Source organism: Methylobacterium sp. E-065 (genome assembly GCF_022829605.1).
Lineage (GTDB): Bacteria > Pseudomonadota > Alphaproteobacteria > Rhizobiales > Beijerinckiaceae > Methylobacterium.
Window position 1 is genome coordinate 1 of record NZ_JAKSYD010000054.1, and the last position, 56372, is coordinate 56372.

General features: G+C 69.0%; 51 protein-coding genes (1 of these 51 running past the window's edge). 31 read left to right on the forward strand and 20 right to left on the reverse strand.

The window, feature by feature from the left end; translation table 11 throughout:
- Positions 1-451 precede the first annotated feature (451 nt).
- The 11 genes from MKK84_RS04650 (at position 452) to MKK84_RS04700 (ending at position 13503) form a co-directional block, all read left to right on the forward strand.
- Positions 452-2143, forward strand: coding sequence for a methyl-accepting chemotaxis protein (locus tag MKK84_RS04650; RefSeq protein ID WP_243916915.1), 1692 nt, complete (start codon positions 452-454; stop codon positions 2141-2143).
- Between the two features lie 184 nt (positions 2144-2327).
- Positions 2328-3008 (forward strand): tRNA (adenosine(37)-N6)-threonylcarbamoyltransferase complex dimerization subunit type 1 TsaB, encoded by a 681-nt coding sequence (gene tsaB, locus MKK84_RS04655; protein WP_243916916.1) that lies wholly within the window; start codon positions 2328-2330, stop codon positions 3006-3008.
- Positions 3005-3520, forward strand: coding sequence for a GNAT family N-acetyltransferase (locus tag MKK84_RS04660; protein ID WP_243916917.1), 516 nt, complete (start codon positions 3005-3007; stop codon positions 3518-3520). The genes tsaB and MKK84_RS04660 overlap by 4 nt, the downstream gene beginning before the upstream one ends.
- 4 nt (positions 3521-3524) lie before the next feature.
- A complete protein-coding gene (locus tag MKK84_RS04665; protein WP_243916918.1) occupies positions 3525-4391 on the forward strand; it encodes a lysophospholipid acyltransferase family protein in 867 nt (288 codons plus the stop codon).
- Between the two features lie 168 nt (positions 4392-4559).
- On the forward strand, positions 4560-6296 hold the full coding sequence (locus tag MKK84_RS04670) for an L-lactate permease (protein ID WP_243916920.1): 1737 nt from the start codon (positions 4560-4562) through the stop codon (positions 6294-6296).
- A 166-nt stretch (positions 6297-6462) separates the two neighbouring features.
- The gene (gene miaB, locus MKK84_RS04675; protein ID WP_243917214.1) at positions 6463-7800 is read left to right on the forward strand and encodes a tRNA (N6-isopentenyl adenosine(37)-C2)-methylthiotransferase MiaB; all 1338 of its coding nucleotides are present in this window, start codon (positions 6463-6465) and stop codon (positions 7798-7800) included.
- Between the two features lie 22 nt (positions 7801-7822).
- The gene (locus tag MKK84_RS04680) at positions 7823-8929 is read left to right on the forward strand and encodes a PhoH family protein (protein WP_409566441.1); all 1107 of its coding nucleotides are present in this window, start codon (positions 7823-7825) and stop codon (positions 8927-8929) included.
- A gap of 2 nt (positions 8930-8931) precedes the next feature.
- The gene (gene ybeY / locus MKK84_RS04685) at positions 8932-9411 is read left to right on the forward strand and encodes an rRNA maturation RNase YbeY (RefSeq protein WP_243917221.1); all 480 of its coding nucleotides are present in this window, start codon (positions 8932-8934) and stop codon (positions 9409-9411) included.
- A 36-nt stretch (positions 9412-9447) separates the two neighbouring features.
- Positions 9448-10578: a hemolysin family protein gene (locus MKK84_RS04690; protein WP_243916921.1), complete on the forward strand. Its 1131-nt coding sequence runs from the start codon at positions 9448-9450 to the stop codon at positions 10576-10578.
- A 19-nt stretch (positions 10579-10597) separates the two neighbouring features.
- Positions 10598-12262, forward strand: coding sequence for an apolipoprotein N-acyltransferase (gene lnt, locus MKK84_RS04695; protein ID WP_409566443.1), 1665 nt, complete (start codon positions 10598-10600; stop codon positions 12260-12262).
- A complete protein-coding gene (locus MKK84_RS04700; protein WP_243916925.1) occupies positions 12259-13503 on the forward strand; it encodes an MFS transporter in 1245 nt (414 codons plus the stop codon). Before lnt ends, MKK84_RS04700 begins: the two co-directional genes overlap by 4 nt.
- Here the strand turns inward: MKK84_RS04700 and MKK84_RS04705 are convergent.
- On the reverse strand, positions 13455-13958 hold the full coding sequence (locus MKK84_RS04705) for a cupin domain-containing protein (protein WP_243916927.1): 504 nt from the start codon (positions 13956-13958) through the stop codon (positions 13455-13457). The two genes, MKK84_RS04700 and MKK84_RS04705, sit on opposite strands and share 49 nt — an antisense overlap.
- Before the next feature lie 232 nt (positions 13959-14190).
- Here MKK84_RS04705 and MKK84_RS04710 point away from each other — a divergent pair, with 232 nt between their 5' ends.
- A complete protein-coding gene (locus tag MKK84_RS04710; RefSeq protein WP_243916933.1) occupies positions 14191-14691 on the forward strand; it encodes a BA14K family protein in 501 nt (166 codons plus the stop codon).
- Positions 14692-14813: 122 nt separating this feature from the next.
- Here MKK84_RS04710 and MKK84_RS04715 read toward each other — a convergent pair whose 3' ends face one another.
- A complete protein-coding gene (locus MKK84_RS04715; protein ID WP_243916935.1) occupies positions 14814-16403 on the reverse strand; it encodes a catalase in 1590 nt (529 codons plus the stop codon).
- Between the two features lie 135 nt (positions 16404-16538).
- Between MKK84_RS04715 and MKK84_RS04720 the strand changes: the two genes are divergently transcribed.
- From MKK84_RS04720 to ilvA, 4 genes are all read left to right on the forward strand, one after another.
- On the forward strand, positions 16539-17474 hold the full coding sequence (locus MKK84_RS04720; RefSeq protein WP_243916936.1) for a LysR substrate-binding domain-containing protein: 936 nt from the start codon (positions 16539-16541) through the stop codon (positions 17472-17474).
- A gap of 144 nt (positions 17475-17618) precedes the next feature.
- On the forward strand, positions 17619-18677 hold the full coding sequence (locus MKK84_RS04725) for an AbrB family transcriptional regulator (protein ID WP_243916938.1): 1059 nt from the start codon (positions 17619-17621) through the stop codon (positions 18675-18677).
- Positions 18674-19021, forward strand: coding sequence for a diacylglycerol kinase (locus MKK84_RS04730; protein ID WP_243916940.1), 348 nt, complete (start codon positions 18674-18676; stop codon positions 19019-19021). Before MKK84_RS04725 ends, MKK84_RS04730 begins: the two co-directional genes overlap by 4 nt.
- A gap of 88 nt (positions 19022-19109) precedes the next feature.
- The gene (gene ilvA / locus MKK84_RS04735) at positions 19110-20639 is read left to right on the forward strand and encodes a threonine ammonia-lyase, biosynthetic (protein ID WP_243916947.1); all 1530 of its coding nucleotides are present in this window, start codon (positions 19110-19112) and stop codon (positions 20637-20639) included.
- Positions 20640-20652: 13 nt separating this feature from the next.
- On the opposite strand, the gene MKK84_RS04740 is transcribed toward ilvA, so the two are convergent.
- The 3 genes from MKK84_RS04740 to MKK84_RS04750 all read right to left on the reverse strand — a co-directional run bounded on the left by MKK84_RS04740 (position 20653) and on the right by MKK84_RS04750 (position 23750).
- On the reverse strand, positions 20653-21312 hold the full coding sequence (locus MKK84_RS04740) for an MgtC/SapB family protein (RefSeq protein WP_243917228.1): 660 nt from the start codon (positions 21310-21312) through the stop codon (positions 20653-20655).
- Positions 21313-21394: 82 nt separating this feature from the next.
- Complete coding sequence (locus MKK84_RS04745) at positions 21395-22276, reverse strand: EcsC family protein (protein ID WP_409566444.1); 882 nt, start codon at positions 22274-22276, stop codon at positions 21395-21397.
- An 85-nt stretch (positions 22277-22361) separates the two neighbouring features.
- Positions 22362-23750 (reverse strand): AmpG family muropeptide MFS transporter, encoded by a 1389-nt coding sequence (locus MKK84_RS04750; protein ID WP_243917230.1) that lies wholly within the window; start codon positions 23748-23750, stop codon positions 22362-22364.
- Between the two features lie 234 nt (positions 23751-23984).
- Here MKK84_RS04750 and MKK84_RS04755 point away from each other — a divergent pair, with 234 nt between their 5' ends.
- Both MKK84_RS04755 and MKK84_RS04760 read left to right on the forward strand, forming a co-directional pair.
- Complete coding sequence (locus MKK84_RS04755; protein ID WP_243917232.1) at positions 23985-25025, forward strand: histidine kinase dimerization/phosphoacceptor domain -containing protein; 1041 nt, start codon at positions 23985-23987, stop codon at positions 25023-25025.
- A 68-nt stretch (positions 25026-25093) separates the two neighbouring features.
- Complete coding sequence (locus MKK84_RS04760) at positions 25094-25525, forward strand: response regulator (RefSeq protein WP_243916951.1); 432 nt, start codon at positions 25094-25096, stop codon at positions 25523-25525.
- 356 nt (positions 25526-25881) lie between these two features.
- Here MKK84_RS04760 and mutS read toward each other — a convergent pair whose 3' ends face one another.
- The 5 genes from mutS to MKK84_RS04785 form a co-directional block, all read right to left on the reverse strand.
- Positions 25882-28596 (reverse strand): DNA mismatch repair protein MutS, encoded by a 2715-nt coding sequence (mutS, locus tag MKK84_RS04765; protein WP_243916959.1) that lies wholly within the window; start codon positions 28594-28596, stop codon positions 25882-25884.
- A gap of 86 nt (positions 28597-28682) precedes the next feature.
- Complete coding sequence (locus tag MKK84_RS04770) at positions 28683-28982, reverse strand: hypothetical protein (protein WP_243916961.1); 300 nt, start codon at positions 28980-28982, stop codon at positions 28683-28685.
- Positions 28983-29200: 218 nt separating this feature from the next.
- Positions 29201-30058 carry an alpha/beta fold hydrolase gene (locus tag MKK84_RS04775; RefSeq protein ID WP_243916972.1) on the reverse strand — a complete coding sequence of 286 codons (858 nt, stop codon included), beginning with the start codon at positions 30056-30058 and terminating at the stop codon, positions 29201-29203.
- A 41-nt stretch (positions 30059-30099) separates the two neighbouring features.
- Positions 30100-30291, reverse strand: a complete 192-nt coding sequence (locus tag MKK84_RS04780; protein ID WP_243916974.1) for a hypothetical protein — start codon at positions 30289-30291, stop codon at positions 30100-30102.
- Positions 30292-30392: 101 nt separating this feature from the next.
- Entirely contained in the window at positions 30393-32126 is a 1734-nt protein-coding gene (locus MKK84_RS04785) for a patatin-like phospholipase family protein (RefSeq protein WP_243916975.1), read from the reverse strand.
- 326 nt (positions 32127-32452) lie between these two features.
- Here MKK84_RS04785 and MKK84_RS04790 point away from each other — a divergent pair, with 326 nt between their 5' ends.
- The 4 genes from MKK84_RS04790 (at position 32453) to mmsB (ending at position 37630) form a co-directional block, all read left to right on the forward strand.
- Positions 32453-33202 (forward strand): SDR family oxidoreductase, encoded by a 750-nt coding sequence (locus MKK84_RS04790; protein WP_243916977.1) that lies wholly within the window; start codon positions 32453-32455, stop codon positions 33200-33202.
- 423 nt (positions 33203-33625) lie between these two features.
- On the forward strand, positions 33626-34681 hold the full coding sequence (chvE, locus tag MKK84_RS04795; protein ID WP_243917234.1) for a multiple monosaccharide ABC transporter substrate-binding protein: 1056 nt from the start codon (positions 33626-33628) through the stop codon (positions 34679-34681).
- Between the two features lie 193 nt (positions 34682-34874).
- Positions 34875-36410 carry a multiple monosaccharide ABC transporter ATP-binding protein gene (mmsA, locus tag MKK84_RS04800; protein ID WP_243916978.1) on the forward strand — a complete coding sequence of 512 codons (1536 nt, stop codon included), beginning with the start codon at positions 34875-34877 and terminating at the stop codon, positions 36408-36410.
- Positions 36411-36466: 56 nt separating this feature from the next.
- On the forward strand, positions 36467-37630 hold the full coding sequence (mmsB, locus tag MKK84_RS04805; protein WP_243917236.1) for a multiple monosaccharide ABC transporter permease: 1164 nt from the start codon (positions 36467-36469) through the stop codon (positions 37628-37630).
- A 155-nt stretch (positions 37631-37785) separates the two neighbouring features.
- Here mmsB and MKK84_RS04810 read toward each other — a convergent pair whose 3' ends face one another.
- Positions 37786-38757 (reverse strand): polyprenyl synthetase family protein, encoded by a 972-nt coding sequence (locus MKK84_RS04810; protein WP_243916980.1) that lies wholly within the window; start codon positions 38755-38757, stop codon positions 37786-37788.
- Between the two features lie 156 nt (positions 38758-38913).
- Here MKK84_RS04810 and mtgA point away from each other — a divergent pair, with 156 nt between their 5' ends.
- Entirely contained in the window at positions 38914-39564 is a 651-nt protein-coding gene (mtgA, locus tag MKK84_RS04815; RefSeq protein ID WP_243917238.1) for a monofunctional biosynthetic peptidoglycan transglycosylase, read from the forward strand.
- Here mtgA and MKK84_RS04820 read toward each other — a convergent pair.
- Positions 39542-40117: a hypothetical protein gene (locus tag MKK84_RS04820; protein WP_243916982.1), complete on the reverse strand. Its 576-nt coding sequence runs from the start codon at positions 40115-40117 to the stop codon at positions 39542-39544. The two genes, mtgA and MKK84_RS04820, sit on opposite strands and share 23 nt — an antisense overlap.
- Positions 40118-40386: 269 nt before the next feature.
- Between MKK84_RS04820 and MKK84_RS04825 the strand changes: the two genes are divergently transcribed.
- Positions 40387-41037: a hypothetical protein gene (locus tag MKK84_RS04825; protein ID WP_243916984.1), complete on the forward strand. Its 651-nt coding sequence runs from the start codon at positions 40387-40389 to the stop codon at positions 41035-41037.
- A 4-nt stretch (positions 41038-41041) separates the two neighbouring features.
- Here the strand turns inward: MKK84_RS04825 and MKK84_RS04830 are convergent, their stop codons facing one another.
- On the reverse strand, positions 41042-42280 hold the full coding sequence (locus MKK84_RS04830; RefSeq protein WP_243916986.1) for an argininosuccinate synthase: 1239 nt from the start codon (positions 42278-42280) through the stop codon (positions 41042-41044).
- 199 nt (positions 42281-42479) lie between these two features.
- Here MKK84_RS04830 and MKK84_RS04835 point away from each other — a divergent pair, with 199 nt between their 5' ends.
- The 7 genes from MKK84_RS04835 (at position 42480) to MKK84_RS04865 (ending at position 49355) form a co-directional block, all read left to right on the forward strand.
- The gene (locus MKK84_RS04835; protein ID WP_243916988.1) at positions 42480-43106 is read left to right on the forward strand and encodes a 2-hydroxychromene-2-carboxylate isomerase; all 627 of its coding nucleotides are present in this window, start codon (positions 42480-42482) and stop codon (positions 43104-43106) included.
- Positions 43107-43214: 108 nt separating this feature from the next.
- Entirely contained in the window at positions 43215-43904 is a 690-nt protein-coding gene (locus tag MKK84_RS04840) for a DsbA family protein (protein WP_243916990.1), read from the forward strand.
- Positions 43905-44121: 217 nt separating this feature from the next.
- Positions 44122-44694 carry a F0F1 ATP synthase subunit delta gene (locus tag MKK84_RS04845; protein ID WP_243916992.1) on the forward strand — a complete coding sequence of 191 codons (573 nt, stop codon included), beginning with the start codon at positions 44122-44124 and terminating at the stop codon, positions 44692-44694.
- Between the two features lie 54 nt (positions 44695-44748).
- Complete coding sequence (atpA, locus tag MKK84_RS04850) at positions 44749-46281, forward strand: F0F1 ATP synthase subunit alpha (RefSeq protein ID WP_243916995.1); 1533 nt, start codon at positions 44749-44751, stop codon at positions 46279-46281.
- A 132-nt stretch (positions 46282-46413) separates the two neighbouring features.
- Complete coding sequence (locus MKK84_RS04855; protein WP_243916997.1) at positions 46414-47304, forward strand: F0F1 ATP synthase subunit gamma; 891 nt, start codon at positions 46414-46416, stop codon at positions 47302-47304.
- 42 nt (positions 47305-47346) lie between these two features.
- Positions 47347-48804, forward strand: coding sequence for a F0F1 ATP synthase subunit beta (gene atpD / locus MKK84_RS04860; protein ID WP_243917010.1), 1458 nt, complete (start codon positions 47347-47349; stop codon positions 48802-48804).
- Between the two features lie 149 nt (positions 48805-48953).
- Complete coding sequence (locus tag MKK84_RS04865; protein ID WP_243917012.1) at positions 48954-49355, forward strand: F0F1 ATP synthase subunit epsilon; 402 nt, start codon at positions 48954-48956, stop codon at positions 49353-49355.
- A gap of 91 nt (positions 49356-49446) precedes the next feature.
- Here the strand turns inward: MKK84_RS04865 and MKK84_RS04870 are convergent, their stop codons facing one another.
- From MKK84_RS04870 to hrpB, 7 genes are all read right to left on the reverse strand, one after another.
- Positions 49447-50688 (reverse strand): CCA tRNA nucleotidyltransferase, encoded by a 1242-nt coding sequence (locus MKK84_RS04870; RefSeq protein WP_243917014.1) that lies wholly within the window; start codon positions 50686-50688, stop codon positions 49447-49449.
- A complete protein-coding gene (locus MKK84_RS04875; RefSeq protein ID WP_243917016.1) occupies positions 50685-50942 on the reverse strand; it encodes a DUF6111 family protein in 258 nt (85 codons plus the stop codon). The genes MKK84_RS04870 and MKK84_RS04875 overlap by 4 nt, the downstream gene beginning before the upstream one ends.
- Positions 50943-50954: 12 nt before the next feature.
- Complete coding sequence (locus MKK84_RS04880) at positions 50955-51626, reverse strand: CoA pyrophosphatase (protein ID WP_243917035.1); 672 nt, start codon at positions 51624-51626, stop codon at positions 50955-50957.
- Positions 51623-52204 (reverse strand): DUF1285 domain-containing protein, encoded by a 582-nt coding sequence (locus MKK84_RS04885; protein ID WP_243917043.1) that lies wholly within the window; start codon positions 52202-52204, stop codon positions 51623-51625. The genes MKK84_RS04880 and MKK84_RS04885 overlap by 4 nt, the downstream gene beginning before the upstream one ends.
- A gap of 87 nt (positions 52205-52291) precedes the next feature.
- Entirely contained in the window at positions 52292-53515 is a 1224-nt protein-coding gene (locus MKK84_RS04890; protein ID WP_243917045.1) for an SMP-30/gluconolactonase/LRE family protein, read from the reverse strand.
- Positions 53516-53592: 77 nt separating this feature from the next.
- A complete protein-coding gene (locus MKK84_RS04895; RefSeq protein WP_243917047.1) occupies positions 53593-54018 on the reverse strand; it encodes a PaaI family thioesterase in 426 nt (141 codons plus the stop codon).
- 45 nt (positions 54019-54063) lie between these two features.
- A protein-coding gene (gene hrpB, locus MKK84_RS04900; RefSeq protein WP_243917049.1) for an ATP-dependent helicase HrpB crosses the window boundary here: on the reverse strand, positions 54064-56372 show its 3' portion. 145 nt of this gene lie beyond the right edge of the window; only the last 2309 of its 2454 coding nucleotides appear in the window; the start codon falls outside the window, past its right edge; the stop codon is at positions 54064-54066.

Below are 56372 nucleotides of genomic sequence, written 5' to 3' on the forward strand. Positions count from 1 at the left end.
GATCGGGACGTCGGAGACACCGCGACGAGAAAGACGGCACCGGCCGGGGACCATGCCCGGTCGATGCCGCGGGCGCCGCGGGGACCGGATCCCGCGCGTTACTTGGCCGACACCTGGGTTCCCGCGGCGTCCCGCGTCCCTTGTGTAGCTTCTTGGGCCATGCCCCCGGCGCCGAAAGGCGCGCGGGGACGATCAGACGTGTTCGAAGCCATGCGCGTTCGCGTTCCAGGCTTGCCGCTCCGGGCAATTTATCAGAGCATGCCAAGGGTCATCAGCGGTAAGAAGATTTGCAATCTTTCAATTAAGAAGCGTCTAAATCTATTTTTGTTTCTGAATATTTTCTAGAATGGAGAATTTTATCTTGAAAAGATCGTCATGGTCATTCGATCTTGTTCGGATTGACTGTCGCGATGATCCAGACTTCTGGTGTGACCGGGTCTCGGAGATTCGCATGAGCTTGCTGGCGCGCACGAACATCCTCACGAAACTGCTGTCGATCAACCTGATCACCGCAGCCATCGTGGGAAGTTGCATCTGGTTCGCGCAGGACCGGATGGCCATGGTCGATGCCACGTACAGCATCATGGTCGCGCGCGACGCAAAGGCCGTCTCGAACGTCCGCCGCAGCAACCGTCTTCACAACACGCTGACATATCTGCTGTATCGGATGATGGCCGAGACCGATCCGGAGCAGGTCCGGCGGCTTGCGGCGGCGTTCGAGGTGGCGGTCGCGCAGACCGACGCGACGCTGGCCGAGATCGCCCAGCAGGTTCCAGCCTTCGCCGAACAGGTCCAGGCGCAGCGGGATCGCACCACGCGCTTCGTCGAGCAGGCCTCTGTCGTGCGCAGCCTCGTCCTCGCGGGCCGGAGAAGTGAGGCGCTGGATCGGGCGCATGACGCGGTCGATCCGATCTTCGCGTCGCTCGGGACCGAGGGGACGCGGATCGGGAACGCCATCGAAGACAGCATGTACCGGCGCTCCAACGACCTGACTGCTCAGACCGATGCCACCCGCCACAGCCTGATCGGCTTCGGCGCGCTCGGGATGCTGGCCGGGCTGGTCTGCGTCCTTGTGGTCTCGACGATCGGGATCACCGGCCCCCTCAAGCGTCTCGTGGCGGTCCTGGAGCGAATGGCGCAGGGCGCGATCGATGCCGAGATCGCCGAGGCGCGCCGCGGCGACGAGATCGGCGCCGTGGGCCGGGCGGTCGAGGCCATCAAGTCGTTCATGGCCGCGAAGGCCGCCGAGGAGGCCCAGATCAAGCGCAACGCCGACGAGGCTGCGTTCAACGAACGGCAGCGCGTTCAGGTCGAGCTGGCCGACCGCTTCGAGGCGGCGGTGGTCGGCATCGTCGGCCAGGTCTCGTCCTCGGCCACGGCTTTGCGGGCCACCGCACAGGGCCTCAGCGAGACCGTGGCCCTGACCGCCCGGCAATCCACGGCCGTGGCGGCTGCCGCCGAGCAGGCGGCAAGCAACGTCAACACCGTCGCGGCGGCGGCCGAGGAACTCGGCAGCTCGATCGGCGAGATCGGCCGGCAGGTCGAGGGCTCGTCCGACCTCGCCCGGCAGGCGGTGGACGAGGCCGATCAAACCGCCGCCCTGATGCACGAACTCAGCGCCGCCGTGACGACGATCGGCGCCGTCATCGAGATCATCTCGACCATCGCGGGTCAGACGAACCTGCTGGCCCTGAATGCCACGATCGAGGCCGCGCGGGCCGGCGATGCGGGCCGGGGCTTCGCCGTCGTGGCGGGCGAGGTCAAGGAACTTGCGCTTCAGACCGCCCGGGCCACCGAGACGATCACCGGACAGATCGGTCGGATCCAGGGCCGGACCGGCGATGCCGAGGACGCGATCCGTACGATCACGGGCCGGATCCGCGAGATCAACGGCGTGGCCGCCTCCATTGCGGCGGCGGTGGAACAGCAGGGCGCGGCGACGCAAGAGATCGTGCGCAACGTCGCCCAGGCGGCGGGCGGCACGGATGAGGTGACGCGCAATATCGGCGGCGTGGCCGAGGCCGCGGAGGGGACCGGCACGGCGGCCAGGGAGGTTCTGGCATCGGCCTCCGCGCTGTCGGGCCAGTCCGACCGGTTGAATGCCGAGATCCGTTGCTTCCTCGACACCATCCGGGCCGCCTGAGAACCGCCAGCCGGCGCTCCGGGGCAAAGCGGCGCAAGCCGGCAACACTCCGCCGCTGATCGGGGACACGCGGCCGGCTCGACGCTGACGGGACGGTGATTTTGCTCTATCGATTTTGACTCTTCGCGCCCTTCCGGGGCGCAGGGAGCCGAGGGCCGGTGAAGCCCGGCAGGTGGGAGTGGGCGTGCGTATCCTGGCCATCGACACAGCGCTGGAGACCTGCGCCGCCTGCGTCATGGCGGAGGGTGACGACACGCCGATCTCCACCGAATCGCTCCCGATGGCGCGCGGACATGCTGAGTCGCTTCTGCCGCTGATCGAGCGGGTCATGGCCCGCCTGGACGGCGGCTTCGAGGCCATCGACCGTGTCGCCGTCACGGTGGGTCCGGGCAGCTACACGGGCCTGCGCGTCGGCCTCTCGGCCGCCCGGGCGATCGGCCTCGCCACGGGCAAGCCCGTGGTCGGGGTCGGCACCCTCTCGGCCCTGCTGGCCCATCTGCTGGCCGAGACGATCGAGGGCTCGATCGCCGCGGCGATCGATGCCCGGCATGGCGCGCTCTACGTCCAGGCTCTCAACCCGGGGGGCGACGGCATCGCTCCGGCCCACCTGTCCGTCGCGGACGTCGCCGACCGTTTGGTCGGGGCGGGTCCCGTGCTGCTCGCCGGATCCGGTTCGTCGGCGCTCGCGGCCGCGTTGGCGGAGCGCGGGGTCGAGGCCCGCGTCAGCCGCGTCACGGGGCCGGACATCGCGTCCGTGGCCGCCCTCGGCTTGCTGGCCGATCCCGAACAGGCCCTCCCCCGGCCGCTCTACCTGCGCGGGCCCGACGCGCGGCCTCAGGATCACGCGCGGATCGCCCGGCAATGACGCGGCCCATCCTCTTCTGGCCCTTCGACTGGTGGTCCGCGTGGTGGGACGCGCTGAGTCCCGAGCCCTACGTGGCGCCGCTCACCGATGCCTCGCAGGCCCCGGCGCTGGCCCGGCTGCACGCCACCGCCTTCGCGCGGCCCTGGGAGGCCCATGAATTCGAGCGGATGCTCTGCGAGCGCTCGACGCAGGCGCATGCCCTGTGGCGCGCCGGCACGCTCCACGGCTTCGTGCTCTCGCGCCGCGCCGTCGACGAGGCGGAGATCCTGACCGTGGTGCTGTCACCGGCGCTGCGGGGCGGCGGCCACAGCCGCAAGCTGCTGCGCGAGCACCTGTCGAGCCTTGCGCTGTCCGGTATCGCCCGGGTCCATCTGGAGGTCGACGAGGGCAACGCGCCGGCCCTGCGTCTCTACGCCCGCAACGGCTTCCGGCAGGTCGGTGCGCGCACGGGCTACTACCTCAAGGCCGACGGCAGCCGGGCGACCGCGCTGACGATGAGCGCCGACCTCTGACGCCGTGAGCCGCTTCGGCATCGCCTGCCGCGTGGCGGCCCTGGCCCTCGCCTTCCTGGTTCTGGTGCCGCCGCACTGGGTGGCGCTGCGCCTGCTCGGCCGCCGCTCCGCCCTGGCGCCGATCCTGTTCCACCGGGTCGTCCTGCGCCTGTTCGGGGTGCGGGTGACGCAGAGCGGCACGCCGCCCGCCCCCGGCGAGGCTGCCCTGGTGCTCGCCAACCACGTCTCCTGGCTCGACATCATCGCCATCGGCTCGCTGCGGCCGCTCTCCTTCGTGGCGAAGTCTGAGATTGCCGGCTGGCCGGTGATCGGCGTCCTCGCCGGGCTTCAACGGACGATCTACATCGACCGGCAGCGCCGGGGGGCGACCGCCACGGTGAGCGTCGCGATGGGACATCGCTTGGCCGAGGGCGAGCTGGTCGTTCTGTTCGCGGAGGGTACGACCGGCGACGGCACCCGGCTCCTGCCGTTCCGTTCGTCCCTGGTCGGCGCCGCCCGAGCGGCGCTGCAGGCCGAGGCTGGCCGCAGCCGCGTGCGCCTGCAACCGCTGGCGATCGCCTATCCCCGGCGCAACGGCCTGCCGGTGACCCGCTCCGAGCGGGCCGAGATCGCATGGTACGGGGATATGGAACTGGCCCCGCACCTCACCGCCTTCGTGCAGGGCGGCCCGCTCGACGTGCATGTCGCCTGGGGCGCACCGATCGCCTTCGAGGCGACGACGGACCGGAAGGTCGCCACCGCCGCCGCGGAGGCCGAGGTCCGCGCCGCGCTGCGGGGCATCGGCACGGGGGGCTGCCGCACGCCTGCGGTCAGCGTAAGCCCGGCCCGCCCGGGCCTCGACCTTCACGACCCGGAGGTCGCGGCGATCTGATTGTGCGGGCACGACCCCTTTGTGGCGTCACCTGCGATGATCAGACCGCACGCTAGATCATCAGTAGAAATGGTCGCTGTAATACATGATGCAGTGCATTGAGCAGGCCGAATCTCTCTGCTAGCTAGGCCGCAACCCGCATCAGGCGGGATTAGTGGAGGTCGCCCGGTGCAAACCTGGAATCAGGTTTACGATCCGTTTGGGAGCGCTTGGCTCTCGACGCTTGCCGCCTCAGTGCCGGTCATCGCGCTGCTCGCCATGATCGCCAGTGGGCGCGTGAAAGCCCACATCGCGGCCGTGATCGCGCTGGGACTCGCCATGCTGGTGGCCGTCGTCGGCTTCGGCATGCCGACGGAACTCGCCACCCGCGCCGCCATCCTCGGGATGGTCACGGGCTTCTTCCCGATCGGCTGGATCATCCTCAACGTCATCTTCCTCTACCGTCTGACGGTGGAGAAGGGCTGGTTCGCGATTCTGCAGCAATCGGTCGCCGGCATCACGGCCGACCGCCGCCTGCAACTGCTCCTGGTCGCCTTCGCGTTCGGCGCCTTCTTCGAGGGCGCGGGCGGCTTCGGCACCCCGGTCGCCGTCACCGGCGCGATCCTGATCGGTCTCGGCTTCTCGCCGCTGGCCGCCTCCGGCCTGTCGCTGATCGCCAACACCGCCCCCGTCGCCTTCGGCGCCCTCGGCGCGCCGATCCAGGGCCTCGCCTCGGTGACCGGTTACCCGCCCGAGATCCTCGGCGCGATGATCGGCCGGCAATTGCCGCTGTTCTCGCTGATCGTGCCGTTCTGGCTGATCTGGGTGTTCGCGGGCTTCCGCGGCATGATCCGGGTCTGGCCGCCGATTCTGGTCTGCGGCGCCACCTTTGCGGTCGCGCAGTTCCTGATCTCCAACTACGTCAATCCCTGGATCGTCGATATCGGCGCATCGTTGGCCTCGATGCTCGCCCTCGTGCTGTTCCTGAAGGTCTGGCAGCCGCGCGAGATCTGGACCTCCCCGGCACTGCGCGGCCACGATCCGTCGCTCGCCGTCGCGGGCCCGCGTCCGGTGGCGCTCGGTGCCGGCGTGCCCGGCATGCCCCCGGTCCATACCGGCGCCCGCACGGCTTCGCAGGGCGAGATCCTGATGGCCTGGGTGCCGTGGATCGTGCTTTCGATCATCGTGGCAATCTGGGGCACCGGCTGGTTCAAGGGCATCGTCAACCCGCTCTTCACCTGGAAGTACGAGGTGCCTGGCCTGCACAACGTGATCATGAAGGTGCCTCCGGTGGTGGCCAAGCCCGTCCCCGAGGGTGCGGTCTTCCTGTTCACCTACATGTCGTACACCGGCACGGGTGTGCTGATCGCCGCGCTCATCTCGGGCCTGATCATGCGCTTCTCGCCGCTGCGGCTGATCACGGCCTACTTCGAGACCATCTGGGCGCTCCGCTACTCGCTGATCACGATCGCGGCGATGCTCGCGCTCGGCGTCCTCACCCGCTACGCGGGCGTCGATGCCACGCTCGGCCTCGCGTTCGCCGGCACCGGCATCCTGTACCCGTTCTTCGGGACGCTGCTCGGCTGGCTCGGTGTGGCGCTCACCGGGTCGGATACGGCTTCGAACGTGCTGTTCGGCGGCCTGCAGCGGATCACCTCCGAGCAGCTCGGCCTGCCGGGCGTGCTGATGGCGGCGGCGAACTCGTCGGGCGGCGTGATGGGCAAGATGGTCGACGCCCAGTCGATTGTCGTCGCCTCCACGGCCACCGGCTATTTCGGCCAGGAAGGTAAGATCCTGCGCTTCGTGTTCTGGCACTCGATCGCGCTGGCCTGTCTGGTCGGCCTGTTCGTCATGCTCCAGGCCTACGTACCGTTCTTCCAGCAGATGGTGATCGACGTGCCGAACGCGGCGCCGGTCGCCCACTGAATACCGGCGGCAGACACATCTGCCGCCCGACTACACCGGCCGCCTACGGGCGGCCGGTCGCGTTTCAGGGACGCCGCGACGCCTCGCGCGATCCGTGCTACAGGCCGGACGCCGAGCCCTGCGGGGCGGGCGCATGGATCACGCTGACGGTTCGGGACGGCGCGCGTTGAAGAAGGCCTACGTCAAATCCTACGGCTGCCAGATGAACGCCTACGACGCGGCCCGCATGGCCGATGTCCTGGGCGCCGAGGGCTACGCGCCGACCGATTCGGTGGACGAGGCCGATGTCGTCGTCCTCAACACCTGCCATATCCGTGAGAGGGCCGCCGAGAAGGTCTATTCCGAACTCGGCCGCCTGCGTGTCCTGAAGAACGAGCGGACCGCGAAGGGGCTCGATACGCGCATCGTCGTGGCGGGCTGCGTCGCCCAGGCCGAGGGTGCCGAGATCCAGGCGCGCCAGCCCGCTGTCGATGTCGTTGTCGGCCCGCAGAGCTACCACCGGCTGCCCGACCTGCTGGCCCGCTCCCGCGAGCGGCGCGTGGTCGATACGGAGTTTCCGGTCGAGGACAAGTTCGACCACCTGCCCCGGCGGCGTACCCTCGGGGCCTCGGCCTTCCTCACCGTGCAGGAGGGCTGCGACAAGTTCTGCGCCTTCTGCGTGGTGCCCTACACCCGCGGCGCCGAGGTCTCGCGTCCGGTCGCGAAGGTGCTGGCCGAGGCGGAAAAGCTCGCCGAGGGCGGCGTGCGCGAGATCACGCTGATCGGCCAGAACGTCAACGCCTATCACGGCGCGGGCTCCGACGGCGCGCCGGTCGGCCTCGCCGAACTGGTGCAGGCCGTCGCAAAGATTCCCGGCCTCGCGCGGATCCGCTACACGACGAGTCACCCGAACGATTTCGACGACGCGCTGATCCGGGCGCATGCCGAGGTCCCGGCCCTGATGCCCTACCTGCACCTGCCGGTGCAGTCGGGTTCGGACCGGATTCTCGCGGCGATGAACCGCAAGCACACCGGCGACGCGTATCGACGCCTGATCGACCGGATCCGTGCTGCGCGTCCGGACATTGCCCTCTCCTCCGACTTCATCGTCGGCTTCCCGGGCGAGACCGACGCGGATTTCGCCGAGACCCTGCGGCTCGTGCGCGATATCGGCTTCGAGAGCGCCTTCTCGTTCAAGTACAGCACACGCCCGGGGACGCCGGCCGCCGATCGCACCGATCAGGTGACCGAATCCGTGATGGCGGCGCGGCTTGCGGAGCTGCAGGCGCTCCTCGACAGCCGGCGCTACGCCTATCAGCGCGCGGCTGCTGGCCAGGTCTTCGACGTGCTGGTCGAGAAGCCGGGCCGGTATCCGGGGCAGGTCGCGGGCAAGACGCCGCACCTGCTCGCCGTGCAGTTCGATGCAGCGCCGCACCATATCGGTTCCGTGGTTCCGGTGCGCATCATCGAAGCCGGCACCAACAGCCTGTTCGGACAGCTCGTCTCGGAAGCTGCGGCGGCATGAGGCACATGACGAGGATGACGGCTTGAGCGCATCGGACGGGGCGGGCGCGCGCGGCGCGCTCAAGGGGCGCGGCCCGGCGGCGCGGCCGCCCGGATCGGACGAGCCGGTCGAAGTGCCGCTGACCTTCGACGACAACCGCCTCGCGAGCCTCGTCTTCGGCCAATACGACCAGAACGTCGCCCATATCGAGCGGCGGCTCGATGTGACCGCGACGGCGCTCGGCAACCACCTCGTCATCAAGGGCTCGCCCGACGCCGCCGAGAAGGCCCGGCGGGTGTTCCAGAAGCTCTACACCCGGGTTCGCACGGGCGGCAGCACGCTGACGCTCGGTGATGTCGACGGCGCGATCCGCGAGGCCACCGCGCAGGCGACGCTGTTCCCGGCCGAGACCATCGCGGCCGAGGCCGACAAGCCGCATTTCGAGCAGATCGCGACTCGGAAGCGCGGAGCCGTGCGGGCGCGCAACCCGGCGCAGGACGAATACATCAAGCTCCTGCGCACCAACGAGCTGGTCTTCGCCGAAGGCCCGGCCGGGACCGGCAAGACCTGGCTCGCCGTCGGTCACGCGGTCTCGCTGCTGGAGCAGGGCCATGCCGAGAAGCTGATCCTGTCGCGTCCCGCCGTCGAGGCTGGCGAGCGCCTGGGCTTCCTGCCCGGCGACATGCGTGAGAAGGTCGATCCGTATCTGCGCCCGATCTACGACGCGCTCTACGACTTCATGGAGGCACGCCATGTCGATCGGGGCCTGCAGACCGGGCAGATCGAGATCGCGCCGCTCGCCTTCATGCGCGGGCGGACGCTCACAAATGCCGTGGTGCTGCTCGACGAGGCGCAGAACACGACCTCCATGCAGATGAAGATGTTCCTGACTCGCCTGGGCGATGGCTCGCGCATGATCATCACCGGCGATCCGAGCCAGATCGACCTGCCGCCGGGCCAGAAGTCGGGTCTCGTGGAGGCGGTCCGGGTGCTGGAGGGCGTCGAGGGGATCGGTCGCGTGCGGTTCAAGGACGTCGATGTGGTCCGCCACGATCTCGTCCGCCGGATCGTCACCGCCTACGAGAGCGCAGCCCACGGGGCGGACGAGGCCGACCGCAACCCGAATCCCCGGCGCAGGCCGCTGGCGTGAGCATGCCGCACGAGATCGACCTCTCCGTCGAGGATGAGCGCTGGGAGACGGCGATTGCCGACCTCGAAGCGCTCGTCACCCGCGCCGTGGAGGCCGGGCTGGCGATCGCCCCAGAGAAGCCGGACGGCCCCGTCGAGGTCAGCGTCCTGCTGACGGATGATGCTGCGGTCCAGGAGCTGAACAAGACCTGGCGCGGCAAGGACAAGCCGACCAACGTCCTGTCCTTCCCGGCCGCCCCGCAGCCGCGGCATGCGCAGGTCGCGACGCCGCTCGGCGACGTGGTCCTTGCGTACGAGACCCTGGTGCGCGAGAGTGCGGAGCAGTCGAAGCCGCTCCAGAATCACCTCGCTCACCTCCTCGTCCATGGCACCCTGCATTGTCTCGGTCAGGACCACGAGATCGGCGAGGCCGAGGCCGAGGCCATGGAATCCCTCGAAGTCGCGGCTCTCGCGACCCTCGGTATCCCGGATCCCTATGCCTGAGTGCGCGACGTCCGAACGCTCCCAGACCCGAGAGACATGAGCAACGATCGAAGTCGCGGCGCGGCCCTGGCCGCGCCCAGTTCCAACGAGGGCGAGTCCCCAAATCGGGAGCCCTGGTACGACCGCCTGCTACAGGCGCTTCACCTCAAGCCGCGCGATTCCCTACGCGAGGGTCTTGAGGAGGCGCTGGCGGAGCCGGATGCCGGCGAGAGTGGTCTTTCCCCGCTCGAGCGCGTGATGCTCAAGAACGTGCTGGGCCTGCACAAGGTGCGGGTCGACGACGTGATGGTCCCCCGGGCCGACATCGTTGCCGTCTCCAACGAGACGAGCCTCGGCGAACTGCTCAAGCTGTTCCGCACCGCCGGCCATTCCCGCTTGCCGGTCTACGGTGAGACCCTCGACGACCCCCGCGGCATGGTCCACATCCGCGATCTCGTGGATCACATCGCCGCCAAGGCCGAGCCGACCCGGCGCAGCGTCCCGGCTGCCAAGCCCGCCGAGCCGGGGATCGACGGCGCGGTCGATGCGGCGGCCGCGCCGCGCGTCCGCCGTCCGGCGCCACGGCTTCCGCGCAGCCTCGACCTCGGCAAGGTCGACCTGACCACGACCCTGGCGGCGACGCGTATCCAGCGGCCGGTCCTGTTCGTGCCGCCCTCGATGCCGGCGATCGATCTGCTGGTGCGGATGCAGGCCACGCGCACCCACATGGCGCTAGTGATCGACGAGTATGGCGGGACCGATGGGCTGATCTCCATCGAGGACCTGATCGAGGTGGTGGTCGGCGACATCGAGGACGAGCACGACGTCGCCGAGGCCAGTTACGTTCAGCGGGTCGATGGCGAAGGCGATGTCTTCGTGGCCGACGCGCGCACGCCGCTGGCCGAAGTGTCGGAGGCGACCGGCGTCGATCTCGCTGCCGCAGTCGGCGAGATGGCCGAGGAGATTGACACGCTCGGCGGGATGATCGTGACGCTGGCCGGACGCGTCCCCTCCCGGGGCGAGCTGATCGCCGGGCCTGGCGATCTCGAATTCGAGGTGCTCGACGCGGATCCGCGCCGCCTGAAGCGGCTGCGCTTCCACAAGGGCGCGGCGCGGATCGGTGCCGTCGTTCCGCTCGCCCTGCCCCCGCCCTCCAATCCACCGGCCGCCGAGACGCCTCACCCGTGATGGTCCCGGCGTGACGCGCGTGACGGCGGGGTACGCCCGGGCTTCCGCAGCACCGGGCACGCCGACGCATGACCGGATGCCGGGTTTCGTGCAGGCCATCGCGGGTCTGACCGGTTGGCGTCGCCTTGGGCTGGCGTGGCTCGTGGGTGCGCTGGGTGCGCTGGCAATGCCGCCCTTTGGAGCTCTGCCGGCCTTGGTCCTATCGCTGACCGTCGTGGTCTGGCTCATGGATGGGGCCGCTGCGGATCGCCCTGCCCTGCGCCGCCTCTGGCCATGCTTTCTGATCGGCTGGGCCTGGGGTTTCGGTTATCTCACCGCCGGTCTGTGGTGGCTGGGCCAGGCCTTTCTGGTGCAGGCCGACGAGTTCCTTTGGGCGCTGCCGCTCGGCGTCGTCGGCCTGCCCTTCGGGCTCGGCCTGTTCTACGGCACGGGTTTTGGCGCCGCAGGCCTTCTATGGCGCCGGGGGGCGGGGCGGATCGCCGCCCTCGCCTTCGGAATCGGCGGCGCCGAATGGCTGCGCGGCCACCTGTTCACGGGCTTCCCGTGGAACACCCTTGGCATGGCGCTCGCCCAGAACCTCTGGCTGATACAGGGGGCCGCCGAGATCGGCCTCTATGGCCTGACCGTGCTGGCCATCCTGATCTGCGCCGCCCCTGCGACGCTCGCCACCGGCTCGCGGCCGCGCAGCCGGCTCGGTCCGAGCGTGGCCGCCGCCTTGCTGCTTGGCGGTATGGCCCTGTTTGGGGCCGAGCGGTTGGGGTCGGCGGATCCGGTGGTTGCGGGTGTTCGCCTGCGCCTCGTCCAACCGAACCTGCCGCAGGACGCCAAATTCAGACCGGAGAATCGCGCCGACATCGTCGACCGCTACATCGAGTTGAGCCAGCGCCCGGTGGAGGCTGGCGAGCCTGAGCCGACCCATATCGTCTGGCCGGAATCCGCCTTCCCGTTCCTGATTCAGCGCGATCCCGAGGCTCTGGCCAAGGTGGCGGCTGGCCTCAAGCCCGGTCAGCACCTCGTCACCGGCGCGGCCCGGGCCGAGGAACCGCTGCCGGGCGAGCGCCTGCGCTACTTCAATGCCATCCTGGTGATCGGGCCGGATGGCGTGATCTCCGACAGCTACGACAAGGTCCACCTTGTCCCGTTCGGCGAGTACCTGCCCAGCCCCCTCGACGCCGCCCTGCGGGCGCTGGGCCTGCGCCAGTTCGTGGCAGTTCCCGGCGGCTTCTCGGCGGGGGCGCTTGCCGCGCAGCGGATCCTGGCCGTGCCCGGCCTGCCGCCGGTGGCGGCGACGATCTGCTACGAGGCAATCTTTCCGGGTGCGATCCTGCCGGCGGGCCACGCCGCGCCTGCCGCCCATCCCCCGGGGCTGATCCTGAACGTCACCAACGATGCATGGTTTGGCGACACGCCGGGCCCGCGCCAGCATCTCGCCCAGGCACGCCTGCGCGCCGTCGAGCAGGGGCTGCCCCTGGTCCGCGACGCCAATACCGGGATCTCCGCGGTGATCGACCCGCACGGCCGCATCGTCGCCGAAACGCCGCTCAATCAGGAGACTTGGCTCGACGCCGATCTGCCTGCGCGGATCGTCGGGGGCACCCTGTACGGTCGGTTCGGCGACGCGGTCTTCGCGCTGATGCTGGCTGCCTGCTTCGTCGGGGCGGTGACGGCCGGGCGCCGGATATGAGTGCGGGATTCGCCAGCGGGCGTCGGATCCTGCTCGTTCTCGCGCTGATGCTGGTCGCGTTCAATCTGCGGCCGGCGCTCAGCACGGTCGGGCCCCTGCTGGCGACCATCCGGGACGAGACCGGCCTCGGCGCGGGCGGGGCCGCAATCCTCACCACGCTCCCGGTCCTGTGCCTCGGCATCGCCTGCGCGCTGGCAGCGCCGCTGATCCGGCGGATCGGGGCCGATCTCGCGGTGCTCGCGGGGACCACCATCCTGGCGGCCGGGCTGACGCTGCGCGGCCTCGGCGGCCTCGTGCCGCTGTTTGCCGGAACGGCGCTCGCCGCCATCGGCATCGGCCTCGACAACGTCCTGCTGCCCGCTCTGGTCAAGCGCGACTTCGCCGGCAGCAGCGGCCTGATGACCGGGCTCTACACCATGACCCTCTGCCTCGGCGCCGCGGCCGGGGCGGGTGCGGCGGTCCCGGTCGAGCACGCCCTCGGGGGCGGCTGGCCCTCCGCCCTGGCGATCTGGGCGCTGCCGGCGCTGGTCGCCGGCCTGGTCTGGCTCCCCTTCGCACGCCGGCCGAGCGCGCGGTCGGCGCCCTCGGCCGGGCGGCTGCTCCGCAACCCTCTTGCCTGGTGGGTGACGGGGTTCATGGGCCTGCAATCCTCGCTCGCCTACACCCTGTTCGGCTGGCTGCCGCTGCTGCTGCAGGGCCGTGGCCTGACACCGCTGGATGCCGGCCTGTTCGCCTCGCTGACCACGCTGGTCCAGGCACCCGGTGCTTTGCTGATCGCGATGCTGGCCGCCCGCGCCCGCGATCAGCGGGCCTGGATCGTCGCGATCCCGGGCCTGACCGCCGGCGCCTTTCTGGTTCTCGCCTTCGGACCCGACACTCTGCGCGTCCCGGCTGCCTGCGCGCTGGGTTTCGGGATCGGCGGCTGCTTCGGCCTGGGACTCACCCTGATCGTGCTCCGCGCGGCCGACGCGGCCAGTGCCGCCGGCCTGTCGGCCATGGCGCAGGGCATCGGCTACGCCGGGGCTTGCCTCGGACCGCTGGCCTTCGGGCTCGCCCACGAGGCGACCGGGGGATGGGGCATCCCGGGCATCCTGTTCGCGGGGATCGCCACCGCCGCGATCCTGATCGGCCTCGCGGCGGGCCGTGACCGCAAGGTCAGCGCGGCAGAGCCGGAGTTCTCTGGTCCCGTGGCTCAGCCACTGAGCGCGCTCCAGCCCTCGAACCCGGCCAGCGGCTCCTGATCGTAGCGCAGCATCAGGTCTTCCATCGCCTCGGCCTCCGACAAGCGCCCCGCGGCCGCGAGATCCGCCAAGCCCTCGAAGAAGCCCTCACGGGCGAGCGCCGGCGCGAAGCTCAGGGTGAAGCGGACCGGCTCGTCGCCGCGGTTGGTGAAGGCGTGCGGCGTGCCGGGCCGGACCAGCGCGAAGTCGCCGGGCCCGAGATCGATGTCGGCCCCGTCGAGGTGGAGGATGAGGGTGCCGGCCTCCACCGCAAACGTTTCGGTGAGCCGGGCGTGCCGGTGCAGCCCGGCTCCGGGCGTGCGCGGATCCATCGTGACCCGGTAGATGCCGATCGCGTCGGCAGTGGCATCGCTGCGCGCGAGATAGGTGACGTGCATCCCGCCGATCACCGCGTCGGGCTTCGCATCGTACCGGACGATCGCTGTTATGGCATCCTCCCGACGCTCCAAACTCAAGCCGGCCTGCCTCCGCATCATGGAGAACGACCCAGAGCGTCGCAATACTCAGAGAAGTTTAAGCACGTGCCTCGCCGATGCATGACTGCTGAAGGTAGACCTCCCGGCCTGCATCCCGAAGGTCCTTGACTGCCCCCACTCCGCAAGCACGTTTACTCGGAGTATTGCGGCATGGGCCAGCCGTGATGGCCGCTTTCGGCGTCGGGTGATGAGCATGGCACGGATCGCTAGGATGGGATGGCGTCTGGTTTCCGCGGCGCTGTTCGCGTTTGCGCTGACGTCGACGGGGGCCGAGGCGCGCGGGTTTGGCGGTGGTTTCCATGCTGGCGCGGTCGGGCCGCGGGTCGGCGCCTGGGGTCGCCCACTGGGACCCGTTCGGCCGGGCTTCGCTCCCGGCGGCGGCTTTGCCCGGCCCGGCTTCGTCGGCCGGCCTCCCTATGCCCATCGTCACTGGCATCGCGGCGACTCGGGCTACTACGCCTACGGGCTGGGTGGCCTCGGGCTTGGCCTGGGCGTCGGCGGGTTGTTCGGGCGTTACGGCTACCCCTGGTATGACGACGACTACGTCTACACACCGCCGATCTACGTGGCGCCCGTCGAGGTGCCCCTCGAGACGGAGGTCGTGACGGACGATCCCGCCGCCATCGCGGCCTGCGCGCGGCGGTTCAAGACCTTCGATCCGAGCACGCAAACATTCATCGGCAAGGGTTACGTGCGGAGCCACTGCCCCTGAGGCGACATCGCGGCAAGGGGGGCGGCGACTTTCGCCGCGTAAGGGCCGCAGCCTCGACACAACGAAAAGGCCCCGCGCGCTGATGCTCGCGGGGCCTCCCATTGGTCAGGTTTTAGGAGACCTTACTCCGCGGCGACCCGGTGGGCCTGCGAGCCGTCCGTGTAGGTCTCGGCCTGCAGGCGCTTGCCCGGGGCGGCGCGGCCCGGCAGAGGCGGCAGGGCCTTGGCCTTCTCCAGATCGATGCCCGCACCCTCGGCGACGCGACGGCCGTAATCCTCGTCGGCGTGCCAGAAGTGCCAGACCATCCGCAGCTGGATCGGCTCCGGGCACTGCTTCATGTCGCCGACCAGGTTGGCGATCAGGTCGTCGCGCTCCCAATCCTCGAACGAGCGGTAGCGCACGCCCGCCTGGGTGTAGTCATCCTCGGTCCGCGAGGTCTGGTAGCGGCCCAGATTGCCCTGGACCGGCTGGTGATAGTCCCGAGCCGGCTTCGGGGCCTCCTGCAGGCCTTCGGCCAGCGTCGAGGGCTCGTAGTTGATGTGCTTGTTCGGCCCCGTGCCGTCGACCGAATAGGTCATCTGGCCGTCCCGCTGATTCGAATAGACCTTCACGCCGGGCTGCGGCGCGTTGATCGGAAGCTGCAGGTAGTTGGCGCCGACCCGGTAACGCTGCGTGTCCGAGTAGGACAGCGTCCGGCCCTGAAGCATCTTGTCGTCCGAGAAGTCGATGCCGTCGACCAGCACGCCGGTACCGAAGGCGGACTGCTCGACCTCGGCGAAGAAGTTGTCCGGCACCCGGTCGAGCACCATCCGGCCGCAGGGCAGCAGCGGGAACTGGTCCACCGGCCACAGCTTCGTGTCGTCCAGCGGGTCGAACGACAGGTGGTCGTTCGGGCCGTCCGGCATGATCTGAACCGAGAACTCCCACTCGGGGAAATTGCCGGCCTTGATGTTGTCGTACAGGTCGCGGGTCGCGTGCCCGACATCCTTGCCTTGGATCTCGGCGGCCTGGGCCGAGGTCAGGTTCCTGACGCCCTGCTTGGGAGTCCAGTGGAACTTGCACAACACCGCCTCGCCCTGGTCGTTGACCAGCTTGTAGGTGTTGACGCCCGAGCCTTCCATCTCGCGATAATTGGCCGGGATGCCCCAGGGCGACTTCAGGTGCGTCACCATGTGGATCGCTTCGGGGTGCTGGGCCACGAAGTCGAAGAAGCGCCACGCCTCCTGGCGGTTCGTCACCGGATCCGGCTTGAACGCGTGGATCATGTCGGGGAACTTGATCGCGTCGCGGATGAAGAAGACCTTGAGGTTGTTGCCGACGAGATCCCAGTTGCCGTCGACGGTCTTGAACTTCACCGCAAAGCCGCGCGGGTCGCGCTCGGTCTCGGGGCTTTCCTTGGCGCCGGCCACGGTCGAAAAACGCACGAACATCGGCGTCTTGACGCCGGTCTCGTTCAGCACGCGGGCGCGGGTGTACTTGGAAGCCGGCTCGTTGCCGATCTTGCCGTAGGCCTCGAAATAGCCATGGGCGCCGGCGCCGCGGGCGTGGACGACGCGCTCCGGGATCCGCTCGCGATCGAAGTGGGTGATCTTCTCGATGAACTGGTAGTTCTCGAGCGTCGCCGGCCCCCGCTCACCGACCGTGCGGGTGCTCTGGTTGTCGCGGACCGGATGGCCCTGGCGGGTGGTCAGGATCGGGCGTTGATCGGTCATACGTACCGTCTCTCCGTTTGCGAAGGCTCGCGGCTGACACCGGGGACAACCTGGAACCGTTCTCGTGATTGGTTATGACCCTGCCGTGACCCCGAAGCAAATGCATCGTCACAAACGCTGTGATAGATAGGGTCTATGAATCTCTCGGGCCTGTCCCTGCGCGATCTGGAATACGTCATCGCCGTCGCCGACGAGGGCCATTTCAGCCGGGCGGCGGAGCGCTGTAACATCAGCCAGCCGACGCTGAGCGTGCAGATCCGCAAATTGGAAACCGCCCTTGGCGTGGTTTTGTTCGAACGCTCGAAGCGCCGGATCCTTCTGACGGAAGCAGGTCAGGTGATCGTGCGGCAGGCGCGCGTCGTCCTGGTCGAGGCGCAGCGCCTGCTCGCCTTCGCCAGCGAGGGACGCGGCTCGCCGCTCACCGGGCGCCTGATCCTCGCCGCGATTCAGACCCTCGGTCCCTATCTCTTTCCGCTGGTGCTGCGGCCGCTGCGCGAGGAATATCCGCTGCTGACCCTGTCGCTGCGGGAATCCCGCACAGCCGACATCGTCGAGGGCCTGCGAGACGGGCGGATCGATGCGGCCCTGGTTTCGCTGCCGGTACCCCAGCACGGGTTGACCGCGTCGCCCCTGTTCATCGAGCCGTTCTGGCTCGCCTGCCCGGCCGAGCACGCCCTCGCCCGCGGCGGCGCCCTGTCGGCCACCGAGATCGCGGGGCCGGACCTCCTGCTCCTCGACGAGGGCAACTGCTTGCGCGATCAGGCGATCGCGGCCTGTGGCGCCGGCTCCTCGATCGGCCGCCACGCGACGAGCCTGGAAACCTTGCGCTCCATGGTGGCGGCCGGAGCCGGGTACACCTTGCTCCCCGCTTTGGCGGTGCCGGCCGGGCCCGACCCGAGCGGGCTGATCGTCACGCGGGCGTTCGACCTCGACGGTCCCGGCCGGACCATCGCCCTCGTCTGGCGTACCAGCGATCCCCGTGCGCCCGGCCTGTCGAGCTTGGCGGCCTTCTTCCGGGCCCACGCGCCGCCCGGTACGGCGGCCTGTCGCGATATGACTCCACGGATCTGAGCGCCGCGCGCAGCCTCGGAGGCGTGAGCCCTGACATCCGCGCGGGGCCGCGATGCTCAATCTTTGCCGTGACAGGGCCAATATTGCCGTGTAGCGCGCGGAGGACGCCTGACCGTCCGTCCGGGCCCCGCCCCTCCGATCGCCTTGCCCTCCCTTCGCTCCATCGGCCTCTGGGCCGCCCTCATCGCCGCGTCCGCGGCCATCTCGTACGGGCTGATGCGCGCGCATTTTCCGGCGGCTTTGCTGCTCGGACCGATGATCGCAGCGATTGCGTTCGGCGTCGGCGGATCGCGGCTCCACGTGGCGCGGCCCGCCTTCAACGCCGCGCAGGCGATGATCGGCTGCCTCGTTGCCCACGCCGTCACCGGGCAGATCGCCCAGACCCTGCTGGAGGATGGCCCGCTTATCGTCGCCGTCGTGCTCGTAACGGTGGCGGTCAGCGGCGTCGTCGGCTTGGTCCTGACGCGCCTGCGGGTGCTGCCCGGTACCACCGCGGCCTGGGGCTCCTCGCCGGGCGGCGCCTCCGCGATGGTGGCGATGGCCGAGGATTTCGGTGCGGATCCACGGCTCGTGGCCTTCATGCAGTATGTGCGCGTAGCCGCCGTGGTGTTCTCGGCCTCGCTGGCCGCCCGGTTTCTCATGGAAAACCCGGCCGCAGCGGGTGCCTCCGCCGGTGCCGAGGCGGTTGAGCCGCTCTCCCTGCTGGCCACCCTCGCGGTGGCGGTGATCGGTGCCGGCGCGGCGCTGGCGCTGCGGGTGCCGGCCGGTGCTCAGATCGGTCCGATGGTGCTGGGAAGCCTCCTCCACGCCACCGGCCTCGTTCGGATGGCCCTGCCGGTGCCGATCCTCGAACTCGCCTATGCCTGCATCGGCATCTATGTCGGCCTGCGCTTCACCCGCGAGACCCTGCGCCTCACCATCACGGCGCTGCCGGGGATCCTGGTGGCGACCTTCTCGGTGATCGCGCTCTGCGCGGCCTGGGGCTGGGGGCTGACCCTGCTGCTGCCGATCGACCTGCTGACCGCCGTGCTCGCCACGAGCCCGGGGGGGCTCGACTCGGTCGCGATCATCGCGGTCGGCTCGAAGGCCGACGTCTCCTTCGTGCTGGCGGTCCAGACCCTGCGGTTGTTCGTGGTTTTGCTCACCGGACCGCTGCTCGCCAAGTGGATCAGCCGGTCCGTGCCGGAGGGCGCGGCCCGATGAACGCCCTGGTCCTGGCCTTCCTCAACTCCTGGCGCGGCCTGCGCCATGGCGCGCGCACCGAGCGGGCGGTCCGACAGGAACTGGTATTGCTGGCGGTGGGCGTGCCGGTGGCGTTGCTACTCGGCGCGACCCTTTGGGTGCGTGTTGCCCTGATGGTGAGCCTGCTGCTGATGCTGGCCGCCGAGTTCCTCAACACCGCCGTCGAGAAGCTCTGCGACCACGTCCATCCGAGCCACCATCCGATGATCGGCCGGGTGAAGGACCTCGCTTCGGCCGGGACCTTCATGGCGCAGGTGGCGGCGCTGCTGGTGTGGGTGGCCGCGCTGGTCGAACGGCTGGGCTGATCTGCCCTGCCTGTCAGGTGCTCGCTTCTCTGACTGTGAGGGTCTATCTGCCGGACCTATCCAAGTGCATCGCCTGAGATCCCGCCCCGTGACGGACTACATCCGCAAGATCCTCACCGCCCGCGTCTACGACGTGGCGATCGAGAGCCCACTCGATCCGATGCCGCGTATCACGAAGCGGCTCGGTCGACCGGTGCTGCTGAAGCGCGAGGATCTGCAGCCGGTCTTCTCGTTCAAGCTCCGCGGCGCCTACAACAAGATGTCGGGCCTGAGCCCCGAGCAGATCGCCCGCGGCGTTGTCTGTGCCTCGGCGGGCAACCACGCTCAGGGCGTCGCGCTCGCCGCCGCAAAGCTCGGGGCGCGGGCCGTGATCGTGATGCCGCGCACCACGCCGTCGATCAAGGTCGATGCCTGCCGAGCCCGGGGTGCCGAGGTGGTGCTGCATGGCGACGCCTTCGACGAGGCGCTGACCCAGGCCAAGATCCTCGAAGCCGAGCAGGGCCTGACCTTCCTGCACCCCTTCGACGATCCGGAGGTGATCGCCGGCCAGGGCACGATCGGCAAGGAGATCCTGGAGCAGCATACCGGACCGATCGAGGCGATCTTCGTGCCGGTGGGCGGCGGCGGGCTCGCCGCCGGCATCGCCACCTTTGTGAAGTACCTGCGCCCGGGCACCAAGGTGATCGGCGTCGAGCCGGAGGACGCCGCCTGTATGGCCGCAGCGCTGGCCGCCGGGACCCGGGTCAGCCTGCCCACGGTCGGGCTGTTCGCCGACGGCGTCGCCGTGCGGCAGGCCGGCGAGGAGACCTTCCGGCTCTGCCGCGAGCACCTCGACGAGGTCATCACGGTCGATACCGACGCCATGTGCGCGGCCGTCAAGGACATCTTCGACGATACCCGCGCGGTGTCGGAGCCCTCCGGCGCGCTGAGCCTCGCCGGCGCCAAGCTCTATGCCGAGCGCGAGGGCGGCGACGGAACGCTGATCGCCATCTCGTCGGGGGCCAATCTCAACTTCGACCGTCTGCGCCACATCGCCGAGCGGGCGGAGATCGGCGAGCAGCGGGAGGTTTTGATCGGCGTCACGATCCCCGAGCGGCCCGGCGCTTACCGGGCCTTCATCAATGCCCTGGGGCCGCGCGCCGTCACCGAGTTCAACTATCGCCACGCTCCGGGTGCCGAGGCGCAGATCTTCGTTGGTATCAACGTCACCGGCGGCAGGCACGAGAAGCAGGCGCTGATCGGCTCCCTGCGCGAGGCCGGCTACCGCGTCCTCGACATGAGCGACAACGAGATGGCCAAGGTCCATGTCCGCTACATGGTGGGCGGCCGGGCCGTTGGCGTCGCGCACGAGCGGCTGTTCCGCTTCCAGTTCCCGGAGCGGCCCGGCGCGCTGATGAAGTTCCTCGACGTGCTGGGGCCCGACTTCGACATCACGCTGTTCCACTACCGCAATCACGGTGCGGATTATGGCCGCGTGCTGGCCGGCATCGCAGTCCCCCCGGGCGAGCGGGCGCGGTTCGATGCGGTCATCGAGGCGCTAGGATACCCGGCCACCGACGAGACCGAGAACCCGGCCTACCGTCTGTTCCTCGACGGCGAGATGGCCGGGGCTGCGTGAGGCTGGGCCCAGTCTATTCGGACGCGTCCTCCACCGCAGTCACGTCCGGCATGGCCCGGAGCTTCTCGGCGATCGCCGCGACGCTCGTCCGCGAAAGTCGCACGAAAGTGACCGTAACGTCGTCGAAATCCGGGTTCGCGCTGGGGCGGACCGTGAAGGTCCGCACCCGGGAGGTGCGCTCGCCCGTCGCCATCTGAAGGGTGTCGATCGACAACCTGCCCGCGCGTGCAGTCAGCCGGAGCGTCCGCGCCCGCATCCGGTCGCGCCATCGCTCCTCGAACGGCTTCACACCGGCCAGGATGCCGACGATCAGCGCCGTCGTGGCGATGGCCGGCACGTAGAGCCCGCTGCCGATCGCGAGGCCGATCGCGGCCACGCCCCAGAGGCTCGCCGCCGTGGTGAGCCCCTTCACCACCTCGCCGCGCAGCAGGATCGTCCCCGCCCCCAGGAAGCCGATCCCCGACACGACCTGGGCCGCGATACGGGACGGATCGAGCACGACATGCTCGGTGCCCAGCACGTCGCCGAAGCCGAAGGCCGAGACCAGCATGATCAGGCAGGAGCCGACGCAGACCAGCATGTGGGTCCGCAGGCCTGCCGCCCAGAGCAGCCGCTCGCGTTCGAGGCCAATCACGCTGCCGAACAGGGCCGCCAGCGCCAGCCGCGCCACCATCTCACCGTTGCCGATCACGACCCGCTCCGCTCATCCGCGTAATGCGGAATGAGCCGATCCTGGACGATGATGAGCCGACTTATCAACTGGTTCCCAGCGCCGCCTTCTCGACCTCGTAGGCGGCCCGCACGACATCCGGCCCGTAGGCGCGCTCCAGGCGGCGGACGGTGAAGTGGGCCCGCGCCGTGGCCTGAAAGTGGTTCATGAAGGCGGTGTTGACCGCTGCCCCGCCGAACGCCCCGAGGATCGGCACCGCCTGCGCGGCAACTTTCTGCGATACGACGATGCCGAAGCGGGCCGCGATCTGCGCGGTGAAGCGGATCAGCGCGGGGGCCGACTGGTCGAGAAGGGTCTTGCTGCCGGCGTAGCGCGCGGCCTCCGCCAGGGTCTTGGCCAGGGCTGCGCGGACCGCGAAGTAGCCGCTCTCGGTGAGCGCCGAACCCGCCTCCGTGACCGCCGGCGCCCGGCCGCCCAGGGCGAAGACCTGCACGCAGGCCAGCGCGCCTTCGGGCGTTTCCAGATCCTCGCCCGCCTCACGGGCGATCTCGGCGATCGAGCGGAGCATCAGCGTTGTCGAGACCGGCAGTTCGACCGCCAGGGTCGAGAGGCCGAACGCGCCGCCGATGGCGCCGGACAGCGCGGCATAGGCCTTGTGCTTGGCGTCGCCCGAACCGAGGAGCCGCGTGATCCGACTCTCGGCCTTGGCGGTCGCCGTCCCGAGTGTCTCGCCCCCAGTCGCCGGCGCGAGTTCCGTGCGGGGCAGCGTCGCCAGCGCGACCCGGAGGGCGCCGCGCATGGCGGCCTCGGTGCTGCGGCTCACCACCTCGGTTACGGGTGCCGGCAGCGAGCGTCCGATGATGTCCAGCGGCGCCCCGGCGGCTGCGGAAAGGCGGGCGGCGAGGCTCGGCCGTTCCAGGGCCTGCACGGCCCGGCGCAGGGCGGCGAGATCCGCCTCGCTCAGCATCGTCTCGCCGGTCACCGTCGGCAGCGTCGTATCGGCGCGGGAAATATCGGTCGTGGTCATCCAAGGATCCCTGGATCTGTTCCGGTCACACGGCCCCCGGGGCGCGCGCCGTGGAAGGAAGTTCTGCGCCCGTCGCGCGGTTCCCCACCGCGTTCGGCCCCGGTGCTAACGGAGCCTCCGCGGCCGTTCTGCCGCTGCGACGACCGACGGCGAGGCACAGTGCCAGCACCGGAATGCCGACCAGCGATGTCAGCACGAAGAAGGCCGGGTAGCCGATGGCCGCGACGATGAAGCCCGAGGCCCCCGCGATCAGCTTGCCGGGCAGCGCGTAGAGCGAGGAGAACAGCGCGTATTGCGTTGCCGCGTAGGCCGGGCTGGTGAGACTCGACATGAAGGCGATGAGCACGATGCCCGCGAAGGAGCCGCAGAAGTTCTCGATCGAGATGGCCACCGTCAAGCGCCAGAGCTCCGGGGCGCCGGCCGAGAGCCACGCGAAGGCGAGGTGCGAGGCGGCCGCCAGGAAGGCGCCTAGCAGCAGCGTCGGGAACAGGCCGAGCCGCGCGAGCGCCCAGCCCCCCGCGAAGCCGCCCGCGATTCCGACCCAGATGCCGTAGAGCTTGGTGACGGTCGCGATTTCCTTGAGGTCGAAACCGAGCGTCCGGTAGAGCGGGCTCGCCATCACCCCCGAGAGGAAGTCCGGCAGGCGGAATAGCGCCACGAGCAGCAGGATGCCCCACAGGGCGTTCCCGAAGCGGCCGTGCAGCTCGATCAGCGGTTCCAGCACGGCACGGCGCATCGACCAGAGCCGCGAATGGCCGGGCGTGTTGGCCACGGTCGCCCGGTGGGCATCGAAGGCGGGCGCCAGCAGAGCGGCCCCCATGCCGACCAGCATGAGCGCGGCCATGATCAGGTAGGCCAGCGTCCAGCCCCCGGACGCGGCGATGAACAGCGCGCCGGCGCCCGCGGTGATCAGCCCGAGGCGGTAGCCGAGGTTCGATGTCGCCGCCAGGATGCCCTGGAAGTCGCTGCCGGCGGCGTCGATGCGCCAGCCGTCGATGACCACGTCCTGGCTCGCCGCGCAGAACGCGACCAGGAAGGCCCCGAACCCGAGCAGCGCGAGGTTGGTCTTCGGATCGGAGAAGGCCATCAGGACGAGGCAAATCGCGACGGCGGCCTGCGTCGTCACCATCCAGGCCCGGCGGCGACCCAGCCGCGCGCCCAGGACCGGTACGTTTAGGCGGTCGATCGCCGGCGCCCAGAGGAACTTCAGCGAGTAGGGCAGCGCCACGTAGCTGAAGAGCCCGATGGCGCGCACGTCGATGTCCGAGAAGGCGAGCCGGAGCGTGAAGGTCCCCAGCACCAGCAGCAGCGGCAGGCCCGATGAGAATCCGAGCGCGAGCATCAGGATAATGCGCCGATCCTCCACGATGTCGCGGAGACGGAAGCGGCGCATAGCCTGTGGCTGGTTGCCCATGGCATGGAACTCCTGAGCCTTCATGGCCTTGATCCCGCGAAATCGTGGCAACTGTGCGCCGCGGTGATGCTCGCTGGATTGTGATGCAGGTCGCCTCGATCTTGATCGAAGCTTGGTTAACGCAATCTCCATGCACCGTGGATCGGGGCTGGGAGCTATGGGACGGACGCGTCGCGTTACACAGTGTGGAATGATGCGGTGAGTGCCCGATCGGAGCCCACTCCGCCACCCGCGATGCTGGTCGATGCTTTCGCACGCAGCCTGTCGCCGATGGTGATCACCGACGCCCGCGCACCCGATAACCCGGTCGCCTGGGCCAACGATGCTTTCCTCCAGGCCACTGGCTACGACGCGACGGAGGTCGTCGGGCGCAATTGCCGCATGCTCCAGGGGCCGGGCACCGATCGGGCAACGGTTGAGCGGATTCGCGCGGCCGTCGAGGCGGCCGAGCCGATTTCCGTCGAGCTGCTCAATTACCGGAAGAATGGCACGGCGTTCTGGAACGCCATGACGATCACGCCGGTGAGCGACGCGCAGGGTGTGGCGTTCTACTATGCCGCCCAGGCGGACATGACCCCCACCCACCAGCTCGAAGACACGATGCGGGGCACCAACGACGAGCTCGAGCGTCTCGTCGATGCCCGCACGCACGCCCTGACCGCTGCGCTGGAGCAGAAGACCGCGCTGCTGCACGAGGTCGATCACCGGGTGAAGAACAATCTTCAGGTGATCTCCTCACTGATGCTTCTGAAGGCCCGCCGCACGCCGGAGGGCGAGGCGCGCGACGCGCTCCAGGGCATGGCGGAGCGCATCGGGGCGCTGTCGACGGCGCACCGGCTGCTCTACTCGGAGGGGGACTGCGCCCATTTCAATCTCGGCGAGTTCGCGTCCGAATTCCTGTCCGACATGAATGCGGGCCTCGACCCTGAGCGGCATCGGATCGAGGCCGACGTGGAGTCGATCTCGGTGGCGGCCGCGATGGCGGCGCCGCTGGCTCTGCTGATCCACGAACTCACCGCTAACGCCCTGCGCCATGCCTTCCCGGACGCACGAGAGGGACGGGTGTCGATCGCCGCGAAGCGGACCGAGCGAGGGATGCATCTGACGATTCGGGACGACGGGGTCGGCCTCGCGGCGGCGCCGCCGAACCCGGCGGGTTTCGGGCGCAATCTCGTGGAAATGGTGGTGCGGCAGATGCGTGGAACCATCGCCTGGATGGATGCCGTGCCGGGCACAACCGTCGAGATCGACATCCCGCTGCAGACGGCGTCTTGAGTATTCGGCGCCAACACTCCACGCTCGCCGAAGCGTGTGCGATCGAGGCGTCGGAGCACGGAGACGGGATGGGGACCGGAAACGCCGGGGCCGCGCTTCGTATCCTCGTGGTCGAGGACGAGGCACTGATCGCCCTGGAGCTCGAGTGCCTGCTGGACGATCTCGGGCATGTCACGGTGGGCATCGCTGGAACCTCTGCCGAGGCGATCGCGCTCGGCCGCTCCATGGCGCCCGACGTCGCCCTGGTGGATATTCATCTCGTTGACGGCCCGACCGGAGTCGATGTCGCTCGTGCGCTCTCGGAGGACCGGCGCACCACCGTGGTGTTCATGACGGCCAACGCGAAGCGGATTCCGACGGATTTCGCGGGCGCCATCGGGGTGATCGCCAAGCCGTATTCCGAGCGGGTGGTGGCCAGTACCCTCGACTACGTGGCGGAACGGCGCGCCGGCCGGAGCGGAGAGGTCTGCCCGGACGGATTTTTGCCGGCGCCAGGGTGAGGTTTTCTGGGTTTATGGCAGGCCATCCTCTTATCCTCAGCGAAGGCCGTGCTTTTCACGCATCTCTCACGGACATCGACGCTGGCGGCAGAGCGCGACAGGCCCCCTCTCCCGTGCGGGAGAGGGTTGGGGTGAGGGGCGAGAACTCGCAGGATAAGGCAAGAAATCGATGCGCCGACAGGGCGCGCGTCGTTTTGCGACTTCGCGACCCTCACCCCGTCCCTCTCCCAACCGGGAAAGGGGGACTTGCGCTCGATTTTGAACCGGGGTGACCGGTCCTGATGGCTTAATCCGCAAGCCCGGAGAGGGTGAAGAAAAGACGCGGCGCCGTCTGAGCCTCCTTCGACATCCGCACCTCACCCCCGCCCAACGCGCTCCCGCTTGAGCCGATAGAGCGCGTCCAGCGCCTCCCGGGGCGTCAACGCATCCGGATCGATGGCGTCGAGGAGCGCCCCGAGTGGATCTTCGGGCTGGGGCTCCGGCGGCGGGGGTGGTGCGAGGGCGGCGAAGAGCGGCAGGTCGTCGATCCGGGCGCGGGCCGGGCGGCCGCGCTCCGCCTTCTCCAGGCTCTTGAGGATCGCCCCGGCCCGCGCCACGACGCTGCCGGGCAGGCCGGCAAGCCGCGCCACTTGCAATCCATAGCTGCGCTCGGCCACACCGGCCACCACCTCGTGTAGGAACACGACGCCGTCCCGGTGCTCGGCGACCTTCAGTGTCGCGTTCTCCAGCCGGGCGAGGCGGTCGCCCAGCGCGGTCAGCTCGTGGAAATGCGTGGCGAACAGCGCCCGGCAGGCGTTCACCTCGTGCAAATGCTCCAGGCAGGCCCAGGCGATGGACAGGCCATCGAAGGTCGCCGTGCCGCGGCCGATCTCGTCGAGGATCACCAGGGAGCGGCGGGTGGCCTGATTTAAAATCGCGGCGGTCTCGACCATCTCGACCATGAAGGTCGATTGCCCGCGGGCGAGATCGTCTGCCGCGCCGACCCGGGAAAACAGCCGGTCGATCCGGCCGATCCGCGCCTCCGCGGCCGGCACGAAGGCCCCCATCTGGGCCAGTACCGCGATCAGCGCGTTCTGGCGCAGGAAGGTCGACTTGCCGCCCATGTTGGGGCCGGTGATCAGCCGGATCCGGCCCCGTGTGTCGCCCGAGAGATCGCATTCGTTGGCGATGAACGGCTCGCCCGCCCGGCGCAAAGCCGCTTCGACCACCGGATGGCGCCCGCCGACCACGACGAAGCTCAGGGAATCGTCCACGACGGGCCGGCGCCAGTCGAGCTCGACCGCCAGTTCGGCATGGCTCGCCGCCACGTCGAGACCGGCCAGCGCCTCCGCCACCTCCGCGATGCTCTCGGACTGTGCGAGCACGCGCGCCGCGAGATCGTCGAAGACGGCCGCTTCGAGGCCGAGCGCCCGGTCGGAGGCCCCCGAGATCTTGGATTCGAGGCCTCCCAGCTCGACGCTGGTGAAGCGCATGGCGTCGACCATTGTCTGACGATGGACGAACTCGTTCTGGAGACCCTTCAGACAAGCCTCGCCGATGGATTGCGGGACCTCGATGAAATAGCCGAGCAGGTTGTTGTGCTTGATGCGCAAGGTCCGGCACCCGGTCTGCTCGGCGTAGCGGGCCTGAAGGGCGGCGATGACCTTGCGGGAATCCTGGCCGAGCGTCCGGGCCTCGTCGATCTCAGGGTGATAGCCGGCGCGCACAAATCCGCCGTCCCGGCGGTTCAGGGGAAGCTCGTCGGCGAGCGCGGCCGACAGCGTGGCGATCAACGCCGCGTCGGCTCGCGCCAGATGGTCGGCCAGACGGGCGAGATCCCCGGGCAGGTCCGGCGTGGCCAAGAGGCGTGCACCAAGATCCGCCGCGACGGCCAGACCTGCGCCGATGGCGGCAAGGTCCCGTGGCCCGGCGCGTCCGAGGCCGGTGCGCGACAGGGCGCGGGCGAGGTCGGGCGCCCGGGCGAGCGCATCGCGCAGGCCGGCACGTTGGGGGCCGTTCTCGGCGAGGTGCGCCACCGCTTCGTGCCGCCGGGCGATAGCTTCGAGGTCGGTCAGCGGGCCCGCGAGGTGCTCGGCGAGCAACCGTGCCCCGTTGGCTGTCACGGTGCGGTCGATCGTTGCGAGCAGGCTTCCCGTTCGCTCCCCCGACAGGGTGCGGGTGAGTTCGAGATTGGCCCGGGTGGCCGCATCGATGGCGAGCGTCGCACCGGCATCCTCCCGGGTCGGGACCGCCAGGGTCGGGCGGGCCGCGAGCTGCGTGCGCGCGATGTAAAGGAGCGCGGCCCCGGCCGCCGCAATTTCGGCGCGGGTGAACTGGCCGAAGCCCTCCAGGGTCGTGACGCCGTACTGCTCGCGCAGGCGCCGCTCGGCGGCGGCAGGCTCCAGCTCCGCCTGCGCCAAGGGGACGATCGCGGCGCGGCTCTCCTGCCAGATCCGCGCCAGCGCCGGATCTGCGTGGATCGCCTCCGACAGCACGATCTCCCGCGGGTCGTGGCGGGCAATGGCGCCAATCAGGTCGCCGGCCGGAACTTCGCTCAAGGAGAAGCGGCCGGTCGAAATATCGACCGCGGCAAGCCCGTAGGCGACCGCGCCCTCCCCCGTCTTGCGACGTCCGATCGCCAGCAGGAGGTTGGCCTGGGCCGGATCGAGCAGACGGTCCTCGGTGATCGTCCCGGGGGTGACGAGGCGCACGACCTCCCGGCGCACCACCGATTTCGGGCCGCGCTTCTTGGCCTCGGCGGGATCCTCGGTCTGCTCGCAGACCGCCACCCGATGCCCGAGGGCGATGAGGCGGTTGAGGTAGTCGTCGGAGCGCTCGACCGGCACGCCGCACATCGGGATCTCACCGCCCGCATGCTTGCCGCGCTTTGTCAGCACAATGCCCAGCGCCCGGGAGGCGATCTCCGCATCCTCGAAGAACAGCTCGTAGAAGTCGCCCATCCGGTAGAACAGCAGGCAGTCCGGATTGGCGGCCTTGATCTCGATGTACTGCGCCATCATCGGCGTAGCGCCGACTGGATCGAGGCCCGGGGCGGGCGGTAGCTCTGCGGGGCGGACGGCGGTTCGGGCCATGGCGCGTCTTAGCAGAGCGCAGCTCGCGAATCAGGAGCCGCGCACCGCCGCGGCTGGGGAGAAGCCGCGGCGGCAGTGGATGGCGCTCAGTAGCGCGGGCCGTTCGTGGTGCCGCCGAGGTTCTGCTGGTAGCCCCGGAGGGCGGGGTTCTTCGCGTTCGGGTTGCCGTGGCGCATCGTGTTGTGACGGCGCATCCGGCGCTCATGGCGGGTCGTGTGATGCCGGTGCATCCGATGATGATGATGGTGATGCATCACGACGTTCTCGGTCAGGCCGCCGTCGGCCAGGCCGGGCTGCGGCATCGCGGGGGCAGCGTGGGCCGCCGCCGAGCCGGCCAAGAGGCTGCCGGCGAACAGGCCCGCGGTCAGCAGGGTGCGAAACGACATGGTCTCAAATCTCCGATCGGCTTTCAGAAGCCATCCCCCAATCCGGTAACGATCGGACAGTTCCATCTCAGTGCTCGAAACGACAAAATATACCTTGGGCAAAGACGGGATTAAAGCGATGCCTGCTGCGTGCTAAGGATTGTCGGCCTCTCGACTTGCAGTAACTGTAACGCGAAATCGCGTTATTGGTGCAATTTTATGGAGCGTACAGCGACGGCTCAGGCGAGAAAGGCGATGAGCTCGGCATTCACCGCGGCCGGCTCCTCGTGCGCGAGCCAGTGGCTGGCGCGATCATACCAGCGGATCCGTCCTTCGTCGCAGACCGCGAGGCTCGCCTCCGCCAAGCCCGCCTGCAGGGCTGTGTCCCGCCGGCCCCAGAGGATCAGGGTGGGCACCCGAACCCGGGGCGGCTTCGCCCGGGGGAGCCGCACCAGGGCCCGGTACCAGTTCAGCATGCCGGTCATCGCCCCGGGCTGACGCCAGGCCTCGACGTAGCGGTCGAGATCGGCGGCCGCGAAGGCGCCGGGACGGCTGGTGATGGTGAGAGCCCGCCGCAGCGCCCGGCACCGGTCCGCGGTGAGCAGGCGTTCCGGCAGACCGGGCAATTGGAACAGGCCGATGTAATAGCTGCGCAGCATCTGGCCCGGATGGTGCCGCATATAGTCACCGACGATGCCGGGATGCGGCGCGTTCAGGATCGCCAGTCGCTCGATCCGATCCGGGTAGTGGCTCGCAACCCACCACGCGACCAGACCGCCCCAATCGTGTCCGACCAGCCGCACCGTCGGGAAACCATAGGCGTCGGCGAGCGCGATCACGTCGCCGGCCAAGCGGTCCAGATGATAGGCGGCGAGGTCCGTCGGCTTGTCGCTGAGGCCATAGCCGCGCTGATCCGGCGCGATGACCCGCAGGCCCGCCGCGGCGAGCGGGCCGATCTGGTGGCGCCAGCCGTACCAGAATTCCGGAAAGCCGTGCAGCAGGATGGTCGGCGCGCCGGCAACCGGACCGGCCTCGGCCACGTGCAGGCTGAGTTCCGGGAGCGCGATCCGCCGAAAGGTCACACCCGCACCATCCATTGTCGTCGATGCTCCGCTCAAGCGGGCGGCCTGCTTGGCCGTCAGAAGCCCAGGGTGGCGCAGGCGCCGGCTTCTGGCGAGAGCTGCTCACGCAGGCGATCCGGCGCGGTCCGGGTCCACAGGCAGAGCAGGACGAAGGCCGCTCCCTCGAGCAAACCTCGGGACTGATCGGCGGCGGACGGGTTTCGGGCAGATTCGGTCATAGCGGGGGTGGGTACGGCGGGGGTGGGCACGGTCTTGAACTCCGATGGCGATCCTGTGGGAAAGATCGTTGCCGGGCCGCCGGGGTTACAGGGGGAGGCGGTGTCACCGTGCGCTGCCGCACGCGGACATCTCAGCGCACCGGGTCCAGCCAGCGCGCGAGGGTGCCGTCCTCCAGGCCGGCGCGGGTCTCGCGGTAGCCGAGTTCGGCCGATTCGCGGAACCGCGACCATGCCCGCAGGTCGATGCCGGACAGCTGGGGTTTGAGCACCGCCGTGGCATGAGTCGCCGCCATCAGGCTCTGCGCGTCGCTCGAAACGGTGGCGGCGCGCAGCAGCAGCGGCGCGAGGCCCGGCATCGCCAGCGGCGAGCCGATCAGCTTGCGCACGAGGCGGCCGGTCCAGCCGCGCGCGGGCATGTCCTGGAACGCGCGGTCGCTGCCGACATCGACGGCGAGCACCGGGCCGCGTTCCAGGTCGGCGGCGACGTCGGCCGGGAGGTTGTTCATCATGCCGCCATCGACCAGCACGCCCTCGTCGCAGAGCACCGGTGGCAGCAGGCCCGGGATCGCGATGCTGGCGCGCAAAGCCTGCGTCAGGTCGCCGGAGCGGTGGACCATCGTGTTGCCGGCGGTGAGGTTCGAGGAGACGCAGAAGAACGGCAGCCACAGATCCTCGATGCGTGCGCCGCCGTAGCGGGCCGCGAGGCCCGCATCGACCTTGGCGCCCCGGGTCAGGGCGTGGAGCGGCAGCGTGTAGTCGTTGATCGGGTTGCTGGTGGCGAAGAACGCCTCGATCTGACTCTGGATCTCGGGGAGGCTCCAGCCCATGGCGACGCTTGCCGCGATGATTGCTCCCATACTCGTCCCGCCGACGAAATCTGGGGCGCACGACACCTCGTCGAGGGCCTTCAGGACGCCGAGATGGGCGAGCCCGCGGGCGCCACCGCCGCCGAGCACGAGGCCCCTGGCCGCGCCGCTGGCGAGCCGGGCGAGCCGGTGCAGATCGGCTTGCTCACCGTCGCGGAGCTGGATCCGCAAGGCAGCGGGCAGCTTGGCGACTGCCGGATGCAGCGGCTTCGGGCGCCGCGCCCCGGGATCCTGCCGGACGACGAAGTCCATGCGGATCCAGTCGGAGCGCACCCGCTCCAGATAGGCTGCCGCCGCGGGTCGCGGCGGGGCTCCGGGCTCGGCCAGCAGCAGCGCATGGTCGCCCCGTCGCTGGCTCTGCCGGCACCACGGGCAATCGATCTCGCGGGCCGCGAAGATCACGCGCGCATGCCGCGCCTCGTAGGCCTGGAACCACGCCTCGTCGGCGCCGTCCGGCCAGTCCGTCAGGCAGCCGGTCTCGCCGGGCAACAGAGCGTCGAAGGCGGCGGCGAGCCGATGGGCGAAATCCGCCGGATCCGGCCCGTCCGTCACCGACAGGATCGTGAAGATCCGGGGCGCATGATGCACCGAGTGGCCGTCGTAGATGTGGCGCAGGCGGTCGGCGAGGACGCGGGACAGGTAAAGGAGTGTCTGCGGATACTCGGCGATCACCGCCTCGAAGGCGCCGCGGGTGAGCTGCAGAAGCTGCGTATCGCGCAGGGCGATCACCGTCGCCGCCCGTGGGGCGTCGGACAGCAGCGCCATCTCACCGAAGATCTCGGGAGGGCGCAGCCGCGCGATCCGGGTCGGCATCCCGGTATGGTCACGGGCCGAGACACCGACGACGCCGGAGACGAGGACGTAAAGCGCATCCCCGGGCGCGCCCTGGTCAAACAGGATCCGGCCGGCAGGCACGGTCACCGGAACCATGCGGGCGCGCACAGCCGCGACGGCCGCCGGGTCGAGCCCGGCCAGGAACGGGATCTCGGGCGCGCTCAAACCCGCCCCGCTCCGTGGATCGCCTCGGGCCGTTCGGCCGTCATCCACCGTGGCTTCTGCCCGCTCTCCACTGGATTTGACCTGCCTTCGACTGACTTGGGCGCTACTCGAGTGTCCCGCCCCGAAAGGAGGCCGTCAGCTCTCGCGGTCAAGACAACGGGGCTCGAAATACGGGTGCCGCTGTCCGGTTCCGATGCGCGGCCCGTATCGCTGTGCGCGATTCCGCCCGGCGCACATGTAACCGCGCGTCGCCTCTGACATGCCGGTCCCTTCGCGCCGGCGTCGCCATCCGGTACAGCGCCGTGAGACAGAAGCGGGAGGCATCCATGGCGGGCAATCGGATCGCAATCGTGACCGGAGCCGGAACCGGAGTCGGCCGGGCCGCCGCCGTGGCGCTCGCTGGTGCCGGGTGGCACGTGGTGCTCTCGGGGCGGCGGCCGGCGCCCCTCGAAGAGGTGGCGGCCGAGATCGGGGCAGACCGGTCGCTGGTGGTGCCCACCGACGTGACCGACCCCGATTCGATCGCCAACCTGTTCGCCCGCACCCGGGCGCAGTGGGGCCGCCTCGATCTCCTGTTCAACAATGCTGGTATCGGCGCGCCGCCGGTGCCCCTGGAGGATCTGCCGCTCGAGACGTGGCGGCAGGTGGTGGACACCAACCTGACCGCCCTGTTCCTGTGCACCCAGCACGCCTTCCGGATCATGCGCGATCAGGATCCCCGTGGCGGCCGGATCATCAACAACGGCTCGATCTCGGCCCACGCCCCGCGGCCGAACTCGATCGCCTACACGGCGACCAAGCACGCGGTGACCGGCCTGACCAAGGCGACCTCGCTGGACGGCCGCGCCTACGACATCGCCTGCGGACAGATCGATATCGGCAACGCCGACACGCCCATGGGCGGCAAGATGAAGGCCGGGGTCCCCCAGGCGGACGGCTCGCTGCGGGCCGAGGCGGTGATGGATCCCGCGCATGTCGGTCAGTCCGTACTCACGATGGCGAGCCTGCCGCTCGACGCCAACGTGCAGTTCATGACGATCATGGCCACCAAGATGCCGTTCGTCGGCCGCGGCTGAGCCCGGCGGCCGCGGCCGCCTCTCCGACTTCGCTGTGCATTCTTGGAAGCGGCGCGGCCTGCCCGCGAACACGCGATTGACGTCCCGTTCTATAACTCATACAAATTCAGCAACGAAGAACGGACGGGGTCGAACCCGTTCACATGATGGGATGAGGAATTCCGCCGCCTCGGCGTCGACTTCGCGGTGATTCCGCAAACGATCGCGATACGCGCTCAATAGAATTCAGCACATCGGCAGATTCTCAATATCCATTTCAATTACTGGAAATGGATAGCGTCGATCCAAGTCTCATTTATGCTTAAAGCATAATTGATTATGATTCGGATTCTCCACCGGTGGTGATGGAACGCGGTGGCAAAAGGCGTGAAAAGCCTTGTACTGCCGCACGATAAACAAGGGGGAGTCATGTTCGCCAAGCAGATGTTACGCAAGCTGATCCTCGGTGCCGCGCTCCTGGGGAGTGCCTTATCGTCGGCCCAGGCCGCGGGCGGTGACCCGATCGGGGTTGCCATGCCGACGAAGTCGTCTCAGCGCTGGATCGATGATGGCAACAACATCGTGAAGCTGCTCCAGGCGAAGGGCTACAAGCCGGACCTGCAATACGCGGACGATGACATCCCGACCCAGCTTGCCCAAATCGAAAACATGCTGACGAAGGGCGTTAAGCTCTTGGTCGTCGCGTCGATCGATGGAACAACCCTCGGTGACGTGCTGTCGAAAGCGGCCGAGCGCGGCGTGAAGGTGATCGCTTACGATCGTCTGATCAAGGGAACGCCGAACGTCGATTATTACGCGACGTTCGACAACTTCAAGGTCGGGGTGCAGCAGGCGACCTCAATCGTCGATGCTCTGGGCCTCAAGGATGGCAAGGGCCCGTTCAACATCGAGCTGTTCGGAGGCTCGCCCGACGACAATAACGCATACTTTTTCTACGACGGCGCCATGTCGGTGCTGAATCCTTACATCGATTCGAAGAAGCTCGTCGTGCGCTCCGGCCAGTTCGGCATGGACAAGGTTTCGACCCTGCGCTGGGACCCGGCGACCGCCCAGGCCCGGATGGATAACCTGCTCTCCGCCTATTACGGCAACGCCCGCCTCGACGCGGTGCTCTCACCCTACGACGGCATCTCGACGGCCATCATCTCGTCGGTGAAGAGCGTCGGCTACGGCTCCGGCAATCAGAAGCTGCCCGTGGTCAGCGGCCAGGACGCCGAACTGCAATCGGTCAAGTCGATCATCGCGGGCGAGCAGACCGCGACGATCTTCAAGGATACCCGGGAACTCGCGAAGGTGACCGTGGCGATGATCGACGCCATCGAGTCCGGCAAGCAGCCCGAGGTCAACGATACGAAGACCTACAACAACGGCAAGAAGGTCGTCCCGTCCTACCTGCTGTCGCCGGTGATCGTGACCAAGGACAACTGGAAGCCGGTTCTGGTCGACTCGGGCTACTACACCCCAGACCAGCTGAAGTAAGCGCCGCCCGGGCCGGATGCCGGCCCCTTCGATCCTGCGCCGACGTCACGCCGGCGTGGGCCCATCCGACGCGCTTTCCGCCGAACTGGACGCCGGTCCGGCGTGAGCGCGCGTCGAGCCAAGGATTTCGCGCCGTTCCCGATCGCGCTGCAGGGGGGAACCACGCGACGCAAACCGAGCCGGAAAAGGTCGCATGCAGCCCGTCCTCGAGATGTGGGGGATTTCCAAGTCGTTCCCCGGCGTGAAGGCCCTCAGCGACGTCAACCTCGCCGTCGCGCCCGCCGAGATTCACGCCCTTGTCGGCGAGAACGGCGCTGGCAAGTCGACGCTCATGAAGGTGCTGAGCGGCGTCTATCCGCACGGCTCCTATGAGGGCGAGATCGTCTACGAGGGCCGCCCGGGCCATTTCCGGGACATCTCCGACAGCGAGCGCCTGGGGATCGTGATCATCCACCAGGAGCTGGCGCTGGTGCCGTTCCTGTCGATCGCCGAGAACATCTTCCTCGGCAACGAGCCGGCGCGTTTCGGCATCATCGACCAGGACCGCGTCTACACCCGGTCGCGCGAGCTGATGGCCACCGTGGGGCTCGACGAGAACCCCGATACGCTGGTGACCCATCTGGGCGTCGGCAAGCAGCAGCTCGTGGAGATCGCCAAGGCGCTGTCCAAGAAGGTCAAGCTGCTCATCCTCGACGAGCCGACCGCGAGCCTGAGCGAGACCGACAGCGAGGCGCTGCTGCAATTGCTTCTGCGCTTCAAGGACCAGGGCATCGCGTCGATCCTGATCTCGCACAAGCTCAACGAGATCTCGAAGGTCGCCGACCGGATCACCGTCCTGCGCGACGGCACCACCGTCGAGACGCTCGATTGCCGGAACGAGGCGGTGGACGAGGACCGGATCATCCGCGGCATGGTCGGGCGCACGATGGCGAACCGCTATCCGGTGCGCGAGCCGAAGATCGGCGACGTGCTGATGGAGGTGCGGGACTGGACGGCCCATCACCCGATCCATCCCGACCGGACCGTGGTGCGCGGGGTCAACCTGACCGTCCGCCGGGGCGAGATTGTCGGGATCGCCGGCCTGATGGGCTCGGGCCGGACCGAGCTCGCCATGAGCATCTTCGGACGCTCCTACGGGCAGGGCATCAGCGGCACCGTGCGGATCGACGGTGCAGACGTCGATGTCTCGGCGATCGACAAGGCGATCGCCGCGGGGATCGCCTACGTCACCGAGGACCGCAAGCAGCTCGGCCTCGTGCTGGGCGAGGACATCGCCAAGAACACCACGCTCGCCAACCTGCCGGGCGTATCCACGGCGACGGTGATCGACGAGGACGCGGAGCACCGGGTCGCGAGCGGCTACCGGAGCAAGATGCGGATCCGCTCCTTCGGCGTGGCGCAGCAGACGGTGAACCTGTCGGGCGGCAATCAGCAGAAGGTCGTGCTGAGCAAGTGGCTGTTCACACAGCCCAAGGTGCTGATCCTGGACGAGCCGACGCGTGGCATCGATGTCGGCGCCAAGTACGAAATCTACAGCATCATCAATGAATTGGCCGATGAGGGCCGGGGCGTGCTGGTGATCTCGTCCGAGATGCCCGAGCTGCTCGGCCTGTGCGACCGGATCTACGTGATGAACGACGGGCGCTTCGTGGGCGAATTCCGGCGCGAGGAGGCCAGCCAGGAAGCGATCATGCGCGCGATCATGCGCTCCAAGGACCTGAACGGATGACCGATATCCCCATGAGCAAGCCCATGATCTCGGCCACAGAAGGACTGTCCGCCTCCATGTCTGCCAATGCGTCCCGTGCCCAGCGGGGCTTTCTGTCGATGGCGCAGCTGCGCGACTACGGGCTGGTCTTCGCGCTCGCGGTCATCACCCTGTTCTTCGAGTACACGACCGGCGGCGTGCTGTTCCAGCCGCTGAACCTCACCAACCTCATTCTCCAGAACAGCTACGTCGTGGTGATGGCACTGGGGATGCTGATCATCGTGGCGGGCCATATCGACCTGTCGATCGGCTCGGTGGTGGGTCTTGTCGGCGCGCTCGCGGCCATGCTGATGGTCCGGTTCGGCTTCGATCCGTTCACGGCGACGATCATATGCCTGGCCGTGGGCGCAGCCATCGGCGGCATGCAGGGCTACTTCGTGGCCTATCTCGGCATTCCGAGCTTCATCGTCACGCTGGCCGGCATGTTGGTGTTCCGCGGCGTGACGCTGGCCCTCCTGCAGGGCGCCTCGATCGGCCCGTTCCCGGAGGTGTTCCAACTCCTCTCCAAAGGCTTCCTCACTAATTTCGCCGGCCCCTGGACCGCTCTGCTGATCGCGGCCGCCCTGTCGCTGATCCTGGTCGGCCTGAACTGGCGCCGCCGCGGGGCGCGGGTCCGCAACGGCGGCGAGGCGGATTCCTGGGCCTCGTTCATCTTCCGGAACGGCGCGACCACCATCGTGATCCTGGCCTTCGCCTACCAGATGAGCGCCTATCGCGGCTTGCCGAACGTGCTGCTCGTGATGTTCGTGCTGGTGATGCTCTACCGCTTCGTCACGACCCGGACCACGATCGGGCGGCGGATCTACGCGCTGGGCGGCAACCTCAAGGCGGCGCGGCTCTCCGGTATCAAGACCGAGCGGCTCACCTTCCTGACCTTCGCCAATATGGGCGCGCTGGCGGGCCTCGCCGGCATGATCTTCGCCGCCCGGCTCAACACCGCGACGCCGAAGGCGGGCGTGGGCTTCGAACTCGACGTGATCGCGGCCTGCTTCATCGGCGGCGCCTCGGCCTCCGGCGGCATCGGCAAGGTCTCGGGTGTGGTGATCGGCGCCTTCATCATCGGGGTGATGAACAACGGCATGTCGATCATGGGCATCGGCGTCGATTACCAGCAGGTGATCAAGGGGATCGTGCTGCTCGCCGCCGTCTGCCTCGACGTCTACAACAAGAACAAGGCCTGATCGGGCGGGAGCCGGCTCTTCCGGCGCCGCTCCAACGATGATTTCGGGTTTCCAAAGGGCTCAGCCCTATGGCGGGTTCTCAGGGCAGAGCCCTGAGATGGTCTCCAGGGCTCTGCCCTGGACCCGCGAAAGGTCTCGACCATTCGAAACCAGACTCAGGTCTTGCGCGCCACCGTGAACCGGGCGGCGTCCCGCAGGATGCGGGCCTTCTCGCCCCAGGAGCCGACCGCGTCCTCGCAGACGCCGACGAGGCGGTCGCATTCGGACCGTGCGCCGTCGATGCCGAGGCGGTCGACCAGCGTCGCCTTGCCGGCGTCCTTGTCCTTGCCGGTGGCCTTGCCCATCGCCTCGGGGGAGGCTTCCCGATCGAGGATGTCGTCGGCGATCTGGAAGGCCTGCCCGAGGGCGAGGCCGTAGCGCAGCAGGGCCGCGCGCTGGCTCTCATCGGCGCCGCCCACGATCGCGCCGGCCTCCACCGAGAAGGCCAGGATCGCGCCGGTCTTCATCGCCTGCATGCGCAGGGTGTCGTCCACATCCATATTGGCCGCGCCGAACCGGCCCTCTGCGGTCAGGTCGAGGAGCTGGCCGCCGACCATGCCGCCGAGGCCCGAGGCCCGGGCGAGGCCGAGCACGAGGTCGGCCCGGATCCGCGCATCCGGCTGCCAGGTCGGGTCGGCCACGATTTCGAAGGCCAAGGTCTGGAGCGCGTCGCCGACCAGGATCGCGGTGGCCTCGTCGTAGGCCTTGTGCACCGTCGGCTTGCCGCGGCGCATATCGTCGTCGTCCATGGCTGGCAGATCGTCGTGGACGAGGCTGTAGCAATGCACCAGCTCGATCCCGGCGCCGGCCGCCAACGCCGCCGCTTCGGAACCGCCGAGCATCCGGGCGGTCTCGATCGCGAGGAACGGGCGCAGGCGCTTGCCGCCGCCCAAAACCGCGTGGCGCATCGCCTCCATCAGGCGGGGCGGCCGGGCGATCTCGCCGGGGCCCACCTCCGGGCCGAGGCGCTCGACCAGGAAGGTCTCGACCGTCCCGGCGACCTCAGTCAACCTGTGGGTAAACTCGACGGCTTGCGTGCCAGCCTTGACCGAACCGGTCGGGGCCTGCGTTGAGGATGTCGGGGTCATCGAGCGCTACGTCCGGTCCTGGCCTTGCGAAAACCAATCGCGTGTCAGTTGTACGGGAACGAAATCGCGGTGAGCGGGGTGGGCAGCATGGCGGGGGCGGCGGAACGCAATCTTCCGCGCGCCCGCCCGCGGCGCTCCCGCCGGGTCCGGCAGATCGTGGGGACGCTGCTGCTGCTCCCCGCCATCGGTTTCGTCCTCGTGCTGGGTCTGGCGCTCGTCTATAGCGCGGTGATGCCGCCGTCGACCCTGATGCTGGGTCGGTGGTTGATGCTTCAGCCGGTCAGCCGCGATCCGGTTCCGCTGTCCGGGATCGCCCCGGCCCTGGTGCTGGCTGTGATCGCCTCCGAGGATCAGCGCTTCTGCCTCGATCACGGCGTCGATTTCTCGGCGATCCGCGACGTGGTGGATGACGAGGATTCGCCGAGCCGCGGCGCCTCGACCATCGCGATGCAGACGGTGAAGAACGTCTTCCTGTGGCCCGGCCGCTCCTACATCCGCAAGGCGGTCGAGATCCCGCTGGCGCTTGCCCTCGACACCCTCTGGGGCAAGCGGCGCATGATGGAGATTTATTTGAATGTTGCCGAGTGGGGCGACGGGATCTACGGCGCCCAGGCCGCGAGCCGGCACTGGTTCGGCAAGGATGCGAGTCGCCTGAGCCGCGCCGAGGCGGCGCTTCTCGCTGCCGTCCTGCCGAACCCGATCCTGCGCAGCGCCGGACGTCCCTCCCCCGGCGTGCGCCGCCGCGCCGCGCGGATCCAGGCCATGATGGGTCAGGTGGAGGGGCTCACGAGCTGTGTGCGGCGATGACCCGTCCCGGGCTCGAAGGGCGCTCACTGTCGCGCTTGATCGCGGCGAGCACGCGCCGCCGGATGGGACCGCTCACCGGGCGGATCAGGAGCCAATAGGGCGTGAACGCGAGCCGCGCGGCCCGGCTCGCGCAGAAGACCCGCGTCTCGGTGATGAGCCGGGTCCGGCCCCCGGGACCGGGCCGGACCACGAAGGCCAGGGCGAGCTTGGCGGCATGCGGTGCGTCGGAGTCGTGGAAGGCCGTACTGTCGGCAACCCGCTCCGGGTCGAAATCTGGCCGCCAGAACCGGCCGATCAGACCGCAGACGATCGCATCGTCGCTGCGGTCGAGCAGCGTGAAGTCGTGCAGACCGAAGGCCGGACGCGCCGCACTTTGCCCTCCCAAAAGGCGCGTCGGCAGTTCCCGCAGGCCGATCGCGAATCGGACGACGCGGTCCGTCTCCGGTCGATAGGCGACGACTCTGTCGATGATCGCCGCGGGACCAGCAGCCACGTCGCAGGCGTGCACTTCGCTGAACTGATAGATTGGAAGGTAGCGATCGAGCAGGTGCATCCCGGCCTCATACCGTGGCCGGGTGAGTCGGTGGAGCCGTCGCCCGCGCCATCGGTATGCTTTGGAGAAGTGCCGATTCGGCTTCCGTCTCGGGCGACCGTGGAGCCCATGACCCGGCTCGGGCCGGCACGGCCCCCGCTCGGCGCAACCGGAGAAACGAAACGCCGTCTGCCGGATGAACCGCGACGGAAACGACTAACGGCGGCGGTAGCAGCCGCCGAATCCGGTCTGTAAGACATGCGCCAGAACCGAAACCAGGGCCGACACCCATGAGCGACGCCGTCTACGACCTGACCTTGGAGCGCATCGCCTTGCTCCGCCGCATGGTCGTGGCCTGGGGCGGCGCCGAGCCAGGCGCGCCGACCATCCATCCGGATGCCCCCTACGGGAGCCTCGATCGGGACGGTGACATCGCCAACGTGACCGGCGACGACGAGGAGGCCGCGGCTGAGCATCGCGCGCTGGAAAAGGGATTGGCGGTCTTCGTCCAGAACGCGCAGCTGAAGCCCGGCCGCTACCAGTATCACAACGGCCTGGCGAAGCTCGACCACGGCACGGTCGGCGATGTCTTCCGGGATGCGCAGACGGGCGAGACGCCGGAGCACATCACCTTCGCGGTGACCGCCGAGCACCTCGCGCTGATCCCGCACCTCGTCTTCGACTGGGACCCGGCGGGGGACGTGCCGCGGGTGGATCCGACTCAGCCCTATGGAGCCGGTGACACCTACACCGCCGCCATGGGCCGCCATCTCGCGGCGGTGCCGGAAGCGGCGGCCAACGACGACGAGGACGCGGAGAAGCACCGGATCCGGCTCCACCGCGAGATGCAGCCGGCCCTCCAGATTTTTTTGCGGTATGCCGATCTCGGGCCGGGCGACTTCCAGTGCGCGGGATCGTCCGCGGTCTGGAAGCCGGCCTGATGCCTCAGCCTTCGCGCTTCTTGCGCTGCGCCAGCGTCCGCAACCGCAGCGCGTTGAGCTTGATGAAGCCCGCCGCGTCGCGGTGGTCGTAGGCCACGGCGCCTTCCTCGAAGGTCACGAGATCCTGGTCGTAGAGCGAGTGCGGGCTCTCGCGGCCGATCACGTGGATGCCGCCCTTGTAGAGCTTCAGCCGCACCGTGCCGGTGACCTTCTCCTGGCTCCGGTCGATCAGCGCCTGGATCATCTCGCGCTCCGGCGAGAACCAGAAGCCGTTGTAGATCAGCTCCGCGTATTGCGGCATGAGCTGATCCTTGAGGTGCGCGGCGCCGCGGTCGAGGGTGATCGACTCGATGGCCCGGTGGGCCGGCAGCAGGATCGTGCCGCCCGGCGTCTCGTACATGCCGCGGCTCTTCATGCCGACGAAGCGGTTCTCCACGAGGTCGAGCCGGCCGATGCCGTTGGCGTGGCCCAGCTCGTTCAGCTTCGCCAGCAGGTTCGCGGGTGACAGCGCTTCGCCGTCGATCGAAACCGCGTCGCCCCGCTCGAACCCGATCGTGATGACCGTCGGCTGGTCCGGCGCCTCCTCGGGGGAGAGGGTGCGCGAGTAGACGTAGTCCGGCACCTCGACGGCCGGATCCTCCAGCACCTTGCCCTCGGATGAGGCATGCAGAAGGTTGGCGTCCACCGAGAACGGGCTCTCGCCGCGCTTGTCCTTGGCGATCGGGATCTGGTGCTGCTCGGCGAAGGCGATGAGCTGCTCGCGGGAGCGCAGGTCCCACTCGCGCCAGGGGGCGATGACCGTCACGTCCGGCTTCAAGGCGTAGTAGCCGAGCTCGAATCGGACCTGATCGTTGCCCTTGCCGGTGGCGCCGTGGCAGACCGCATCGGCCCCGACGCGCTCGGCGATCTCGATCTGCTTCTTGGCGATCAGCGGCCGGGCGATCGAGGTGCCGAGAAGATAGACGCCCTCGTAGACGGCGTTGGCCCGGAACATCGGGAAGACGTAGTCGCGGACGAACTCCTCGCGCAGGTCCTCGATGTAGATATTCTCGGGCTTGATGCCGAGCAGCTCGGCCTTGCGCCGGGCCGGCTCCAGCTCCTCGCCCTGGCCGAGATCGGCCGTGAAGGTCACGACCTCGCAGCCGTAGGTGGTCTGCAGCCACTTCAGGATGATCGATGTGTCGAGCCCGCCGGAATAGGCCAGCACGACCTTCTTCACGGGGCTCTTCGCGGGAACGGACATGCGGCTTCCGGAACTGGGAGAGGGCTTGTGCCGCTTATCGCGGGTGGGATTGGCCTGCAACCGGCGTGCCGCTTGGCGCGTAGCCTTTGCCGAAGGATCGGCCGCGTTTCGCCTCACGGCGGCCTTGCGGCCGTGGAAAAACGGCGCGGGCGTTGCCTGTGATCACCGCCGCGAAAGTGCATTCGGAGAAGCGAAGTCTATGGCGCGCCAGCCGATTCTGGAGTTCTGGTACGAATTCGCCTCGACCTACTCGTATCTCGCGGCGATGCGCGTCGAGGCGGCGGCCGCGGAGGCCGATGTGGCGATCCGGTGGCGGCCGTTCCTGGTCGGGCCGCTCTTCGCCTCCCAGGGCTGGACCACCTCGCCGTTCAATCTCTACGCGGCCAAGGGCAAGAACATGTGGCGCGACGTGGAGCGCGAGGCCGCGCGCCTCGGCCTGCCGCCGCTGACCAAGCCCGCGCAATTTCCGCAGAACAGCCTGAGCGCGGTGCGGGTCGCCGTGCTCGGCCAGGATCAGGACTGGCTGGTGCCCTTTTCGAAGGCGGTGTTCACCGCGAGCTTCGCCGAAGGCCGTTCCATCGCGGAGCCTGCGGCGGTCGCCGAGATCCTCGACACACTCGGCCTCGACGGGACCCAAACCGTGCGCGCCGCCGCCGCGGAGGCCAACAAGACCAAGCTCCGCGTCAACGTCGAGGAGGCGCGCTCGCGTGGCATCTACGGGGCTCCGACCTTCCTGGTCGACGACGGCGAGCTGTTCTGGGGCAACGACCGGCTGGAGCAGGCCCTGGCCTGGGCGGCGGGTGACCGACCGAAGGGCCTGCGATAGGCCGCGCGTTCACGCCGTTCGGCCATCAAACCGACGCGAGCCCCTGGTTTCGCTCAAGGCCCGCCCCGGCGAAGTCCGGGCGGACCCGTGATGCCCTGGACGAACCCCATGCCGGTCTCCCGACGTCTTTTCCTCGCAGCCGCTGGTGCCGCGCTGGGTTCCGGTCTCGGCCATGCGGCCGCGCAATCCTACGGGCAGCGCGTCGCCGTCACTGGGGACGACGGGCGGGCGGTCGCCAACACGGTCCTGCCGGGCGAGATCACCGGCCAGATCCCTGCCCTGCGCGGCGTCACCTATGTCGGACCGCGCGAGGCCGGCACCACGCTCTACGAGTTCTACGATTTCAACTGCCCGTTTTGTCGGAAGGCCGCTGCCGACATGGTGGCGCTGCACGACAGCGACGGTGAATTGCGGATCGGGCTTGTCCACAATCCGATTCTGTCGCCGCAATCGGCGCAGGCCGCCAAGGTGATGCTGGCGGTCCAGCGCAGGCTCGGTTCGGAGGCCGCCTGGGGCTTCTATCGAACGCTGCTGGGCAAGCCCGGCCGGATCGACGGGCCGGGTGCGCTGACAGCCGCGGCTGCCCTCGGGATCCCGCAGGCGGAGGTCGAGGAGATTGCCGACAGCGAGGAGGTGCGCGTGGCGCTCAAGAGCCAGATGCGCATGGCCGCCGATCTCGGGCTCTATGCCACGCCCTCGTACGTACTCGGAAACAGCGGCATCCTCGGTCATCCGGGCGCCGGTGCCCTGGCGAAGATGATCGCCAGCGTCCGGCGCTGCGACCGGCTGGCCTGCTGAGGCGGGGCCTGCGTCACACTTCTGCCGTCCTCACGCGCTGCGAGACGCGCCTGCCGTGTTGCGCGCGGCCATGCTGGCATGCTAGGCGGTCGCCGCGCCGCGAGGATGGTTCTCGACCCTATCCGCTGCCGGCGCGATCCCACGTCCCGAACGGTCACGCACCGCGCTCCTGCCGGAGCGCGCGGAGCGGGCGGGCAACCAGAGAAGAGAGCGACGGGTGGCGCAGAACGGTTCCGAGGCTGGTCCCCTGGTTGCAGGCGTGGCGGGCCGGTACGCTTCCGCCCTGTTCGATCTCGCGCGCGACGAGCGCCAGGTCGACGCGGTCGCCGACTCCCTCAATCGCTTCGACACGCTGCTGAAGGAGAGCGCGGATCTCCGCCGCCTCGTCCGCAGCCCGGTCTTCAGCGCCGAGGAGCAGGCGGGCGCCATTGTCGCCGTGCTCGACAAGGCTGGGATCGGCGGGCTCGCCGGCAACTTCATCCGGCTGGCGGCGTCGAACCGCCGGCTCTTCGCGCTGCCCGACATGATCGCGGCGTTCCGCGCCCTGGTGCAGGATTCGAAGGGCATCGTGCGCGCCGAGGTGCGGGTGGCCGAGAAGCCGTCCGACACCGTGATCGAAGAGATCAAGGCGTCCCTGCGCGACATCGCCAAGGCCGAGGTCGATGTCGACCTCGTGGTTGATCCGAGCCTGATCGGCGGCCTCATCGTGAAGATGGGCTCGCGCATGGTCGACGCCTCGCTCAGGACCAAGCTCAACGGTATCCGCCTCGCGATGCGGGCTGCGCCGTAAGCGCCCCCATCCGACCCGAACACACATAGACGCTTTAGCGACAGAGGCCCGAGTATGGACATCCGCGCCGCCGAGATCTCCGCGATCCTGAAAGAGCAGATCAAGAACTTCGGTGAGGAAGCCGAGGTCTCCGAGGTCGGGCAGGTCCTGTCCGTCGGTGACGGCATCGCCCGCGCCTACGGCCTCGACAACGTCCAGGCCGGCGAGATGGTCGAGTTCGAGTCGGGCGTCCGGGGCATGGCCCTGAACCTCGAGCAGGACAACGTCGGCATCGTGATCTTCGGCTCCGACCGTGAGATCAAGGAAGGCCAGACCGTCAAGCGCACCGGCGCCATCGTGGACGTGCCGGTCGGCAAGGGCCTGCTCGGCCGCGTGGTCGATGGGCTCGGCAACCCGATCGACGGCAAGGGCCCGATTCAGTCCACCGAGCGTCGCCGGGTCGACGTGAAGGCCCCGGGCATCATCCCGCGCAAGTCGGTGCATGAGCCGATGGCCACGGGCCTCAAGGCGATCGACGCCCTCATCCCGGTTGGCCGCGGCCAGCGCGAGCTGATCATCGGCGACCGTCAGACCGGCAAGACCGCCATCGCGCTCGACACGATCCTCAACCAGAAGCCGGGCCACGCCGCAGGCGGCGACGAGAAGGCGAAGCTCTTCTGCATCTACGTCGCCATCGGCCAGAAGCGCTCGACGGTCGCCCAGTTCGTGAAGGTTCTGGAGGACCAGGGTGCGATGGAATACTCCATCGTCATCGCGGCCACCGCCTCCGACGCCGCGCCGATGCAGTTCATCGCGCCGTTCGCCGGCTGCGCCATGGGCGAGTACTTCCGCGACAACGGCATGCACGCCGTGATCGTGTATGACGATCTGTCCAAGCAGGCCGTGGCCTACCGCCAGATGTCGCTGCTGCTGCGCCGCCCGCCGGGCCGTGAGGCTTACCCGGGCGACGTGTTCTACCTCCACAGCCGCCTGCTCGAGCGCGCCGCCAAGATGGGCGACGCCGCCGGTAACGGTTCGCTGACCGCGCTCCCGGTCATCGAGACCCAGGCGAACGACGTCTCGGCCTACATCCCGACCAACGTGATCTCGATCACCGACGGCCAGATCTTCCTCGAGACCGACCTGTTCTACCAGGGCATCCGCCCGGCGGTGAACGTCGGCCTCTCGGTCTCGCGGGTGGGCTCCTCGGCCCAGACGAAGGCGATGAAGAAGGTCGCCGGCAAGATCAAGGGCGAGCTGGCACAGTACCGCGAGATGGCGGCCTTCGCGCAGTTCGGCTCGGATCTCGACGCCTCGACCCAGCAACTCCTGAACCGCGGCTCGCGGCTCACCGAGCTCCTGAAGCAGCCGCAATTCTCGCCGCTGAAGATGGAAGAGCAGGTCGCCGTGATCTACGCCGGCGTGAATGGCTATCTGGACAAGCTCCCGGTTGCCAAGATCCGCCCCTTCGAGGACAGCCTGCTCAGCACGCTGCGCACGAAGCACAAGGACCTGCTCGACGCCATCGCCACCTCCAAGGACCTGTCGGACGAGAACGCCGGCAAGCTGAAGAGCGTGGTCGAGGGCGTGGTCAAGTCGATCGCCTGATGTGAGGCCCCTCCCCTCGGGGGGGGGATCTTGGACGGTGCACGGGGCTTCGGCCGCCTGCACCGCCCGAACTTCCGGCTCCTTCCCGCTGAGGGGAGGAGAGGCCCATAGAACGGACCTGGACCTCACCCGATGGCGAGTTTGAAGGACCTGCGCAACCGCATCACCTCGGTGAAGGCGACGCAGAAGATCACCAAGGCCATGCAGATGGTCGCCGCCGCCAAGCTGCGCCGGGCGCAGATGGCTGCCGAGGCCGGCCGTCCCTTCGCCGAGAAGATGTCTCAGGTGCTGGGCAATCTCGCGGGCAATCTGGTCGGCGGCGTCGGCGCCCCGAAGCTGCTCTCCGGCACCGGTGCCGAGCAGGTCCACCTCCTCGTCGTCTGCACCGGCGACCGCGGCCTGTGCGGTGCGTTCAATTCCTCGATCGTCCGCTTGGCGGTCCGGGAACACATCCTGAAGCTCACCGCAGCGGGCAAGACCGTCAAGATCATGACGGTCGGCAAGAAGGGCAACGACCAGTTGCGCCGGCTGTACCGCGACCAGATCGTCGAGAGCATGGACATCCGCGGCAACCGCCCGGTCGATTACGAGTTCGCGTCCGAGATCGCCAACAAGATCCTGACGCGCTTCGAGGCCGGCGAGTTCGACGTCGCGACCCTGTTCTTTTCCGAGTTCCGGTCTGTCATCTCCCAGATCCCGACCGCGCAGCGCCTGATCCCGGCGGAACTGCCCGCGGCCGACACCTCCGCGAAGGCCACCATCGGCAACGCCGCTCTGGAATTCGAGCCCTCCGAGGAGGCGATCCTGGAGACGCTGCTGCCGAAGAACCTGACGGTGCAGATCTACCGGGCGCTCCTGGAAAACGCCGCCTCCGAGCAGGGCGCGCGCATGAGCGCCATGGATTCGGCCACCCGCAACGCGGGCGAGATGATCAAGAAGCAGACGCTGATCTACAACCGCACGCGTCAGGCCATGATCACCAAAGAACTCATCGAGATCATCTCGGGTGCGGAAGCCCTCTAGGGCGCCGTTTCCCGACCGCACAGCTTGAAGGGTAGATACACGATGGCGAACACCGCACTCCCCGGCGCCGGCTCCAGCAAGGTCGGCAAGATCATCCAGGTCATCGGCCCCGTGGTCGACGTTCAGTTCAGCGGCCATCTGCCCGAGATCCTGAACGCCCTGGAGACCAAGAACAACGGCGCTCGCCTCGTCCTCGAGGTGGCCCAGCAGCTCGGTGAGAGCACCGTCCGCTGCGTCGCCATGGACACGTCCGAGGGCCTGACCCGCGGCCAGGAATGCACCGACACCGGCGAGCCGATCAAGGTTCCGGTCGGCATGAACACGCTCGGCCGGATCATGAACGTCATCGGCGAGCCGATCGACGAGGCCGGTCCGGTCGTGACCGACACCTACCGCGCCATCCACCAGCCGGCCCCCTCCTACGCCGACCAGTCCACCGAGGCGCAGATCCTCGTCACCGGCATCAAGGTGGTGGACCTGCTCGCCCCCTACGCCAAGGGCGGCAAGATCGGCCTGTTCGGCGGCGCCGGCGTCGGCAAGACCGTGCTGATCATGGAGCTGATCAACAACATCGCCAAGGTGCACTCGGGTTACTCGGTGTTCGCCGGCGTGGGTGAGCGGACCCGTGAGGGCAACGATCTCTACCACGAGATGATCGAGTCCAAGGTGAACCTGGACCCGAAGGAGAATGGTGGCTCGGCCGAGGGCTCCAAGTGCGCCCTGGTCTACGGCCAGATGAACGAGTCGCCCGGTGCCCGCTCGCGGGTGGCGCTCACCGGCCTGACCATCGCGGAGCAGTTTCGTGACGACGGCCAGGACGTGCTGTTCTTCGTGGACAACATCTTCCGCTTCACGCAGGCGGGCTCCGAGGTGTCGGCGCTTCTCGGCCGCATTCCCTCAGCGGTGGGCTATCAGCCGACGCTCGCCACCGACATGGGCGCCCTGCAGGAGCGCATCACCACCACCAACAAGGGCTCGATCACCTCGGTGCAGGCCATCTACGTGCCGGCCGACGATCTGACCGACCCGGCGCCTGCCGCCTCCTTCGCCCACCTCGACGCCACGACCGTGTTGTCGCGCTCGATCGCCGAGAAGGGCATCTACCCGGCGGTGGATCCGCTGGACTCGACCTCGCGCATGCTCTCGCCCGCGATCCTGGGCGAGGAGCACTACGACGTCGCCCGCCGCGTCCAGCAGACCCTGCAGCGCTACAAGGCGCTTCAGGACATCATCGCGATCCTGGGCATGGATGAGCTGTCCGAGGAGGACAAGCTGACCGTGGCCCGCGCCCGCAAGATCGAGCGCTTCTTCTCGCAGCCCTTCTCGGTGGCCGAGGTGTTCACCGGCTCTCCGGGCGTGCAGGTGCCGCTTGAGGACACCATCAAGGGCTTCAAGGGCCTGGTGAACGGCGACTATGACGACCTGCCCGAGGCCGCCTTCTACATGGTCGGCACGATCGAGCAGGCCCAGGAGAAGGCCAAGAAGCTGAAGGCGGCGTAAGACGACGCCCTCCCCTCCCCCTTGCGGGGAGGGGCGGGGGTGGGGGTGGTGCAGGATTGAGCGATCCGGTGCCTCCTGAACCACCCCCACCTCCGTCTCCTCCCCGCAAGGGGGAGGAGAGCTTGTCGCGGATCCGGGATCGTCCCAAGATGGCCACCTTCCACTTCGATTTCGTCGGCCCCGAGCGGACGCTGTATTCCGGCGAGGTGACCGCCGTTCAGTTGCCCGGCACCGAGGGCGAGATGACCGTGATGCCGGGCCATGCGCCCGTGCTGACTTCTCTGCGGGTCGGCGTGATCGTGGTCACCGAGAGCCAGGGCAGCGGCAAGCGGATCTACGTTCGCGGCGGCTTCGCCGATATCGGGCCGACAGCGGTCACCGTGTTGGCCGAGCGCGCAGCTCCGATTGAGGAACTGACCCAGGCCTCGCTCGACCGGGACATCGAGGCTGTCGAGATCCAGCGCGACGCGACCGAGGATCTGCAGAAGCGCGAGGAGCTGAACGGGCAGATCGTCCAGCTCCGGGAGACCAAGGCACTTCTGAAGCTCTGAGGCTGCAAAGCTTCCTATCGTTGCATCTGGATGTAAGCTTGGCTTGGCGCGTACCGTCGAAGCGCCGAGCCATCGCCGTGATATGGTAAATTTAAAGCACGTGCGCGCTGGCCAGTGCGGTCTCCATCAACGTTGCTCTTGCGTCCGCGCCAGTCGGACAGCCGCGTTCCAGCCACAGGCGACGCGCCGCCCCTAAAGCCCGGCCAATCGCCGGGCCCGGCGGTATCCCGGCGGCGACCAGATCGGCCCCCGCAATCGGGAATGCCGGCGCTCCACCCTCCCCCCGCAAGACTGTGAGCGCTTCCCGCGCCGCGTCGGTCACGTCAGGTCGTGGCTCGCCCGCGAGAATCGCCAACGTCTCCGTCACGAGCGACAGGCCGTGCTCGGCTGCGAAGGCCCGGACCGCCGCAGCGTCGACCGAGGCTCGGCCGTGGAGGTCCGCCAGTGCCGCGGCATAGGCGGTGAGCTGACCGTGGTCCGGATTGGAGAGCCGAAGCCGGTCGCGCAGGCGATCCGCATCGTGTCGTGTAGCGACTGCCAGCGCCGCCAGCCGCATCACGGGCGACAAGCCGGCTTCGGCAGCACGCTCGAGCCGTCCCATCTCGCCGATGCCACCGGTGATCCGCTGAAGCAGGCCGGTCCCGCTCAAGATCGAAACCATCGCCGGGCCGCCGGCTGCCGTCAGAAGTTTCAGGAACTCGTCGCGGATCCGCTCCCGCGATAGCCGGCGCAGACTATTCCGCGCGGCCACGCAGGCGGTGAGCGCCGCTGCCTCGGGCGCCCCGCTGCCGAAACGCGCTTGGAAGCGGAAGAAGCGCAGGATCCGCAAGGCGTCTTCCCGGATCCGCGTTGCGGGATCGCCGATGAAGCGCACCCGCCCGTCTTCCAGATCCGCCAACCCGCCGACCGTATCGTGCAGCCGTCCATCCCGGCCGAGGGATAGGGCGTTGATCGTGAAGTCGCGGCGCTCGGCGTCCTTGGCGAAATCGCTGCCGAACCGAACGACCGCATGGCGCCCGTCTGTCTCGACATCCTCACGCAGCGTGGTGATTTCGAGCGGCCCATCCCCGGTGATCAGGGTGACGGTACCGTGCTCAATCCCGGTCGGAATCGCCTTCAGACCGGCCGCCCGCGCCCGTGCCATCACGGTTTCCGGCCGCAGCGTGGTGGTCAGGTCGATGTCGGCGGCGGCGATCCCGAGCATGGCATCGCGGACGCAGCCGCCGACCAGCCGGGTCTCGGCGCCCGGCTCGTCCAGGGCCGCGAGGGTCTGGCGCACACCCGCACGGTCGAGGAGCGCCGCCAGGCCGCCAGGATCGAGATCCCGCTTCACCGGAAGCCACCGGGGACGAGCCGACCGTTCTCCATATGCGTCGGCACGTAGCCGCCGGCGCGGCGATCGGAGAACAGCCCCTCGTAGACGAGCGTCGCGATCACGATGGTCAATCCGGCGAGCACGAGACGGAAGAGGTGGGCATCCCAGTGGACCCGGCGCAGCGGGTTGCGACCGGCGAGCACGAGGTAGATCAGGAACAGCGCGAAGGGGATGAGGAAGAGGCCGAACTCTTCGAGGACGCGACGCAACATGGTGGTTCATCCTCACCCGGCCGAGCGGTGGATCCGGTCCGGTTCCGAATCCGGATAGAGCCGCTCGCGGAGGTTGTTCAGGATCCCGGCGGTGACGCCCCAGATCAGCCGCTCACCGAAGGTCAGAGCATAGAAGTAGCGGGTGCGGCCCTGCCAAGCGCGGGAGCGCAGACGGTAGTGCTCCCGGTCCATCAGCAGCGGCAGCGGCACTTCGAACAGGTCCGCCACCTCGGCGGGGTTGGGCTGGAACGTCGCCTCCGGCGCGACGAGGCCGATCACCGGCGTGACGAGGAAACCGGTCCCCGACAGGTAGGGATCGATATAGCCGACGAGACGCACCGAGGCGGGGTCGAGGCCGATCTCCTCCTCGGCCTCGCGCAGGGCCGCGGCGGCGGGATCGGGGTCGGACGGGTCGATCTTGCCCCCCGGCAGCGCGACCTGGCCGGAATGGTCGCGCAGGTTCGCCGCCCGTTGCGTCAGGATTAGGCTCGGCCCCTCCGGCCGAAACACCACCGGCACCAGAACGGCGGCCCTGCGATGCGGCGGCGGCGGGATCACGGCCGAACCGTCCGGATCGAGGTTGTGGTCCCCGCGCGGGTTGGAGGTCGGATCGTCCGGCCCAGGCGGATGCGGCGAGAGGCCGGCGGCCGCGCGCGCGAGGAACTCGGCGATGGCGTCGCTCACGCGGCGGTGGCCGGTGCGATCGGATGGAACAGCCCGCCGGCCCAGAGCCCGAGCGACGTTTCCCCGTCGAGGGTGCCCTCCTCGGCCAGTTCCACGAGGTCGTAGGTGAGCGCCCGGGAGACGAGCGCCCACAGACCGCCCCGGACATGGAGATAGGGCTTCAGGGCCCCGTCCGCCGCCTCCTCGAAGCGCAGGGTGTGCTCGGAATCGACCGGGACGAGGTCGTCGACATTGGTCCGGAAGCTGATGCGCCGGTCCTTACCGGACCCGTCTACCGCCATCTCGACCGCCACGAAGGGCGCGTCCTCAACCGTGATGCCGACGCTTTCAACCGGCGTCACCAGGACGACGCGCCCATCCGGCTCGCGCCGCAGAATGGTGGAGAAGAGCCGGACCAGTTTCGGCCGGCGGATCGGCGTGCCGTCGTGATACCACGTCCCATCCGCCGCGATGCGGATGTCGATCACGCCGCAATAGGGTGGGTTCCAGCGCTCCACCGGCGGCAGTCCCCGGCTCGGCAGGTCGCCAAGGGCGGCGCTGAGGCGGTTCAGGGTCGGGTCGGTCGAATCCTCGCTCATGCCCGCTACAGATAGCGTCCCGAGGGCCCGACAGCCATGGCGTGTACCGGACCGACCCGATGTGAATTTGGCTGTGCGGTCAGGGCCTCATGCGGGCCCGGCACCCTGGGTGTTTACGGTCACGGCGTAGAGCGACTGGCTGGCCGCCATGAACAGGCGGTTTCGCTTCGGGCCGCCGAAGGTGATGTTGCCGCAGACCTCCGGTAGGCGGATCCGCCCGATCAGCTTGCCCGCCGGGTTCCAGATCGTGACGCCATTGTAGCCGACGGCCCGGCCGGCGTTGCTCGACGCCCAGACGTTGCCATCGACATCGGCGCGCAAGCCATCCGGCCCGCATTTGATGCCGTCGACCACGCAATCCGCGAACAGGCGCTTGTTGGAGAGCTTGCCGCCCTCCGCGACGTTGAAGGCGTAAATCTCGCCCTTGCCGCCGGGGCCGGTATCGCCGGGGCCCTTGCCGGTCGAGCAGACGTAGAGAACGCTATGGTCGGGGGAGAAGCACAGGCCGTTCGGGTCCGGCAACTGTTCGTCGGTCAGCACCCGGTCGATTCGCCCAGTCGGGTCGATCCGGTAGACCGCATTGGGGAGCTCCCGCCGGAAGGCCACGACCCCGGCCGGCTGGCCGAGGCGCGGGTTCAGATGGCCCTGCGGATTCGAAGGCCCGCCCGCTTCGTCGGGCAGGCCCTCGTAGAGCTGGCCGCCATAGGGCGGATCGGTGAACCAGTACGACCCGTCCGTGTGCTGGACCACGTCGTTCGGCGAATTGAACGGCTTGCCCTCGAATCGGTCGGCCAGCACCGTCGCCGCGCCGTCGAGCTCGTAGCGGACCACCCGGCGGTTGGCGTGCTCGCAGGAGAGTTGCCGGCCCTGCCGGTCGAAGCTGTTGCCGTTCGAATTGTTGCTGGGCGCACGGAAGGTGGAGACGTGCCCGTCCTCCTCCAGCCAGCGCAGCTGACGATTGTTGGGAATGTCGCTCCACACCAGGAACCGGCCGACCGCGTTCCAGGCCGGGCCCTCGGCCCAGAGCGCCCCGGTCCAGAGGCGGCGGATCGCGCTGTTGGGCACGATGTAGGCCCCGAAGGACGGATCGACCGTCAGTACGTCGGGATCGGTGAAGTAGGTGGTGGCGGCAGCATGGGGCCGGAAGTCGCGCGGCGGGTTCGTCACCGTGCTGGGCGGCACGGGCTCAGCGGCGGCCAGGCCGGCTGAGCCCAGCGCGAGGCCTAATCCGGCGAGGACCGAACGGCGCGAGGGCGGGGCAAACCCGCATGACGGCTCACATTCGGATTGGTTGATGTCCACCTGACGCATGCGATCCCCCCGGCTCGCGTCCGCACGCCGACTCTGCGCGAACTACGTCCGAACTTAGGATGAATATCCTGCCTCCGTCAACCGGGTCGGCGCCGCAGGATCTTCCACACCCCGTCCGCGGAGGCCAGCAGCCGGCCTTCCGCGCGCAGGTCGCCGCGCATGAAAACGAGCGAGCCGGTCCGCTTCACCACCTGCGGGTGGATGCCGACCCAGTCGCCCAGGCGGCCGACATCGATGAACTTCATCTCAAGCTGGATCGTCACGCAATTGGCGCCGTCGGCCGCCCGCATGGCGGTCTCGCCGAGCGCGCGGTCGGCGAAGCTCATCAGCATGCCGCCATGGACCACGCCGATCAGGTTCGCGTGCTTCTGCTCCGCCCGGAACGCGTAAGCCCCATCGGAGGCGCGCCGGTGCACCGGGCCGACGAGGGCGATGAAGCCCGCGTCCTCGATGGGCGCCCAACCCGTGTCGGTCGGGTCGAAGGGATCGGTCTCGGTGATCATCGTGCCGTCCGTCTGTGCCGCGGCTTTGGAAACCCGCAGGGGCCGTCAGGTTCCCCGCGGCTTGACCCGCCGCGTCGGCGCCTCGGCCAGCGGATCCTCCGGCCAGGGGTGGCGGGGATAGCGCCCGCGCATCTCGGCGCGCACCGCCGCCCAGGATCCGCGCCAGAAGCCCGGAAGGTCGCGGGTGATCTGGATCGGTCGCTGGGCCGGTGACAGCAGGTGCAGGACGAGCGGCCGTCCGCCGGCCCGGGGGTGCCGGTCGAGGCCGAACAGCTCCTGCACCCGCACCGACAGGGTGGGTTCGTCGGCGTCGTAGTTGACCGCGATGCGCGAGCCTGTCGGCACCGCCACATGTGTCGGAGCCTCCGTGTCGAGGCGGGCGCTCAATTCCCAGGGCAGCAGGTCCCGGAGGGCGCCGGCGAGGTCGTCTGCGGTGACCGAGGCCAGGGACGCGCGCCCGACCAGGGTGAGCGCGAGCCACGTTTCCGCGGTCTCGGCCAGAGCTGCGTCCGACAGGTCGGGCCACACGCCGCCCTCCGCGGCGTGCAGGAAGCGTATCCGGGCGCGCCACTGCGACAGGGCCGGTGTCCAGGGGAGCCGCTCGATCCCCAGCGCTGCGATGCCCCGGGCCAGGATCGTCGCGCTGGCGAGGTCGGCCGGGACCGGCAGCGGCTTGGCGCCGAGACTGATGGCGCCGAGCCGCCGCACCGCCCGGGCCCGGAGGGCGGCGGATTGTGGGTCGAAGGTGATCTCGGTGCGCGCTTCGATCCTGTCGGCGAACAGCGCCTCGATGGTCGTCGCCTCGATCGCCGCCGCGGCCAGGATGCGGGCGTTGCCGGCCGAACCCACGAGGTCGGCGACGACGCAATAGGGTTCCCGGGCGAGCGGGCTCGCAGGGTCGAGCCGGCCGGCCCGGCCGCTCGCCATCACGAACTCGCCGTCGCGGCCCCGCGCCCGCGCCACGCGATCCGGATAAGCGAGCGCCAGGAGCGGGCCGGTCGGCGCCGATCCGGAATGCGGGCCGCCACCCGCGATTCGCGCCCAGCCCGTGGCGAGCCGGCGCATGTCTTCGGCGCAGCCGCCCCGGTCACTTCGAAATCGTTCGACGCGTGCTTCGAGATCGACGGTGTCACCGCCGAGACCGCGCTCGACCAGCACGGCCGCGAGGTTGGCGGCGGCCTGGGCCTGCCCGGATCCGGCCGCGACCGTCACCATCCGGGCGAGCCGCGGCGGCAGCGGCAGGGCGCGCAGGCGTGTGCCGGTCTCGGTGAGCCGTCCATCCGGATCGAGGGCGGCCAGCTCGGCCAGCAGGGTGCGGGCCTCGGCCAGCGCGGGAGCGGGCGGCGGATCGAGGAAGGCGAGCGTCCGCGGGTCGGCGACGCCCCAGGCGGCGCAGTCGAGCAGTAGACCCGCCAGATCCGCCGACAGGATCTCCGGCCGCGAGAACGGTTCGAGGGCGTTGGTGCCGGCCTCCGACCAGAGCCGCCAGCACAGGCCCGGCTCGGTGCGGCCGGCGCGGCCCCGCCGCTGATCCACGGAGGCCCGGGAGGCGCGCGCGGTCACGAGCCGCGTCAGGCCGAGACCCGGCTCGTAGACCGGCACCCGGGCGAGCCCGGAATCGACCACGATCCGGACGCCCTCGATGGTCAGTGAGGTCTCGGCGATGCTGGTGGCCAGCACCACCTTGCGGGTCCCGGGCGGCGCCGGGGCGACGGCCCGATCCTGCTCGGCCGGCGGGAGGGCACCGTAGAGCGGCGCCAGCACCACCCCGGGATCGACGCGCCCGGTCAGCAAATCGGCGGTCCGGCGGATCTCCGCCTGTCCGGGCAGGAACACCAGCACCGAGCCCGGATCCGCCCGGAGGGCCCGCAGCGTGACCTCGGCTACGGCCTCCTCGATCCGCCGGTTCGGGTCGCGCTCGACATAGCGGGTCTCCACCGGGAAGGCGCGGCCCTCCGACGTGACGACCGGTGCGTCGTTCATCAGCCGCGCGACCCGGGCGCCGTCGAGGGTCGCCGACATGACGAGGAGGCGCAGATCCTCGCGCAGGCCGCCCTGCGCGTCGAGGGCCAGGGCGAGGCCAAGATCGGCATCCAGGGAGCGCTCGTGGAACTCGTCGAACAGCACCGCGCCGATGCCGGACAGTTCCGGATCGTCGAGGATCATCCGCGTGAACACGCCCTCGGTCACCACCTCGATTCGGGTCCGGGCCGTGATCTTCGAGCCGAGCCGCACCCGGAGACCGACCGTGCCGCCGACCAGCTCGCCCAGCGTCTGCGCCATCCGGGCAGCCGCGGCCCGGGCCGCGAGCCGGCGCGGCTCCAGCAGGATGATCTTACGGCCGTCGAGCCAGG

What these genes read in the sequence shown, in the direction of transcription:
- MKK84_RS04650 (WP_243916915.1), top strand. Translation starts at nt 452, where the DNA reads ATGAGCTTGCTGGCGCGCACGAACATCCTCACGAAACTGCTGTCGATC.
- MKK84_RS04660 (WP_243916917.1), top strand. Translation starts at nt 3,005, where the DNA reads ATGACGCGGCCCATCCTCTTCTGGCCCTTCGACTGGTGGTCCGCGTGG.
- ybeY (WP_243917221.1), top strand. Translation starts at nt 8,932, where the DNA reads ATGCCGCACGAGATCGACCTCTCCGTCGAGGATGAGCGCTGGGAGACG.
- MKK84_RS04690 (WP_243916921.1), top strand. Translation starts at nt 9,448, where the DNA reads ATGAGCAACGATCGAAGTCGCGGCGCGGCCCTGGCCGCGCCCAGTTCC.
- MKK84_RS04700 (WP_243916925.1), top strand. Translation starts at nt 12,259, where the DNA reads ATGAGTGCGGGATTCGCCAGCGGGCGTCGGATCCTGCTCGTTCTCGCG.
- MKK84_RS04710 (WP_243916933.1), top strand. Translation starts at nt 14,191, where the DNA reads ATGGGATGGCGTCTGGTTTCCGCGGCGCTGTTCGCGTTTGCGCTGACG.
- MKK84_RS04715 (WP_243916935.1), bottom strand. Translation starts at nt 16,403, where the DNA reads ATGACCGATCAACGCCCGATCCTGACCACCCGCCAGGGCCATCCGGTC.
- MKK84_RS04720 (WP_243916936.1), top strand. Translation starts at nt 16,539, where the DNA reads ATGAATCTCTCGGGCCTGTCCCTGCGCGATCTGGAATACGTCATCGCC.
- MKK84_RS04730 (WP_243916940.1), top strand. Translation starts at nt 18,674, where the DNA reads ATGAACGCCCTGGTCCTGGCCTTCCTCAACTCCTGGCGCGGCCTGCGC.
- MKK84_RS04740 (WP_243917228.1), bottom strand. Translation starts at nt 21,312, where the DNA reads ATGGTGGCGCGGCTGGCGCTGGCGGCCCTGTTCGGCAGCGTGATTGGC.
- MKK84_RS04745 (WP_409566444.1), bottom strand. Translation starts at nt 22,276, where the DNA reads ATGCTGAGCGAGGCGGATCTCGCCGCCCTGCGCCGGGCCGTGCAGGCC.
- MKK84_RS04750 (WP_243917230.1), bottom strand. Translation starts at nt 23,750, where the DNA reads ATGGGCAACCAGCCACAGGCTATGCGCCGCTTCCGTCTCCGCGACATC.
- MKK84_RS04755 (WP_243917232.1), top strand. Translation starts at nt 23,985, where the DNA reads ATGCTGGTCGATGCTTTCGCACGCAGCCTGTCGCCGATGGTGATCACC.
- MKK84_RS04760 (WP_243916951.1), top strand. Translation starts at nt 25,094, where the DNA reads ATGGGGACCGGAAACGCCGGGGCCGCGCTTCGTATCCTCGTGGTCGAG.
- mutS (WP_243916959.1), bottom strand. Translation starts at nt 28,596, where the DNA reads ATGGCCCGAACCGCCGTCCGCCCCGCAGAGCTACCGCCCGCCCCGGGC.
- MKK84_RS04770 (WP_243916961.1), bottom strand. Translation starts at nt 28,982, where the DNA reads ATGTCGTTTCGCACCCTGCTGACCGCGGGCCTGTTCGCCGGCAGCCTC.
- MKK84_RS04775 (WP_243916972.1), bottom strand. Translation starts at nt 30,058, where the DNA reads ATGGATGGTGCGGGTGTGACCTTTCGGCGGATCGCGCTCCCGGAACTC.
- MKK84_RS04790 (WP_243916977.1), top strand. Translation starts at nt 32,453, where the DNA reads ATGGCGGGCAATCGGATCGCAATCGTGACCGGAGCCGGAACCGGAGTC.
- chvE (WP_243917234.1), top strand. Translation starts at nt 33,626, where the DNA reads ATGTTACGCAAGCTGATCCTCGGTGCCGCGCTCCTGGGGAGTGCCTTA.
- mmsA (WP_243916978.1), top strand. Translation starts at nt 34,875, where the DNA reads ATGCAGCCCGTCCTCGAGATGTGGGGGATTTCCAAGTCGTTCCCCGGC.
- mmsB (WP_243917236.1), top strand. Translation starts at nt 36,467, where the DNA reads ATGTCTGCCAATGCGTCCCGTGCCCAGCGGGGCTTTCTGTCGATGGCG.
- MKK84_RS04810 (WP_243916980.1), bottom strand. Translation starts at nt 38,757, where the DNA reads ATGACCCCGACATCCTCAACGCAGGCCCCGACCGGTTCGGTCAAGGCT.
- MKK84_RS04820 (WP_243916982.1), bottom strand. Translation starts at nt 40,117, where the DNA reads ATGCACCTGCTCGATCGCTACCTTCCAATCTATCAGTTCAGCGAAGTG.
- MKK84_RS04825 (WP_243916984.1), top strand. Translation starts at nt 40,387, where the DNA reads ATGAGCGACGCCGTCTACGACCTGACCTTGGAGCGCATCGCCTTGCTC.
- MKK84_RS04830 (WP_243916986.1), bottom strand. Translation starts at nt 42,280, where the DNA reads ATGTCCGTTCCCGCGAAGAGCCCCGTGAAGAAGGTCGTGCTGGCCTAT.
- MKK84_RS04835 (WP_243916988.1), top strand. Translation starts at nt 42,480, where the DNA reads ATGGCGCGCCAGCCGATTCTGGAGTTCTGGTACGAATTCGCCTCGACC.
- MKK84_RS04840 (WP_243916990.1), top strand. Translation starts at nt 43,215, where the DNA reads ATGCCGGTCTCCCGACGTCTTTTCCTCGCAGCCGCTGGTGCCGCGCTG.
- atpA (WP_243916995.1), top strand. Translation starts at nt 44,749, where the DNA reads ATGGACATCCGCGCCGCCGAGATCTCCGCGATCCTGAAAGAGCAGATC.
- MKK84_RS04855 (WP_243916997.1), top strand. Translation starts at nt 46,414, where the DNA reads ATGGCGAGTTTGAAGGACCTGCGCAACCGCATCACCTCGGTGAAGGCG.
- atpD (WP_243917010.1), top strand. Translation starts at nt 47,347, where the DNA reads ATGGCGAACACCGCACTCCCCGGCGCCGGCTCCAGCAAGGTCGGCAAG.
- MKK84_RS04865 (WP_243917012.1), top strand. Translation starts at nt 48,954, where the DNA reads ATGGCCACCTTCCACTTCGATTTCGTCGGCCCCGAGCGGACGCTGTAT.
- MKK84_RS04875 (WP_243917016.1), bottom strand. Translation starts at nt 50,942, where the DNA reads ATGTTGCGTCGCGTCCTCGAAGAGTTCGGCCTCTTCCTCATCCCCTTC.
- MKK84_RS04885 (WP_243917043.1), bottom strand. Translation starts at nt 52,204, where the DNA reads ATGAGCGAGGATTCGACCGACCCGACCCTGAACCGCCTCAGCGCCGCC.
- MKK84_RS04890 (WP_243917045.1), bottom strand. Translation starts at nt 53,515, where the DNA reads ATGCGTCAGGTGGACATCAACCAATCCGAATGTGAGCCGTCATGCGGG.
- MKK84_RS04895 (WP_243917047.1), bottom strand. Translation starts at nt 54,018, where the DNA reads ATGATCACCGAGACCGATCCCTTCGACCCGACCGACACGGGTTGGGCG.